This is a genomic window from Burkholderia sp. Bp9031, from assembly GCF_003857965.1.
In the GTDB taxonomy this organism is placed as follows: domain Bacteria; phylum Pseudomonadota; class Gammaproteobacteria; order Burkholderiales; family Burkholderiaceae; genus Burkholderia; species Burkholderia ambifaria_A.
On the sequence record NZ_QTPW01000003.1, the window covers coordinates 1 to 56,633 of the forward strand.

Consider the following 56,633-nt stretch of genomic DNA (forward strand, 5'->3'; position numbering starts at 1 on the left):
TGTTCCTGTCGGCGTTCCCGAGCGCCGCGCTCACGGGGCAGTCGTTCATCGTCAGCCACGGCTGGTTCATGCAGTAATGTCTTCTTCGCCTCCCTGACGGGAGGCGATTCCCGCACCACCGCCTTATTCTCACGACTCACGATGGCGTACCGTCGGTCGACGTCACGCCATCCGTCTCCGCCATCCACGGCGGGATTTCTCGGAGCAACTGATGAAACCGCACGCGCGTACAGAAAAGCAGGCCGTCGATGCGGCGGACCTGCATCACGAAGCCGGCGCGCCGGCCGCTGCGCGGTCACTGCCGTACGAAACGATCGCGCTCGTCCTGCAGGGCGGCGGCGCACTCGGCGCGTATCAGGCCGGCGTATTCGAAGGGCTGCACGAAGCGGGCGTTCCGCTCGACTGGATCGCAGGCATCTCGATCGGCGCGCTCAACACCGCGCTGATCGCCGGCAATGCGCCCGAACATCGCGTCGAGCGGCTGCGCGAATTCTGGGAAACGATCTGCCAGCCGGCGTTCTTTCCCTCGATGCCGGCCGCGTTCGAATTCGCGCTGTTCAACAGCATCGACCAGATCCGCACGTTCTTCACCGCATCGCAGGCCGCGAGCGCGATGATGCAGGGCCAACAGGGCTTCTTCGTGCCGCGCTTCCCGCCGCCGCTGCCGGGCGTGTCCGATCACCCGGAAAAGATCAGCTGGTACGACACGTCGGCGCTGCGCGCGACGCTGCTGAAGCTGTGCGATTTCGACCGGATCAACTCGGGCGAGACGCGCGTGTCGGTCGGCGCGGTCAACGTCGGCACCGGCAACTTCGTGTACTTCGACAACTCGCGCATCCGCCTCGCGCCCGAGCACTTCATGGCGTCCGGCGCGCTGCCGCCCGCGTTCCCGCCCGTCGAGATCGACGGCGAGTACTACTGGGACGGCGGCGTCGTGTCGAACACGCCACTGATGGAAGTGCTGCGCGCGCGTCCGCGCCGCGACACGCTCGCGTTCCAGGTCGATCTGTGGAGCGCACGTGGGCCGCTGCCGCGCACGATGGCCGACGTCGCGGAACGCACGAAGGACGTGCAGTACTCGAGCCGCACGCGTTTCGTCACCGACACGCTGCAGCGCGAACAGCGCTACCGCAACGTGCTGCGCCACGTGCTCGAGCAGGTGCCGGAAGAGCAGCGCAAGAACGACCCGTGGTGCGTCGAGGCTGAGTCGATGTCGAGCGGGAAGAAGTACAACATCCAGCACCTGATCTATCAGCAGAAGGCGTACGAGCACCACTACAAGGACTATCAGTTCGGTCTGTCGACGATGCGCGATCACTGGTCCGCGGGTCTCGACGACATCCGCAAGACGCTCGCAGTCAAGGACGGCCTCGCGCTGCCCGTCAACGACGCGGGCTTCGTCACGCACGACATTCACCGCCGCCGGTAATGCCGTATGCGATGGGCCGGCGCGCTGCCTGCGCCGGCCCGTCCTCTTTTCCGATTCCACATGCCGATTTTCATTGCGCTGTTCGCGCTCATCGCCATTGGATGGGGCGCGGTTCACCTGTTTCACGTCATCGCCGCGCAGTTCGGCCAGCCGGTCGCGATCGCGGCCGCCGCACTCGCCGGCGCGGTCCTGATCACGCTGATCGCGTGGTGGATCAAACGCCGCCGCGACATCGCGCCGAACACGAAGGAGCAAGGCTGGACCCACATCGCCCATCGCGCATGGGGCGAGGTGCGCGTGTCCGCGACGCAGGGGCTGCTGTGGCTGTCGCATGACGGCGCGGACGGCCGCTATACGCTGTCGCAGCTCGACGGCTGCGAGGCCGCGCCGATCGACGGCCGCTGGCATCTGGTCGTGCGCGTGCGCGACGCCGTGCGCGGCGAATGGAAACTGCCGATGATGGACAAGCGCGATGCACAGCGCTGGGCCCGCGTGCTGATGCTCGCGAAGGACAACCGGCTGTAACGGGCTTCGGCCGCGCGCCGGCATGAGCCATGCCCTACGTGGCCGCACCGGTCGCCATGCCGAAGCGTTCGGTATGGCGCCTGCGCCGCGTCCCGTCGATTCGGCGCCGCGGCGTGCGTTCTGAACGGCGGTACGGTTCCCTATCGCGCGCCGAGCGCCCATAACGCGTCGAGCACGTGCTGTGTCGAGCGCTCGACCGGGCCTGCCCGATGGGCAATACCCAACTCGCGCCACAACGCCGGACGCAGCGGCCGCATCACGATGCGTGCGTCGGGCAGCGAGGCGCCCGCCTCGTGCGGCAGTAGCGTCGCACCGTAACCCGCGGCGACCAGACTCTTGATCGCATCGTTGTAGTTGAGTTCGATACGCGGCTCGGGCCGATGGCCGCCGCGCGCAAACCATTCCGTCGTGAGCCGCGACAGGCGGGTGGTCGAATCGTTGAGAATCAGCGGCCGTGCGGCCAGATAGCCCGGCGTTACACGCGCCGGAAGCTGCCAGTCCGCAGGCAGGAAGGCCAGCACCGGATCGCGCCGCCACGCGCGGATCGACAGCCCCGCGACCGCCGGCTGCGGTAACGCAACCAGCCCGACGTCGAGCGTGCCCTGTGCAATGCGCGCCAGTGTGTCGTGCGACGTGAGCACGGCGATCTGGACATCGATGTCCGGATGCCGCTCGCGCAACCGGGCCACCGCCTGCGGCAACAGATGGGCGATCGCCCCGGTCGACGCGCCGAGGCGCACCCGCCCGGTCAGCCCCTGCACTTGCCGCTCCACGTCGTCGAGTGTCGACTCGACTTCGGCCAGCAGACGGCGCGCCCGCTCCACCAGCACGGCCCCGATGGCCGACGGCTGCACGTTGCCGCGCGTGCGCGACAGCAACGGCGCGCCGATGCGGCTTTCGAGTTCGGCGACATGAAGACTGACGGTCGGCGGCGCCAGATGAAGCAGTTGCGCGGCGGCCACGAAGGATCCCTGGTCGGCGATCGCGACCAGCGTACGCAGTCGGTCCAGGCTGATCTCGCGCATTCCCACCTCTCGTTCAGGAAAACTGAATCAGGCAATCAGGAAATTCAACTTTTCCTATTCTAGGCGTTTGGTGGACGATACCGCTTTCCCCAGTCCGAAACGAGGAACGCGACCATCATGAGCCTCCCCATTGTCTACATCGACGGCGACCAAGGTACGACCGGACTGCAGATCCACGAGCGCCTGCGGGATCGCACCGACCTGCGGCTCGTCACGCTCCCGGATACCGAACGCAAGGATCCCGCGCGACGCGCCGAAGCGATCAACGCATCCGATATCGCGATTCTGTGCCTGCCGGATGCCGCCGCGCGCGAAGCGGTCGGCTTCATCCGGAATCCGGCGGTACGCGTGATCGACGCGAGTTCGGCCCATCGCACCGAACCGGGCTGGGTCTATGGTTTTCCCGAGATGGTCGACGGACATGCGCAGAAAATCGCACGCGCGCCGCGCGTCACCAATCCGGGCTGCTATCCGACGGGCGCGATCGGCCTGCTTCGGCCGCTGCTACAGGCGGGCCTGCTGCCCCGCGATTACCCGGTGAGCATCCATGCGGTGTCCGGTTACTCGGGCGGCGGGCGCACGGCCGTCGACGCCTTCGAATCGAACGGCGCCGCACGCGCGAAACCGCTGCAGGTCTACGGCCTCGCGCTCGCGCACAAGCATGTGCCCGAGATCCAGCTCCATGCCGGACTTGCGCATCGCCCGCTGTTCGTACCGGCTTACGGCGCGTATCGGCAGGGCATCGTGCTGACCGTGCCGATCGAGCTGCGCCTTCTCCCGGCCGGCGTGACCGGTGAGTCGCTGCATGCTTGTCTCGCGCACCACTACGCCGGCGCGCGCCATGTCGAGGTCACGCCGCTCGCGGACGCGCGCGCGATCACCCATCTCGATCCACAGGCGCTGAACGGGTCGAACGACCTGCGGCTCAGCGTGTTCTTCAATGCCGATCACGGTCAGGTGCTGCTGTCCGCCGTGTTCGACAATCTTGGCAAAGGGGCATCCGGCGCGGCCGTGCAGAATCTCGACCTGATGCTCGATGCGGTGAGCGTGGAGAAGGCGACGTAAGCGGCATAAGCGACGAGGGGGCACCGCCGGCGGCCGGCCCGGCGTATCGCGCCCGCCGATGCGTCGGTGCCTGCTGGACGGTGCCCGCTCGCGATGCGGTTGCGCGCCGTCAACGGGGTGCCTGCCGATGCTCCGCACATGTCCCCGTAAAAGCTCACCTTTGGCCGATTTCAGCCCGCATCGTCGCTTGCCGCGGCATTCAACCCGGCGAGCGCGTCCGCCAGAAAATCGACGCACACGCGCACCTTCGCCGAAGCCGCGACGCGTTCCGGATACACGGCCCAGATATTCGCTGGCTGAATCACGTCCGGCAGCACGCGGCAGAGCTCGCCGCGCTCGATCAGCGGCCCCGCTTCCCAGATCGAACGCAGCACGATCCCGCGTCCGGCCAGCGCCCATTGCACGGCCACCTCGCCGTGGTTCGTCGACAGCGCGCCGCCGACTTTCACCGTTACCGTTTCGCCGCGCAGGTTCAATCGCCACACACCGAACGGATGATCGCGCTCCTTGATCGCGAGACAGTCGTGCGACGCGAGATCCGCCAGCGTGCGCGGCGTGCCGCGCCGTGCGAGATAGTCCGGCGACGCGCACAGCACGCGATGGTTCGTGGCCAGGCGGCGCGCGATCAGGTGATCGGCGATCTCGTCGCCGATGCGCACGTCGAGGTCGTAGCCTTCGCCGGCAACGTCGACGAGCCGGTCGAACAGGTCGAGCCGCACGTTGAGCTGCGGATAGCGCGCGGAGAAGTCGAGCAGCGCCGGCGCAACGACATGGCGGCCGAAGCCGAAGCTGCTCGAGATGCGCAGCGTGCCGCGCGGCACCGTGCGCGTGGTCGACACGTCCTCGACGAGATGATCGACGTCGTCGAGAATCTTCTCCGCACGCGCGAACACGCGTTCTCCGGCTTCCGTGACCGTCACGCGGCGCGTCGAGCGATGCAGCAGGCGCGTGCCGAGCTGCGCCTCGAGCAGGGCGATGCGCTTGCTCACATACGCGGGCGAGACCGCGAGCTGCTCGGCGGCCGCGCTGAAGCTCGTCAGGCGGACGACCAGGCTGAATACGCGCAGGTCGTCGAGATTCGGCGATTTGTTCACGATTCGTGGAAAGTCGATTAACCTTTCGCACGATTTTAATCTGAATGGAAATAAATAAAATGGCGTCGTGTTCCGCTGCGCACGCTGCCGGCGGCTCGACCAGCCAAGGAGGCTTGCATGAGCGACAAGACGTACAAGATTGCCGTCATCCCCGGTGACGGCATCGGCCGTGAAGTGATGCCCGAGGGCCTGCGCGCGCTCGACGCCGTGACGGCGCGCTTCGGCATCCGTTTCCAGTTCGAGCAGGTCGACTGGGCGAGCTGCGACTACTACGCGCAGCACGGCAAGATGATGCCGGACGACTGGAAGGCGCAGTTGTCGGGCATGGACGCGATCCTGTTCGGCGCGGTCGGCTGGCCGGCGACGGTGCCCGATCACATTTCGCTGTGGGGTTCGCTGCTGAAGTTCCGCCGCGAGTTCGACCAGTACATCAACCTGCGGCCCGCGCGCCTGTTCGACGGCGTGCCGTCGCCGCTCGCCGGCCGCAAGGCGGGCGACATCGACTTCCTGATCGTGCGCGAGAACACCGAGGGCGAATATTCGTCGGTCGGCGGCACGATGTTCGAAGGCACCGAGCGCGAAGTGGTCATGCAGCAGTCGATCTTCACGCGTCACGGCACCGAGCGCGTGCTGAAGTTCGCGTTCGAGCTCGCCCAGCGCCGCGCGAAGCGGCTGACCGTCGCGACGAAGAGCAACGGCATCGCGATCAGCATGCCGTGGTGGGACGCGCGCGCGGCCGAAATGGGTGAACGCTATCCCGAAATCGCCATGGACAAGCAGCACATCGACATCCTGTGCGCGCGCTTCGTGCTGCAGCCCGACCGCTTCGACGTCGTCGTCGCGTCGAACCTGTTCGGCGACATCCTTTCCGACCTCGGTCCGGCCTGCACGGGCACGATCGGCATCGCGCCGTCGGCAAACCTCAACCCGGATCGCACGTTTCCGTCGCTGTTCGAACCGGTGCACGGCTCCGCGCCGGACATCACGGGCCAGTACATCGCGAACCCGATTGCGATGATCTGGTCGGCGGCGATGATGCTCGACTTCCTCGGTAACGGCGCAGGCCGCGAACGCGAAGCGCACGACGCGATCGTCGCGGCGATCGAGGACGTGCTGCGCACCGGGCCGCGCACGCGCGATCTCGGTGGCCAAGCGGGGACGCAGGAAGTGGGCGAGGCAATCGCCGCGCGGATCGCCGGCTGACAGAACGATGTGATGGGTGCGTGCTGTCAGGGGGTCGATGGATGTCGTGTTCGAGGGTGAGCAACACGGCCGACTGCCACGCACCTTTGCTGATGCCGATGCGCACGCTTGCATGCGTGCGTGCATGCATGCGTGCGTGTCGGTGTCGAGTTCGATGTCAATGTCGATTCCGAACGGTGAGCAATGCGGTTCGGCGGCACGCACGGTTACGTGTCGATCCATTGCTGTGATCGGCATCGTGTTGAAGTCGAACGGTGAGTTGCATCCCGCATCGATGCACACCGCTTGAACCTCACCACTCCAGTACAGGCACGCAAGGCCGTGCAAATGCGCCGCCGAAGTTGTGTTCGATTCACGTTCGCTTCGCACGCGAGCGACGAGAGACCTGCGCATGCCAATGCATGCGGCATTTCCGTCAGCGCATTCGCGCCGTTTCCTGCGAAGATTGATCGGTGAGATACAGGGCGTGAAGAAGCACACCGTCCCGCACAGAATGTCCCTCTCCCGAAAACACTCACCTCAGCACGCAACTCCCGTATTTCCTCACCGTTGAGCACAGGCGACGCGCGCGATGCACGATCGAGCGCGTCCACGTGTCGTCATTGTGCTGCGTCACAGCCCGAGATCGGACAAGCCGGGATGATCGTCCGGACGACGGCCGAGCGGCCAGTGGTACAGGCGATCCGCTTCGCGAATCGGCAGATCGTTGATGCTCGCGTGGCGGTGCGCCATCAATCCGTTTTCGTCGAACTCCCAGTTTTCGTTTCCGTATGAGCGGAACCAGTTGCCGGCGTCGTCATGCCATTCGTAGGCGAATCGCACCGCGATGCGATTGCCGCCGAACGCCCACAGCTCCTTGATCAGCCGGTAGTCGAGCTCGCGCGTCCATTTCCGCTGCAACAGGCCGACAATCTCGTCACGGCCCGTCACGAACTCCGCGCGATTGCGCCACCGGCTCTGCGGCGTATAAGCGAGCGAGACGCGCCGCGGGTCGCGCGTGTTCCACGCATCCTCCGCGGCGCGCACTTTCTGGCGCGCCGTGTCGAGCGTGAAGGGCGGAACGGGCGGACGAACTTCCGGGGAAGCGGACATGGGATGCTCCTGTTCAAGGTTCTGGCTGCGCACGAACGCAACCGGTGGGAACGTACTACTTCGACGCTCGGGGCATCGTATCGAGCAAGAGTTCTGCCGTTGCGCGCGCATCGCGCGCGGCGATCGTATCGCCACTGACGAGCGCCACGCCGATCGCGCCGTCGATCAGCACCAGCCATTGACGCGCGAGGCGGGCCAGCCCGCGGCGCTCGATCCCGGCGTCATCGGCATACGCGTCGAACCGCTCGCGCACGAACGCCAGCAAGCGTGCTTTGTGCATACGCGCGACGACGCGCACCGGATCGTCGACGTCGGCAATCTCGCCGGATGCGTTCAGGAACGCGCAGCCGTGAAAATCGGGTTGCGCAAACCAGTCGCGCAGCACATCGAACATGCCGAGCAGGTGCGCACGCGGCGACTTGCCGCACGCGAGCGTTGCATCGACGAACCAGCGCATCCAGCGTTCGTCACGGCGCTCGAGCGCGGCGACGACCAGCGCCTCCTTCGATTCGAAATGCGAATAAAAGCTCTTTCGCGCGGCACCGGAGCGCTTCACGATCGCATCGACACCCGTGGCATGGATGCCGCCCGAGTAGATCAGCGCTTCGGCCGCGTCGAGCAACCGGTCGCGAACGGCCGGTTCGCCGGAGAGGTCATCATGTGTGTTCATGGGTTTACGGTAGAACGATCGTTCTCCGTCGTCAACACCCATGCGAAATGGCCTTGTCGACGGGAGGGCCGAACAGCGCCCGGCTCAGATAGCGGGCGGCGCATTCCAGGTGGCGTTGACGACATTTTTTTAGAAGCGAACGCAGGGCACTCACTACACTTCGCTCACCCTGTCTGGCCGAAAGGACATCATCCAGCTATCGGAATCCCCACGCTCCACGCGTACCCATGCGGCTTATGCCTGACGGCTCGATGGCCGTTTCGTCGTACGGCATTTCGATCCGCGCAGCGATTCGTATGAATCGCTGACCGCGTTGCTGCATCGCGCGTACGCACATCTCGGCGCCGCGGTCTGTCCGTGGGGCGACCAGCCGGCGTCGGCGACGCGCGAATGCGTGTTCGCCAGCGAGTGTTGCGTCGTGCTCGGCAACGCGCACCTGGTCGCGACGATCACGATGCGGGCTCACGATCCCGATTTGCGCGGCGTGCCGGAGCGGCGTCATGAAACGACGCACATGGCTTGCCCTGCGGCATGCATGCACGCGGGCGGAACTGCGCATGCTCGGTTGAACGGTGAGCGGATCAAATAGCAGGCAGCGCACCTATCGACGTCGACCGGTAGACCGATGGGTGAGTTCGCACGCCATTGATCACTTCACGCATCGAAGATACGTTGAAATCGCGCTGCGTGGCGGTGTGCTGCCGCAGAAGCAGAGCAAAGCCGGGCGGATGATGCGGCAAGGGCTTGCTATTCAAACGCGACAAGCGAAAACGGAAGAGCAGGAAGAAAGACACACGCCGGGCAACGCGACAGAAGGGGTGGGAGCGCCCTGACAGGTGAGGTGCATGCGCGATTGCATGTCACCGATGCGTTCCGGGAAATCGAAACTCGATCGCCCTTGTTTCGCAAGCGAGAGGTGCGTGTAACCCGTTGCATTCGCCGCTCAAGCGCGCCACGAAAGCGCGATCGGGCCGCCATTCGGCACGCATGCACAGCTCCCGAATATCCTCACCTTACGCGTGTGTCGAAGCCGATCGGCCCCGACACACGCACCGGCCGATATGAGCGAAGCAGTCGGCAAACGCGCCGAGCCGCCCCGCCGGCACTCAGACCGTCCAGTCGAGAATCACCTTGCCGCTTTCACCGGACAACATTGCGGCGAAGCCTTTCTCGTAATCGTCGGCCGCAAAGCGATGCGTGATGATCGGCGATAGATCCAGGCCGCTTTGCAGCATCGCGACCATCTTGTACCAGGTCTCGAACATCTCGCGGCCGTAGATGCCCTTGATCTCGAGCCCCTTGAAGATCACCTGGTTCCAGTCGATCGCCGTCTGCGCGGGCGGAATGCCGAGCAGCGCGACCTTGCCGCCGTGATTCATCGCCTCGAGCAGGCTCGTGAACGCGCTCGGAACACCCGACATCTCGAGGCCGACGTCGAAGCCTTCCGTCATGCGCAGGTCGGCCATCACGTCGCGCAACGACTCGCGCGCGACGTTGACCGCACGCGTCGCCCCCATCTTGCGAGCGAGTTCGAGCCGGTAGTCGTTGATATCGGTGATCACGACGTTGCGCGCGCCGACATGCTTGGCGATCGCGACGGCCATGACGCCGATCGGGCCCGCGCCGGTGATCAGCACGTCCTCGCCGACGAGATTGAACGACAGCGCGGTATGCGTCGCGTTGCCGAACGGATCGAAGATCGACGCGAGATCGTCGGAAATCTCCGGCGGAATCTTGAACGCGTTGAACGCGGGAATCGCCAGATACTCGGCGAACGCACCCTCGCGGTTCACGCCGACGCCGACGGTGTTACGGCACAGATGCCGTCGCCCCGCGCGGCAGTTGCGACAGAAACCGCACGTGATGTGGCCTTCGCCAGACACGCGATCGCCGATCGCGAAACCGCGCACTTCCTGCCCCATCTCGACGATCTCGCCGACGTACTCGTGACCGACGTGCATCGGCACGGGAATCGTCTTCTGCGCCCAGTCGTCCCACTTCCAGATATGGATGTCGGTGCCGCAGATCGCCGTGCGGCGGATCTTGATCAGCACATCGTTGTGCCCGACTTCGGGACGCTTCACACGCGTGAGCGTGAGGCCTGGACCGCGTTCGAGCTTTGCCAGTGCTTTCATGGTTGCGCCTCCGTCAGACGATACCGAGCGACTTGCCGACGCGCACGAACGCGGCGACCGTCTGATCGATCTGTTCGGGGGTATGCGCGGCACTCATCTGCGTGCGGATGCGCGCGCGACCGCGCGGCACGACGGGGAACGAGAAGCCGATCACGTAGACGCCTTCGGCGAGCAACTTGTCGGCCATGTTCGTCGCGAGCTGCGCGTCGCCGAGCATCACCGGGATGATTGGATGCGCACCCGGCACGAGCGTAAAGCCCGCGGCGGTCATCTGCTCGCGGAACCGCACGCCGTTCTCGCGCACGCGTTCGCGCAGCTTCGCGCCTTCGTCGCTGCCGAGCAGCTCCAGCACCTTCAGCGATGCCGCGGCGATGCTGGGCGTCAGCGTGTTCGAAAACAGGTACGGGCGCGAACGCTGGCGCAGCAATTCGACGATCTCGCGCCGGGCTGCGACATAGCCGCCCGATGCACCGCCCAGTGCCTTGCCAAGCGTGCCGGTGATGATATCGACGCGACCATCGACGCCGCAATGCTCGGGCGTGCCGCGGCCATGCGCGCCGATGAAGCCGACCGCATGCGAGTCGTCGACCATCACGAGTGCGCCGTAACGATCGGCGAGGTCGCAGATGCCTTTCAGGTCGGCGATGATGCCATCCATCGAGAACACGCCGTCGGTCGCGATCAGCTTGTGGCGCGCGCCCGCTGCGTCGGCTTCCTTCAGCTTCGCCTCGAGATCGGACAGGTCGTTGTTCTTGTAGCGGAAACGCTTCGCCTTGCAGAGGCGGATGCCGTCGATGATGCTCGCGTGGTTCAGCTCGTCGCTGATCACCGCGTCGTTCTCGTCGAGCAGCGTCTCGAACAGGCCGCCGTTCGCATCGAAGCAGCTCGAATAGAGGATGCTGTCCTCGGTGCCGAGAAACGACGCCAGCGCGCTTTCGAGCTGCTTGTGCACGGTTTGCGTGCCGCAGATGAAGCGCACCGATGCCATGCCGAAGCCGTCCTGGTCCAGACCGGCCTTCGCCGCGGCGATCAGGCGCGGATCGTTCGCCAGACCCAGATAGTTGTTCGCGCAGAAATTCAGCACGCCGGCACCGCCGGCGAGCCGCACGGCCGCCGCCTGGGGACTCGCGATCTCGCGCTCGGTCTTGTAAAAACCGTCCGCGCGGATCTGGTCGAGCGTCCCGCGCACCTGGGCGAGAAAGGCATCACGCATCGCAAAGCTCCTGACAGGGATTCGCCATCCGCCGCGCGCCACTCGTGGCGACAGCGCAACGGCCTGCTACTGTTATAGTCGGTCGTTCGGTTGACCGCATTTATCCGATATTCCGAACTAGAATTCGAAATACCGAACAACTCTAAGCGAACGGAAACCAAATGGCAAGTTCCTCCGCGTCGCGGCGCACGCCAGCCGGCGCCGCACCGCAGCAGCCGGGCGTCACGCCGCCGCGGGTCGGCGAGCAGATCCAGCGCCTGCGCAACGAGCGCAAGCTGACGCTCGACGACCTGTCGCGCGCGGCCGGCGTATCGAAGTCGATGCTCTCCGAGATCGAGCGCGACAAGGCCAATCCGACGATCGCGGTCGCGTGGCGGCTCACGAATGCGCTCGGCATCACGCTCGACGAGCTGTTCTCGCAGCCGAAAGCGCCGGAGACGATCCGCGTGGACGGCCCGCACGACATTCCAACGCTCGCCGGCCACGACGGTCGCTATCAATTGCGCGTATGGGGCCCGATCGACCTGGCCGGCAAGTTCGAGTGGTACGAACTGACGCTGCCGGGCGGCGGCGCGCTCGTGTCGAACGCGCACGAACCCGGCACACGCGAGCACCTCACCGTGCTGCAAGGGGCAATGGAAATCGAAGCCGCGGCGGCGAGCCGGCGCCTGAAAGCCGGCGACACCGCACGCTATCCGGCCGACACGCCGCACGCGATCCGCAACCCCGGCAAGGCCGAGGCACGCGCACTACTGATCGTGATTCATCGCTGACGATGCAGATAGCTGGCCGAAAGGCCAGTTGCGGAAAATACTGTATGTTTGTACAGTATACGGACATTCCGCCATGCATGGCCGGGGCAGCGCACCGAGGCGCCCGCGCCGGTCGACAGGAGCCTGCGATGACAGAAGAACAAGATTTGGCCGCGCTTAGCTTCAAGGCTGCCGCGCACGACCTCGAGCTGATCGTTCGCCATATAGCCGGGCGCTACATCCGTCAGCGCGTTCCGCTGTCGTGGCGTCTGCTGCACGCCATCGAAGCCGAGGCGCTCGCCGATCTCGGCTTTGCCAGCCGGCACGATGCCGGCATGCGTCAACTGTTCGAACGGCCGTCGGACATGACCTTTCCCGAAACAGACGATCCGATCGACTTCGGCCGCTCCAACGCGCTGCCTGCCGTGTTCTCGTTCGCTGTCCTCGCGTATGAAGCCGCGGCCAGGTCGCAGGAAGCGGCGCCCCGCGAGCGCGTTCACCGTCCGTCCAAGGCGTGGGGCGACTGACGCCACGCCCGGGCCGTCCGACACGGCGGTCGGCTCCCGCATCCTGCTGCCCGCGACGTTGCGGAAAGGGCTACCATATACGCAACTAACGGAATAAATAACATGTCCCTTCCTACGCCCTCCGACACCCCGGCACGCCCGGAAGAAAAGGATCTGTTCGACCGCAGCGCATCCGACTGGATCCTCTCGCCCGAAACCGCATTCGACGCATGGCTTGCCATGCAGGACTACCGCCGTTCGTCAGCCGACGTCTATCGCGCGCAATGGGGTGCCTTTCTCGCGTGGCTGCGTACACACCAGAAAAACCTGGCCACGGTCGATACCGCAACGATCGCGAACTTCGTCGGTGAGCTTCCGATCAGGAAAACGCAGCGAATGCGCTATCTGCGACTAATCGAGCGCGTGCTCGACCACATCCGGCGCACCGAGTTCGCCTCCACCAACCCCGCCCGCTTCATTGCTCAGGATGGCGAAGCGAACTGGCGCCAGGCACGCGACAACGAGCCGACGGGTTTCCTGACGCCGGGCGAACGCGCGAAATTGCTGGCTTACCTGTTTTCGCCGATCGGCGTATCGGGCTCCGCCTACTGGAAAGAGCGACGCGACCGCGCGCTCGTCGCTGCGTTTCTCGGCGCCGGCGTGAAGACCGGCGAAGCACGCGCGCTTACTATTAGTTGCATCAACACAAGCGGAACGTCGCTGCAGATTCCGTCGACGCATCCCGATTTCGCGCGCGAAACCCATCTGGCATCGTTCGCGATCGCGTTGCTCGAAGCGTGGCTCGTGGAGCGCAAGCGACAGGAGATTCCCGGCGAGCTCGTGTTTCCGGCGTCGCACGCCGGACGGCCGATGCACAAGGCGACGATGCTGCGCGCGATCGATGCGATCGTCGAATCCGCCGGGCTCACGTCGTCACGCACCGCGCGCGCGAGTCCGCAAACGCTGCGCAACACCTATGCGGCCGAACTGTTCGAACACGACGTGCCGCCCGAGCGGGTCGGCAAGTGGCTCGGCTTCATGCGGCCGATCTCGTCGAACCGCCTGCACCGTGCGTGGAAAAACTGGCGCGATGATCTCGCGAATGGTGACGCGTCCGACCAGGACGAAACTCACTGATGCCGAGCCGGCTGCTCACGCGACAATGATCCGTGAGCAGCCTTGTACGGCGTAGCCTCACCATTTCACAGCTCCCGAAAAACCTCACCTCACGCCTCCCGGATCACCTCACCTGTGCGATCGCTGTGCCGGCAGACGCGTCAGTCGCGTGCAAAGCGCGCGACCGCTTCGAATCGGGAAGGCCAGGGTCCCGACGCATGTTCGCATTCGGGGCACGACACTTCGAACCCGTCGTCACCATGCGACAGCTCCGGTTCGCCGTCGCAATGCGGGCACTGGCTCGGCAGCGGAATTTCGCGGTCCAGCGACGTACCGATCGCGGCAAACGCGTCCGCATCCAGTTGACCCGCATCGGCGAGGCGCCGGATCAGCGCGGCAATCTCCGGATTCATCCCACGACTCGCGCGCAGCGTATTCACGTCGCGCGTCGCGCGTTCCAGTTCATCGCCCTGGCTGCGCAGCTGTTCCTCGAGCCGGTCCGCGCGGGCCTTGGCCGAACTCAGTTGCTGAAGGAAATCGAATTCCTTGCGCTGCACGTCGCGCAAACCGCTCTGATAGGTTGACGCCATGCTGCGCAGCGAGTCCAGTTCGACCAGCATCGGTTTGACCCGGCGCTCGGCTTCGGCCACCGCGTCCTTGATCTGCTGCGCGTAGTGTTCGGTGCGCTGCTGCAATTCGGCTTGCAGCGTATCGATGCGGTCGCGCAGCGCCGCGTTCTGCGTCTGTTCGGCGTCGACGCGGCTGACCATCGCGGCCAGTTCCTTCTCGAGTCGGGCGACAGTGGTGAGCAGCGTCGCTTCGTTTGCCGAACCGTGCGTCGATTGCGAGGCCAGTTGCACTTCAAGCTCGGTCACGCGCGCCTGCAGCTGGTCGTTGCGGGTTTCGCTACGCGTCAGCGCGCCTTCGAGTGTTTCCTGACGAACCGAGGCGTCGCGCAACCGCTGTTCCGCGTCGGTCACGCCGGCGCGAACTTGTTCGCGGTCGATGTCGAGGCTTTCCCTGGCCGCCTTCAATGCTTCTTCATAGAGCGCGCCGAGCAATGCACCGGCCTTTTCCTCGACCGCTTTCGGAATCGCCGCTCCGTCGAGCCGGACTTTCGACGCGGAACGGATCCGCTCCCAGAAATGGTCGATGTCCTTCGGAATGTCACTGGCACTGCCGGTCTGGGTCAGGTCGCGGACATTGGCAGCCGACGGCCGGATGCCGAGATCGAAGAACAGACGCTTGCAGGCATGTAGCGACAACTCCTGGCGACGTGCGCCGCTCGCGCGCAGCGTTTCCAGTTCTCCACGGATGACTTCACGCATTTCATCCAGCGTCATGGCACGGACTCACAGACATTGATATGTTGCGATCATAACGAAATACGTATTTTTTGATACTTGTTTTCGTCGAGCGTGGCGGATTTGCGTCGCTGTGCACAGAAATTGGATCTGTGGACCGATCCGGACGAAGCAGCATGCCAATCCCGTGAAACAAAGCGAAGAAAGTGAGCCAAGTCATTGTACTAAAAGCATTTTTGAGCAAGCCCCGAAAAAGTGCCTTTGTTTCACATGACGGACGTCATCGCAGCCTGTGGGGGTTCAGGGTTTGGGGTCTCTGTGGAAAACTCGACGACCGATGTCTTGAGAGTATTAGAAGTAAACACCCTTGAACCCTTAGTTAAAAACGTTAACGCCACGGCACAGCCTTATGTAGCAAGGCTTTCCGGCCGACAAGGTGAAGTTTTACGGGAACCAAGGTGATGTTCTGCGGGAGCTGAAGTGATGGGGTTCGGGGATCTGCGTGAGCCGATGCAGGAAAGGTCGTGAGCGGATTCGGGATCACAGTGAAACACGAGATTTCCCAAAGGTGAGGCTTTTCGGGGCTATACAGCCACAGAACCCGCGCGGTGCCTGAGCGCACAGTTTTCTGCCTGTGCAGACATAGGTGAGAATTTGCGGGACCTTCTTTGAGCCCTCATTCTGCCCATCTTTTGGGCAGTTTTCATGAAAGGTGAGGTTTCACGGGACTCCACAGCGATTTGCTGTGAGGATTTCCGGGAAACGACCGCCATTTTGCACGGCAAAAGCGTCCTGTGGACCCTGCGAAGCCCGAAAGGTGAGGCTTTTCGGGAGTGAAATCCGGGTTTTCCTGGCCGGATCACGTTGAGGTGAGCTTTTTCAGGGCATCAATCACAGTCCGCCGCGTGCCTCATAGGTGAGCCTTTGCGGGATCGCTATTTGCTCGGAAATTGGTCAAAGGTGAGCATTTTCGGGACCCGTCACAGCGCGAATTCGCTGAAAAGCCCACCGGGACTGGCGGAAATCTGATTTTTGCTGTGCCACTTTTTGGCACAGGTGAGACTTTTCAGGAGTCGACATACCACTGCCGCATACGCCCGGATGCCGGAAAGGTGAGGCTTTTCAGGGGATGATCGCTTGGCACAGCGGAACGCCGGCTGCACATAAGTATCGGATGCCATTGACATTTTTGATACCGAGGCGGTTACGGTGAGGTTTTTCGGGAGCGGTGTCCGCGGCCATTGGAGCGCCGCTTTTTTCTATAAGGTGAGGTTTTTCGGGAGGTCCTGCCGGTTGATCCCGCGTGTGTCGGGGATTCGTCGGTATCCGGGGTCACAGAAATCCGAGCCGGTCAGGTGAGAATATTCGGGACCAAACGGTTTCTGTGCGCTGTACAATGCGCGCCCGGCCTTGTGAAACGGCTTCGACCGACGTCACGGAGCGCCTTTTCGGCGCGGGTTTTCCGGATCCCGGACAGGGACGCGATCTTCCGGTCGACCGCGCCTGTACATGCATACAGGCCGGTGCGGGTCGATTCGCCCCGCGTCGCGACACCCGGTAGCGACCCCTGTGACGGAGCCCGGAAGTGCAGTCGTAAAATTACGACAAATCGAAAGGTGAGCCGATACGGGAGCAAATCCCGCACGTGTTGAGCACAGGCGAAAATCTGTGAATCCGCGTATCCCGCGACCCGTCTGGACGCGTCCGAAACGCTGTAAATCCGGACCGGTGAGCGTTTTCGGGAGTAGGTTGGGGTGAGCGCCGTTTTGTCCGCGCACTTCACCGGCTATGGTGAGCATGTCGTTCTGGACGCACATCACCACAGGCGCTATCCTTCCGTGAAACTTCTCCCTCCGACCCGACGCATGGCCACGAAGCGCGCCAAGAAAACCGATGTGGATGTGGTGAGTGCCAGCTCAGCCGAATTGCGCAAGGCCGTCGAGGCGATCGCAATTCAGCCGAAGAGCGGCAAGATCACGCTCCTTACCCGCAAGCTGTTCAACGTCCTGCTCGCCGTTGCGCAGCAGGCCGACGACTCGGGCGATACCTACCGCGCGCTGCTGTCGGATATCGTCGCCAACTCTGCCTTCGATTCGAACGACACCGCACTGGTGAAGGAACACCTGCGCCGCATGGTGTCGGTCCAGGTCGAATGGAGCACGGGAACGTCGAGCCAGAAGCCAGGCCGCAAGTGGGGGATCTCGACGCTGATCGCCGATGCCGAAATTCTCGAGGATCCGGCTACCCGCCGCGTGTGGGTCGAATTCTCGTTCGCACCGAAGATCAAGAAGAAGCTGCTCGACCCGGTCCAGTACGCGCGCCTCAGCCTGCAGTTTCAGAGCCAGCTGCGCAGCAGCGCCGGTCTCGCGCTCTACGAAATCTGCGTGCGCTACCTGACGAACCCGAGCCACCTGACGATGCGCGAGCCGTGGGAATGGTGGCGGCCGATCCTGTCGGGCACGCCCGATACGGAAGCCGGCGACGAGGCGAAGCGTGAGTACAAGTACTTCAAGCGCGATTATCTGCGTCCGGCGATCGCCGAGGTCAATGCGGTCACCAACATCTTCGTCGAGCTGATCGAGCATCGTGAAGGGCGACGGGTCGCGGAGATCCAGTTCCGCGTGACCGAGCGCAAGCAGCCGATGCTCGCGCTCGACGAGCATCCGAACGTGTTCGACAGTACGCTGGTCGACCGGATGGTGAAGCTCGGGATTCCGCTCAAGGAAGCGCAGACGCTTTACGCGGACAGCGAGGAAAACCGGATTCGCGCCGCGCTGCAGATGACCGAACAGCGGATGCGCAGCACGACGCTGCCGCCGGTGCGCAGCGCGCCCGCGTTGTTCAAGGATGCGCTGAAGAAGGGTTATGCGCCGCCGGTCGAGTCCGTCGACGCGTTGCCTTCCGGCACGCCTGCCGCGAAGGTCGTCGCGGCTCAGCCCGACGATCTGAAGGCACGCCTGTTGAGCGAATTCGCGGCGTTCCGCCGCAAGGAAGCGAAGGTGCTGTACGAGGAGCAGGGCGACGCGGAGCGCGAAGTGGCGCGCGAGTCGTTCGAGTCGGAAGTGTTGCCGACGATGGGCTCGCACCTGCGCGACGACTGGCGCAAGCGCGGTCTCGATTCGAAGCTGGCCGAGACGGCGTTTTTCGACTGGCTGGCCCAGAAGACCTGGGGCGAGCCGACCGACGGCGACCTGCTGTCGTTCACCCTGAATCAATCGCGGGCCGCCTGAGGCCCGTTCAGGCCCCTCTGACGGGCCGTCGCCGGCCGCCCGCCCAACCGGCGGGCCCGGTGCATCGCCAGGTCCTGCCGGCCGTCTCCATCACTCCGACAACAGCATCCGCTCGAGCTGCTCGAGGATCGCGTCGCGCTTGTCCTTCGGGAGGCCGCGCAGGCGCAGTTCGATGCGGTCTTCACCATACGACTTCAGGTCGCCGACCGACTTGCCGCCGAGCTTGATCTCGAGACGCTGCGCATAGCGTTGGCGGCCCGCCGGCTTCGGCGTCTCCTGCGCTGCGACGCGGCCTTTGACGATGTCCGAGACCTGACGCGTGCTGAGATCGTCGGACACGATCTTGTTGATCAGCCGCAGTGTCGCCTCGGTGCCGCGCGCATTGTGATAACGGCCGACCTGATACGCCATGTTCGAACCGAAGCGATCGGGGCGCGCAACCATTTCCTGCATCACGGTTTCCGGCAGTTTGCCGATCGACAGCGCAACCGCGACCGTCGACTCGTCAAGGCCGAGATGTTCGGACAGTTCCTTCTGACTCTGGAAGTGCTTGTCGTCGAGGAAGCGGCGCCACACGACGGCGTTGTCGAACACCGTCTGCGAATCGCGTTGCACGTTCAGGTCGTAGCCGAGCTTGTAGCTCTGGATCCCGATCGGCACGTCGATCACGATCGCCTTCACCGACTCCTTGTTCGCTTCCTTCAGCGCGCGCACGCGGCGCCCACCGTCGCTGACGAAGTACGTACCCGGATTGTCGTAGTCCGGAATCACGTGGATCGCCTGCTGCTGCCCCTGCTTCGCAAGGTTGACCGCGAGTTCGGCGATCGACGATTTCAGATAGAAGTGCCGCGGGTTGAACGGACTATGCTTGATCGCTTTCAGCGGCAGTTCGATCACCTGGCCGGGCGCATAGCGATTCTCGAGGCGCCACGCGCGATATTGCGGCGACTCGTCGGTCGACGGATCGAGCAGGACTTCCGGAGCTGACGGCGGCGTGATGTCCTTCTTGGCGGACTTCGTCGGGGCCGGCGTGGCCGTCTCGGACTTGACGATACCGTCGATGGCATTCAGCCGGTCAAGCGCCGTGCGCTTTTCGCTCGTCGTGATATCCGGGCGCGCTTGGAATCCTTTTGCAAATTGGGAGGGTTTCATGTGACTCCTTTATGCGCATAAAGTCAGGGCAGCATGGCGACGATTTCGTCGGCACATGCGCGGATTTCCGCGGCGGCCAGCTTGGCGCCACGGTCGTTCATCTGCAGCACGGTCTGACCGAGCGCCATCGCCTGCTTGTACGCTTCCCGGGTCGGGATTTGCGTCTTCAACAATGGGAAGCCGAGTTCCTCGAGCGCGCGCTTGAGTTCGCGGGTCAGCATGCGCTTCTCTTCGGTCTTGTTCAGCAGGAAGACGGCACGGAGGTCTTCGTTCATCACCTGCGCCTGCTGGATCAGTTTGACCAGCCCGACGCTCGACCAGTAGTCGGCCGGTGACGACGAAGTCGGGATCACGGCGATCGATGCGGCCAGCAGCACGACGCCGGAAACCTTCTCGGTGATCGACGGCGGACAATCGACGACGATGATGTCGTAGTCGTTGATGAACTTCTTGATCTCGCGATGGATTTGGCCGCCAGCTTCGGCGAGGTTGACGACAGGGAAAGGGATGCCGGCGTCGCTGTCACCGGATGCGCTCGACCAGTGAATCAGTGTGTTTTGACCGTCGGCATCGATGACGAGGACGCGCTTCCCTTTTTCATGGAACGCCGCGCCGAGGTGCATGGCAATCGTGCTTTTGCCGACGCCGCCTTTTTGTTGAGTGACTGCAATGATTTCCGCGGCCAATTTTCACTCCTGTTTTTGGTCGTTGGAATTCTACAGGACGATATTTATATTTCAATGAAATTGTCGTTCATCAACTACGCATTGGCCATTCAGGCTATGGGTTTATGCGCATAAACGGATTGGGGATGTCGGATCGGTGGAAAGGATGGAGGCGCAGGCATGGATGACGAGCGGAGGGGCTTCGCGCCGACAGCCGTTTGGGATCGTGTTCGAGATGCCGCTCGTTGCGATGTATCAGGACCTCCCCTATCGCTTGTTGAGCGAGGGCGCTGTCTCGGTGACGGTGGAGTTTGTGCGCATAAACTTCCGCCGCGCCGGCGAGCGTTTACGGTGCAGGGTCTTCGCTCGCGCCCGCGCCCGGATGACGCATTCTGCCCCGCTCGGGTCGACCTGATATCGTCGTGTGCTGCGACGAAGAGCGGGCCGTTCCACAAGTGTTTATGCGCATAAACCACCGAGAGAGAATCGGTGGCCAGCCATGAGCGGCCGTACATCGACCGACGTACAGTCGACCTTGCAGCGATGACCCGGGCGCCGTGGCGTATCGCCCCGCCGATATTCGAGGCCCCGTCGTGCACGGATCGACCGTGATATCAGTGGCCCTCCCGCTCGGGAAGCGACGGCTTTATGCGCATAAACCTAACGACGGATAAACAAGGCGGCCTGTTGATTTTCTGCAATCCGCCATAGAGGTGCGTCGTGATGCACCTGCGCTATTCCCAACCAAGACGGCCCCGGTAATCGCCCGCGCAATGCACTTTATGCGCATAAACGCAGCAGCACGCTGTGCACTTACCAGTACTACTGGTTCATCCCACGCGTCGTCCAAGTCTTCAACTTCCCCTTCGCACGCCCCCCATACCCCACCGAAACGCGCGCAACCAGACTGGCTACAATACGGGCCTCTCCCATCCTGGCCTGAATGATGATCACGATCTACCACAACCCCCGCTGCTCGAAGTCCCGTGAGACGCTCGCACTGGTCGAGACGCTGAACACCACCGGCACGCCGGTGAATGTCGTCGAGTATCTGAAGACGCCGCCGACGGTCGAGGAACTGGAAACGCTGCATCGTCAGCTTGGGCGACCCGTGCGCGACATGCTTCGCGATGGAGAGGAGCCGTACAAGGCGCTGGATCTTGCCCGCGTGAGTCTGACCGATGCGGAGGCCTACGAAGCGATTGCTGCCCATCCGATTCTGCTGCAGCGTCCGATCGTCGTGTATCGAGGCAAGGCAGCCATCGGTCGGCCGCCCGAATCGGTGCGCGCACTCTTTGAATAATTGATGTTCGGCGTATTTTTCTTATCGCATCGATCCGGCACAAGCGTGTCGGATCGACCGAATGAACCCGCGTACTGCAAATCGATCACGGTGACCGCGCTGCCGGCAGTCACGGAACAGGGTAGCCTCAACCGCTCGCCGCGGCGAGCAGGGCGTCGGATCGACGGGCCTTGTTCACGTGCTGCAACCGATCATCCTGGCCGTACTGGCAGCAGTCGCTGACCGTGATGACCCTCACCCGCCGCAGCGCCCAACCGTCGAGCGTGCCGAATCCACCCGCCGAATCCACCCGCCGAATCCACCCGCCGAATCCACCCGCCGAATCCATCCGCCGAATCCATCCGCCGCCGCCGATCGATCTTCGTCGCGACGCTGCCACCAGCACCGCATTCAATGACCGCGAGTCGCGAGTCACTTCCAGCGGCAACTCATCGACGTCGACAACGACCGCGCCCGCAGCCCTCGCCACACGCGACCTCGAACGACACCGCCAACTCAGCCCTGACCGTCTCCCGACGACGCATCCCGTTCGCTGTCCGCCCCATCCGCCGCACCCCGCCCCGCCGCCGCATGCGCAGCCGTCCGCAGCAGCGCAATCTGCCCGCGATACGCCCTGCACCCACTGCAAGCCGGCAGATGCACGCGCACCTGCATGCGTTCATACAGCGTCAAGGACCGGTCGAGCGCATCCGACAGCAGTCGCGTCACGTCCCTACATTTCCCCGGCAGCATCTTCGGTCGTCAGTCCTTTTTCGCTGAGGCAGGTGCGCAGGCGCGTGCGCGCCCGATACAGCAGCACGCTGCAATGGTTCATCGTCAACGTCAGTTCGCTGCAGATATCGGCGATCTCGACATCGAGGAATTCGCGCATCATGAACACGCGGCCGATGTGTTCCGGCAGATGATCAAGGCAGACCTGGAACAGGGACCAGAACTGCTGTTGCTGCAATAGCGTCTCGGGGCGCGGCCACGGCCGCGGCTTGGTATGCGCGTCCCAGTGCCCGTTTTCCTTGAACAGCTCGCGGTCGAGTGCGGATTCGCCATCGAGCTCCGCGTCGAGCGCGGACAGGCTCACGGTCCGCTGTCGCACGCGCAGGATGTCGATCAGCTTGTTGCGCAGGATCCCGAACACCCAGGTCTTGTGTGCGGACCGTCCCGCGAACTCGCCCGCATGCGACCACGCGGCGGTCAGCGCTTCCTGCACGGCATCCTCGGCTGCATCGGCATCGCGCAACTGGAGCCGCGCGAAGCGCAGCAGGTCGTGCCGCAGTTGTGCGAGATAGGCGGGGTCGTCGTACGCGGACGGCATGGCGGGTCAGGAGCCTTACGAAATGAAAGCGATCGCGTGTGTCACCGGGCGCGCGCGTCGCGGTGCGAGCAGCTTACTGGGCGCGACGCCGCGCTGCAACGCATGTTCCGTCACGAATTCATCAAGCCGGCCGGCGCGCTGCGCTATGCTTGCCGGAACCCTGTGTCGCGCGCCGCGAACTCGCGATGCGGGCGATCTGTAACATCAGACCTTAACGGTCAAGTTATCCACAATTTCTGTGGAAAACCTTGTGGAAAGTCGGCCGGTCGGCCCCGTGGGACGGTCCGCGGGCTGGCTTGCCTATAAACAGACCTTTATCGCCTTTCCCGAATCAATCGATCCGATTCTTCACTCACCGGAAGGAGAATGCCATGTCCTATCGTGTTGCAGTCGTCGTCGGCAGCCTGCGTCGCGGTTCCTGGAATCGCGCGCTCGCGCACGCCGTGATCTCGCTCGCCCCCGCCGATTTCTCGTTCGAATTCGTCGAGATCGGCGAACTGCCGCTTTACAGCCAGGACTACGACGCGGAATTTCCGGACGTCGCGAAGCGCTTCAAGCAGTCGATCGAAGCCGCCGACGCGCTGCTGTTCGTCACGCCCGAGTACAACCGCTCGATTCCGGGTGTGCTGAAGAACGCACTCGACTGGGGCTCGCGTCCGTGGGGGCACAACTCGTGGTCCGGCAAGCCGGGCGCGGTGCTCGGCACGTCGCCCGGCGCGGTCGGCACCGCGCTCGCGCAGCAGCACCTGCGCAACGTGCTCGCGTATCTCGACGTGAAGATGCTCGGACAGCCGGAGATGTTCATCAAGCATGACCCGGCGCGCATCGACGACCAGGGCCAGATCGTCAGCGAGGACACGCGCAAGTTCCTGCAGGGCTTCGTCGACCGCTACGTCGACTGGGTGCGCGAGCTGAAGTCGGCCTGATCGCCGCACTCTTCCCGCTGCCGGCACCGGCCCGCGTGCCGCGGATCAGGCGCCGGCATGCCGCGCATCGCGCGCTTCGCGGATGCCGAGCAGGATCTCGTCGAGCAGCGCGATGTCGAACGGCTTCGACAGCACGCGCACGTTGACGGTACGCGTGCGGTCGAGTTCCTCCGCGTAACCCGTGACCAGGATCACGGGCAGCTTTCCCGGCCGCTTGTCGATCGCTTCGGCGAGATCGATGCCGTTCAGGCGGCCCGGCATGTGGATATCCGAGATCACCAGGTCGAATGCGTCGTTCGCGGCCGCACCCTCGATCAGGCGCAGCGCGTCGTCGGCGGTGGGCGCATAGGTGACGCGGTGGCCGAGCAGCGTGATCAGCGCTTCGGTGCCGGCCGCAACTTCGCTGTTGTCTTCGACCAGCAGCACGTGCAGGCCCGCGAGCGCGCCCGTGTCGTGCGCGGCGGCCTGCGGCCGCGCGACGATGTCCTCGACGCGGGCGCGCGGCAGGTAGAGGCGCACCGACGTGCCGGCGCCGACCGCGCTGTCGATCGTCGCAAGGCCGCCCGAGCGCTCGCAGAACGCGAACACCTGCGGCAGCCCGAGCCCCGTTCCCATCCCCTGCGCCTTCGTCGTGAACAGCGGCTCGAACGCGCGCGCGAGCACGTCGGGCGCCATGCCCGAGCCCGTATCGTCGAGCGAGATCTGCACGAAGTCGCCGGCGAGCGGAAAGCCGTCCTCGCCGCGCAGCGTGACGTTGCGCGCGCCGACCGTGAAGCGGCCGCCGATCGTCATCGCGTCGCGCGCGTTGACGGCGAGGTTGATCACCGCGAGTTCGAGCTCCGCGACATCGACCCGGATCGGCCATACACCGGGTTCGATCGCGACGACCAGCAACGACTTCGAACCGAGCGACGTCTTCAGCAGTTCGCGGCACGTGCCGAGCCACTGGCCGATGTCGATCGTCTCGTTGTGCAGCGGCTGCTTGCGCGCGACGCCGAGCAACTGGCGCGTGAGCGACTGGCCGTTCTTCAGCGCGCGTTCGATTGCGCCGAGTTCCTTGTCGAGATGCTGGACGCCGCGTCGCCGCGCGATCTGCACGTTGCTCGAGATGATCATCAGCAGGTTGTTGAAGTCGTGCGCGACGCTGCCGACCAGGTTGCCGAGCGCCTGCATCTTGCGCGACTGCCGGTACGCCGATTCGATCGAGCGCCGCATCGACGCTTCCGCCTGCCAGCGATCCCACGCCTCCTCTTCCGCCTTCAGCCGCTTCAGCGACAGCCAGATCACCGACCACAGCGCGACCGACGGCGCGAACATCGAGATGAACAGCACGCTCAGGTGTTCGTACCACTCACGCCAGATCGCCGACGTGCGGTACGCACAGATCACGTATACGGGATAGCTGCCGACCTGGCGGTACGCGACGATCTCGCTGGCGCCGTCGTGGCGCACGCGCACGACGCCGGCGCGCGGATCGTTGCGCGTGTTGCCGAACGTGGCCGTGCGATCGGTGTGCGCGAGCGACGGCGGCGGCGGATACGACGCGATCACCGCGCCGTCGGAGCGCGCGAGCGCCATCGTCATCGGCGTGGCCGCGCCGCCGAGAAGGTCGCGGTAGAACGCATTGAAGTACGACGATTTCAGCGCGATCGACACCATCCCGGCGAACGACCCGTCGCTGTGGCGTCGCGCGACGCCCGTGTTGAACACGGGGATGTTCTCGAGCTTGAGCGGCCCCATCATCAGCCGCGAGACATGTTCGATGACCTTGCCGTCGCGAATGCCGGTGAAGTCGTCGCGGTTCGCGATCGACGCATAGGGCGCCGGATAGTAGAGGCTGTTCGCGAGCAGCATTCCGCTCGCGCCGAAGATCGACACCGCGGCCACCTGCGGATAGCCGCCGCCGATCGTGTTCAGCGCCTCGTGGATGTCGGATTCGTGGCGGCGCACGGTGGCGTCGTCCATGTCCTGCACGAGGTCGACGATGCGCGCATCGAGCGTTTCGCTCAGGTCGAACACCTTGAGCGCATGTTCCTCGGCCACGCGCACGGTGCGCATCGTCACGTCGCTCGCCGCGGCTTCGCGTGCCTTCAGGTCGTTGTACGCCATGACCGACACGTAGATGCACGGCAGCACGATCGCCGCGACCAGCAGCACGATCAGCGTCACGCGCCGAACCGCGAAATCGTGCTCGGGCGCGCCGGACGCATAGTTGCCGTCGTCCTGCCAGTCGTCGGCGGGCGTGGAGGCAGGTGGGCGGGAGTCGGCGGGACGTTCGGACGTCATTGAAGAAAGCGGGTCAAGCTGAGGTGTTCAATCATAAACGAGTTGCGTGCGCCCGCCGCACCCCGGCACGGACGGTCAACCTGATGATTCCGACAGGGGCAACCTGAAAGATTGAAAACGCTATGAATCCGGCAGCGCAAACGTACACAAAGAAAAATTTTGCGTGCATATCTCTAAAATGGTTGCAACTGTTTTCGGAATGCCGTGCGATTGGATCGATTCTGTTCGAAATTGTGAAAATGGCGAGTTGCACCGCCTTCGGTTTACTCAGAGAATCGCGCCTTGCTTTCCCTATGACTGATATATGCGCCCGCCGGCGTTTGCGGCGCGGTGTGTCGCGTGCCACGTGCCGCGGTGCCCGCGCGCGGCCGCACGGTGGCTGCCCGCGCTTGATTGCATGGCGCCTCAAGAAGCGCGCCGCGCGGTCGTTAACGCGAGAGAGACCATTCCGTATACCGCTTCGCCGCCATGCCTTTGCCGATCGTGATCGCCGACGATTCCTTGCTCGCTCGCAAACTTCTGACAAAGGCACTGCCGGGGGACTGGGATGTCGACGTCGCGTACGCGGCGAATGGTCGCGAGGCCCTGGCGCTCTATCGTGACGGCAAAGCTTCCGTGATGTTTCTGGACCTGACGATGCCCGACATGAGCGGCTATCAGGTGCTGGAGACACTGCGCCACGAAGATCTGAACACGTTCGTGATCGTGGTATCCGCCGATATCCAGCCGCAGGCGCAAGCACGCGTGCGCGAGCTGGGCGCGATCGCATTCGTTGCCAAGCCCGTGACGTCGGAGGCGTTGCTGCCCATTCTCAAGGAGTATGGGTGGTATGCCTGAATCGGTGTTCACGGCGGAGCAGCGCGACGCGTTGCAGGAGATCGCCAACCTCGCGATGGGCCGCGCCGCCGCACGGCTCGCGCTGCTGCTCGGACATTTCATCGAGCTGTCGGTACCGCGCGTGCGCGTCGTGAAGGCCGCCGATGCGGGCGACGCGTTGCGCGAGATGACGGGCATCCACGAGAACGTGACGGCCGTGCGCCAGGGTTTTCGTTCCGACATCAAGGGCGAGGCGATCGTGCTGTGCCGCAGCGCGGGTGTCGCGCGGCTCATGTCGCTGATGGACCGCACGTTCGGCGACGGCGCGTATGCCGGCATGGCGACGCAGGACGAACTCGTGTTCGATGTCGCGAACGTGCTGATGAGCGCGTGCGTCGCGTCGATCCTCGACGAACTCGGCCGCAAGCCCGTGTTCTTCCCGCCGGGGCTGCTCGGCGCGAACGTGTCGTTCGACGACGTGTTCCAGGCGAACGCGCTCGCATGGAGCGTCGCGCTGCTGCTCGAAGTGAATTTCGGACTCGAGGATCACGCGTTTCGCGCACATTTCGTGATGCTGATGGCCGAGGATTCGATCCGGCTGATGGGCGACGCGCTCGACGCGTTGCTGTCCGCGCTATGAACGCTATCCGCACGACCACTGCCGCCGCCGCGTCGCTGAGCGACCTCGTGATCGAACGGGTGGGCTTCGGCCTGTTCGTGCTCGACCGCGCGATGACCGTGCTGATGTGGAACCGCTTCATGCAGGACCACAGTGGCATCCCGGCTGCCGACGTGATCGGCCGCAACCTGTTTGACTGCTTTCCGACGCTGCCGCGCGCATGGCTCGAACGCAAGCTCGAGAGCGTGTTCCAGCTCGGCAGCTTCGCGTTCAGCTCGTGGGAGCAGCGGCCCTACCTGTTTCGCTTCGAGCACGATCGGCCGATTACCGGCGGCGTCGACTACATGCAGCAGGACTGCACGTTCATGCCGCTCACGCGCGGCCGCGAAGTCGAGGCCGTGTGCGTGACGATCTCGGACGTCACGCACGTGAGCGTGATGCAGCGCGAGCGCGAGGAGGCGGTCGCGAAGTTGCGCGAGCATGCGAATCGCGACGGCCTCACCGGCATCGCGAACCGGCGCTTCTTCGAAGCGCGGCTCGGTGACGAGTTCGCGCGCTGGCAGCGCTACGGCGGCGACCTGTCGGTGCTGCTGTTCGATCTCGACCACTTCAAGACGATCAACGACCGGTTCGGGCATGCGGCCGGCGATGCGGTATTGCGCGAGACGGCGCGTCGCGTCGCATCGATCGTGCGCGCACAGGATACGTTCGGCCGCTTCGGTGGCGAGGAATTCGCGCTGCTGCTGCCGTGCACGAATCTCGACGAGGCGATGAAGGTGGCCGACAAGGTGCGCGTCGCGATCGGCAGCAAGCCGGTCGATGCGGAAGGCGTCAGCGTGCCGGTGACGGCGAGCGTCGGCGGCGCATGCGCGACCGCCGGCGCGCCGGCGTGCGACGTGCTCGTCAACGAGGCCGACACCGCGCTCTATCGCGCGAAGCGGCTCGGGCGCGACCGGTCGATCGCGTACGCGTGACCGTTGCGGCGCCGCGCCGCCGCTCCCCACGCGCGATACGCGTCGTTCAGCTTTTCGCGATGTCGGCCAGCACGCCGGCCAGCACGGCCGGCTGCGACACGAACGGCGAATGGCTGCTGTCGAGCTGATGCACGTGCGTCGGGTTGCCGGGCACGAACGCGTCGGCTTCGTCGATGAAGCGCTGCTGCAGCGCGGGCAGGATCACCCGATCCGCGAGGCACTTGATGTAGTGACGGTCGATCGCGCCCCAGCGCGCGGGCGTCGTCGGGATCGCGGTCGCGAACGGCGCGGCCGGCACGTCGCAGGTCATCAGGTTCGCCACCGCCTCGAAGTCGGCCTGCGGCACGTCGTCGTACAGCGCGCGCTTTGCCAGCTCGCGATAGGCGGGTTCGCCGCTGCGCGGATCGATCCGCAGCGCGCCCGCGACGCGCGGGCTCGCCAGCATCAGCGGCCCCAGCATTTCCCCCTTGTTCTCGGGCGCGCGTACGTAGTCGAGGCCCGGCACGCCCGACGCGGGCATGAACGCCGCGAGATAGACGATCTTCGCGATCTTCTCCGGCGCGCGTTCCGCCGCGGCCGTGATCGCGAGGCCGCCCATGCTGTGCCCGACGAGCACGACCTTGCCGCGGCCGAGCGCGTACGCGTCGTCGACGGCCTGCATCACCTGCGTCGCGTAATCGTCGAGCGTGGTATTTGCGACCGGCGACGGTTCGGCGCCGAATGCGTCCTTGTCGAGCGGCCGTTCGAGATAGGACGCAGGAAAGCGGGCGTTGATGCCGTGCGCGGGCAGGTCGCGCGCGATCGACAGGTAGCCGCGCGCGGCCAGCGCGGCCGCCACGTGCGCGTAGCACCACGCACCGTGCCACGCGCCGTGCACCAGCACGAAAACCGGATGGTCGGATTGCGGGGGGGCGGTTACGTTCGTCTCCATGGTGTCCGTCTTTTTCGAGATCTAGGAAGGTGTTCATCTTAGACGAAGCCGCGCGCGTCCAAGCAGGAACGCGCGGCCCGGTCGTGCGTGGGTTCGCACAGGTCGCCGCGATGCGGCCCTTTTGTCTCGTACAGGCCACATTTCGTCCTGATCTGATTTGAATTTGCGCCGAAGCGCGCTAATTTGACGCTTTGCTCCCGATTGCGTCCCATGAACGTCGACTACCTCTTCTACCGGCGGCCGGATAAGCCTGGCCCCTATTCCCTCGACGACCTGGGCGACATCGCGCCGCCGATCGGCCCGAGCGACGTGGTGCGCGCGGGAATCGCGCGCGTGTTCGAGCAGATCGACTGGCAGGAGTCGCCAGACGTGCCGGGCGCATGGTTCGGCACGGGCGGCCCGTCGTTCCAGTTCACGGCGGAACCCGACGGGCGCGTGACGAGCTTCATGGGCTCGCGGCTCGAGCGCCGTTCGATGCTGCAGCTGACTCGCGAAATGGGGCTCATCGCGCTCGATCTGCAGCGCGACATCGTCTACGGCTGACGGGCGGCGCGACGCCGTCCTCATCGGGGCCGGCCGCGCCGGCCCGCCAGCCTGCAGGCGGCCCGCCGCGCGCGGCGCGTGTCCGCCATCGAACTTCAAAGATTGCTATACTTTCGCCCAATTCCGGCTTCCGGCCGGTAATTTGTGCCTGTCTGCGTCGATCGTTCGCATATCTCGCACGCATTTGACGCCCTGACCAACCCAGCCGGGCATGGCTTCTTCAATCGCCCCGCGTGGGTGCCTCCGTGGAGCTCGTCTTGGCCGTTTCCAATCTCGTCGTGGACGAACAAGAAACCGACGCCGCTGCCGTCACATCGGGCAGTTCTTTCTATTTGGCGATGCGCATCCTGCCGGCGGTGCAGCGCGACGCGATGTTCCAGGTCTACGCGTTCTGCCGCGCGGTCGACGACATCGCCGACAGCGACCTGCCACGCGCCGAGCGCAACGCGGGCCTCGATCGCTGGCGCGCGGACATCGACGCGTGCTTCGCCGGCCAGCCGCCGCGCCATCTGGTCGCGCTCGAGCGCGAGATCCGCGCGTTCGACCTGAAGCGCGAGGACTTCCACGCGATGATCGACGGGATGGCGATGGACGCCGCCGAAGACATTTGCGCGCCGGACGAACCGACACTCGACCTGTTTTGCGATCGCGTGGCGAGCGCGGCCGGCCGTCTGTCGGTGAGGATTTTCGGGATCCCGGAAGCGGAAGGCATCGAGTTGTCGCACCACCTCGGCCGCGCACTGCAGCTGACCAACATCCTGCGCGACATCGACGACGACGCGGCGATCAACCGCTGCTACCTGCCGCGCGAGCTGCTTGCGCGCGAAGGCATCGCGATCACCGATCCGGCGACGATCGTGCGCGACCCGGCGCTGCCGCGTGTCTGCGCGACGCTCGTCGAGCGCGCGCTTGAGCATTTCCGCGCGGCGGACGCCGTGATGGACACCTGCACGCGTGCGCAGGTCAAGGCGCCGCGCATCATGTCGGGCGCGTACCGCTGCATTCTCGAGGCCGCGATCGCGCGCGGCTTCGCCGCCCCGCGCGCGCCGCTGCGCAAGCCGAAGGCGCGCATGCTGATGATCGCCGCGCGCTACGCGCTGTTCTGAGCCGATGCCCAGAACCGTCCACGTGATCGGTGCAGGACTCGCGGGCCTGTCGGCGGCGGTCGAGCTGCAACGTCGCGGGCGGCGCATCGTGCTGCACGACGCGCATGCGCACGCGGGCGGCCGCTGCCGCTCGTGGTTCGACGGAACGCTGAACACGACGCTCGACAGCGGGCTGCATCAGGTTTTCGCGGGACAGGCCGCGACGCAGCGCTATCTGCGCGCGATCGGTGCGGCCGATCAGCTCACGGGGCCCGCGCTGCCTGAATGTCCGGTGGTCGACGTTGCTGCGCAGCAGCGCTGGACGTTGCGCTTTGGCAACGGGCGCTGGCCGTCGTGGCTGTTCGACGCCGCGTCGCGCGCGCCGGGCACCACGCCGCTCGACTATCTCGCGCTGGCCCCGCTCGCGGTCGCGCGCACCGGCCGCTCGCTTGCACAGACGATGCGATGCGACGGCGTGCTGTGGGATCGTTGGCTGCGGCCGTTTTTCCTCGGGGTGCTGAACGTCGAGCCGCGCCACGCGAGTGCGGAACTCGCGCGCGCGGCGCTGTGCGGCACGTTTGCCGCGGGCGGCCCCGGTTGCCGTCCGCTCGTCGCGCGCCACGGGCTCGGCAGTGCCTTCGTCGAACCGGCACTGCGGATGCTGCAGCACGGCGGCGCGCAGATCCGGCTGAACTCGCGGCTCGATGTGTTCGAATTCGGCGCGCACGGCAATGCGGTCGACGCGGTCACGATCGGCGGCGAGCGCGTCGATCTCGCGCCGGGCGACGCGATCGTGCTGGCCGTGCCGCCCGAGGTCGCGCAGCCGCTCGTCCCGGATCTTGCCGCGCCCGACACGTTCAGTGCAGTCGTGACCGCGTATTTCGCGGTCGACACACCGGCCGGCAGCCCGCTGCAGACGACCGTTGTCAACGGCGTCGTCGACGCGGTGCGCACCGGCGGCGGCCCGCTCGCGGCGACGATCCGTGACGCGGGGCGCTGGCTCGACATGCCGCGCGACGCGCTCGCGCGGCGCATCTGGGAAGACGTCGCGCGCGTGAGCGGCGCGAACCCGGAAACCATCCCCGCGTGGCAGCTCGTCGTCGAGCCGCGCGCGAGTTTTGCGGCGGTGCCGCCGCAGGAAATGAAACGTCCGGCCGCGCGTACGCGCTGGACCAATCTCGTGCTGGCAGGCGACTGGATTGCCACCGGCTTGCCCGCCACGATCGAGGGCGCGATCCGTTCCGGCCAGCTGGCCGCGGACGTGCTCCAGACACAGTAAGTAACAGAGGGACCGATGAACGATCTCACCGAAATGGCTACCCTGTCCGCCGCCACCGCGCCGGCCGGGCTCGACGCGGCCGTTGCCGGCGCAACCGATGCGCTGCTGGCCGCGCAGAACGCGGACGGACACTGGGTCTACGAACTTGAGGCCGATTCGACGATTCCCGCCGAATACGTTCTGCTCGTCCACTATCTCGGCGAGACGCCGAACCTCGAGCTCGAACAGAAGATCGGCCGCTATCTGCGCCGCATCCAGCAGGCCGACGGCGGCTGGCCGCTGTTCACCGACGGCGCGCCGAACATCAGCGCGAGCGTGAAGGCGTATTTCGCGCTGAAGGTGATCGGCGACGACGAGAACGCCGAGCACATGCAGCGTGCGCGCCGTGCGATCCACGCGATGGGCGGCGCCGAGATGTCGAACGTGTTCACGCGGATCCAGCTCGCGCTGTACGGTGCGATTCCGTGGCGCGCGGTGCCGATGATGCCGGTCGAGATCATGCTGCTGCCGCAGTGGTTCCCGTTCCATCTGTCGAAGGTGTCGTACTGGGCGCGTACCGTGATCGTGCCGCTGCTGGTGCTGAACGCGAAGCGGCCGCTCGCGAAGAACCCGCGCGGCGTGCGCATCGACGAGCTGTTCATCGATCCGCCCGTCAACGCCGGCCTGCTGCCGCGCCAGGGCCACCAGAGCCCCGGCTGGTTCGCGTTCTTCCGCGTGGTCGACCATGCGTTGCGCGCGGTCGACGGCCTGTTTCCGAGCTACACGCGCGAACGCGCGATCCGCCAGGCCGTGTCGTTCGTCGACGAGCGCCTGAACGGCGAGGACGGCCTCGGCGCGATCTATCCGGCGATGGCCAACTCGGTGATGATGTACGACGTGCTCGGCTATGCGGAAGATCATCCGAACCGCGCGATCGCGCGCAAGTCGGTCGAGAAGCTGCTCGTCGTGCAGGAGGACGAAGCGTATTGCCAGCCGTGCCTGTCGCCGGTATGGGACACGTCGCTCGCCGCGCATGCGCTGCTCGAGACCGGCGATGCGCGTGCCGAGGAAGCCGTGCTGCGCGGCCTCGAATGGCTGCGCCCGCTGCAGATCCTCGACGTGCGCGGCGACTGGATCTCGCGCCGCCCGAACGTGCGGCCGGGCGGCTGGGCATTCCAGTACGCGAACGCGCACTATCCGGACGTCGACGATACGGCGGTGGTCGTGGCGGCGATGGATCGCGTCCAGAAACTCAGGCAGAACGATGCGTATCGCGATTCGATCGCGCGTGCGCGCGAGTGGGTCGTCGGGATGCAGAGCAGCGACGGCGGCTGGGGCGCGTTCGAACCGGAAAACACGCAGTACTACCTGAACAACATCCCGTTCTCGGATCACGGCGCACTGCTCGATCCGCCGACGGCCGACGTGTCGGGCCGCTGCCTGTCGATGCTGTCGCAGCTCGGCGAGACGCCGCTGAACAGCGAGCCGGCGCGCCGCGCGCTCGACTACATGCTGAAGGAGCAGGAGCCGGACGGCAGCTGGTACGGCCGCTGGGGGATGAACTACGTGTACGGCACGTGGACGGCCCTGTGCTCGCTGAACGCGGCCGGCCTGACGCCGGACGATCCGCGCATGAAGCGCGGCGCGCAGTGGCTGCTCTCGATCCAGAACAAGGACGGCGGCTGGGGCGAGGACGGCGACAGCTACAAGCTCAACTACCGAGGCTTCGAGCAGGCGCCGAGCACGGCGTCGCAGACGGCCTGGGCGCTGCTCGGCCTGATGGCGGCCGGCGAGGTGAACAACCCGGCCGTCGCGCGCGGCATCGAGTACCTGATCGCGAACCAGAACGAAGAGGGCCTGTGGGACGAGACGCGCTTCACGGCGACGGGCTTCCCGCGCGTGTTCTACCTGCGCTACCACGGCTATCGCAAGTTCTTCCCGCTGTGGGCGCTCGCGCGCTATCGCAACCTGAAGCGCGACAACGCCACGCGCGTGACGGTCGGGCTGTAACGCGTGGCGCCGACGCAGCACAACGGCACGTTGCCCGTCATCGCCGTCACGGGGATGGCGTTCGAGGCACGCATCGCGCGCGGTCGCGGTGTCGAGGCCGTGTTCGCCGCGCGGGCCGACCGGCTCGAGCGTGCGTTGGCCGAGGCGACCGCGCGCGGTTGCGCGGGCATCGTGAGCTTTGGCACGGCGGGCGGCCTTGCGCCCGACCTCGCGCCCGGCGCACTCGTGATCGCGGATGCGATCGACGGGCCGTTCGGCCGCGTGCAGACCGATCCGGGCTGGAGCGCGCGGCTCGTCGCGGCGCTGCACGACACGCCGGTGTGGGCGCGCATCACGCGCGGCACGATGGCGGCGGTCGGCGCGCCGGTGGTCAGCGAGCAGGAGAAGGCGTCGCTGCACCGCGCGAAGGGTGCGCTCGCCGTCGACATGGAATCGCATATCGCCGCGGCCTTCGCGGCGTCGCGCGGCGTGCCGTTCGCGGTGTGCCGCGCGATCGTCGACCCGGCGTGGCGCACACTGCCGCGCGCGGCGACGGCCGGCCTGCGTGACGACGGCAGCACCGCGATCCTGCCGATCCTGCGCGAACTGCTGAAGCAGCCGTCGCAGCTCGGCCCGCTGCTGCAGGTCGCGGGCGACGCGCGCGCGGCGCGCACGACGCTGATCCAGGCGCGGCACGCATTCGAGCGTGCGGGCGCGATGCGGATTGCCTGAGCGGCGTTCGCTGCGTTCTCCTTTCCCCCTTCCTTTTTCCGTTCGCGTACGCGCAAAAAAAGAGCGCCGCATGATGCAGCGCTCTTCGGCTTTCCGGTGGATTCCGCGCCGCGTTACTGCGCGGCCGGACTGCTCGCAGGCACGGTCGGCATCGCTGGCGCGATCGGCGCGCCGTTGGCGGCGGGCGCGGTCGTTGCCCCGGCCGATACCGCCTCAGGGGCCGCGGCAGGCGCACTCGCGGGCATCGCATTGTCCGCGCCCGGATCGTCATACTGCGGCAACCCCGGTGCAGCCGGCGCGTTGTTCGGCGCGGCGCCGCCCGCCCCGCCCGACTCGCCCGGATCCTCGTAGTTCGGCAAGCCCGGCACGGCCGGCGTGGCCGCCGGCACCGCGCCCGATTCACCCGGCTCGGCGTAGTTCGGCGGCGCGGCCGATGCCGACTGGCCGTGATACGTCAGCGACTTGCGCTGCTGCAGGTACGCGTCGCGGACGAACGAATACGGATCGAGCGCCGCCTGCTTCAGCAGATCGGTTGCGCCGAGCAGGTCCGAACGCGCGCTGATGAACTGCGCGATGTACATCGGATTGCGCACGGCCGGCTCGATGTAGTTCAGCAGGTTGAAGCGGACGTCCACCGCGCGGCCGACACCGTCGCGAATCGTGCTCGGGCCGAACACCGGCAGCACGAGGTACGGGCCGGACGGCATGCCCCAGCGCGCCATCGTCAGCCCGAAATCCTGGTGATGTTTCGGCAGGCCGGCCGGCGTCGCGATGTCGATCAGGCCGCCGACGCCGAACACCGAGTTCATCGCCACGCGCATCAGATCCTGCGTCGCATCCGTGATGCGCAGCTGCAACAGGTTGTTCGCCATGTTGCCGAGATCGCCGAGGTTCGAGAAGAAGTTGCTGATCGCGGTGCGCATCGGCGTCGGCGTGATCTTCTGGTACCCCTTCGCGATCGGCACGGCGATGTTCGTGTCGACCGTGTCGTTGAACTTGTACATCGCACGGTTCATCGGCTCGAGCGGGTCGTTGGGGTTGCGGTTCGGGCCCGTCGCGCAGCCGCTCAACACTGCGCTGGCAGCGACGGTCGCCGCAATGATTCGCACCTTATTCATTGTTTCCTTGCGATTGGTTCTTGGCGCGTTTGACGCGCGGTTTGCCCATCAGGACGGGCTGAAATACCACGGCGCCGATCAGCGTGCAGGTCAACGCCAGCGCGAGCAGCTTGCCCATGCTCGACGTGCCCGGATGATGCGACAGCCACAGGCTGCCAAAGGCGGTTGCCGTCGTTGCGGCGCTGAACAGCACCGCGTGCGTGAGGCTCGAATGCAGCAGGCCCGTCTGGCCCGCGCGCCACGCCATCACGAAGTACACCTTGAACGCGACGCCGACGCCGAGCATCAGCGGCAGCGCGATGATGTTCGCGAAGTTCAGCGACATGCCGAGCACGACGCACATCTCGAGCGTGACGAGACCCGACACGAGCAGCGGCACCAGCGTGCGCAGCACGTCGCCGAAGCGGCGCAGCGTGATCCACAGCAGGATCGTGATCGAGATGATCGACCACAGCGCCGCGTGCAGGAACGCGTTGATGATCGTGTCGGCCGAATGCAGGATCGAGATCGGGCCGCCGATCGCGCCAGGTTCCGCGGCCTTCACTGCTTTCGCGAAGTGGCGCAGCATCGTGTCGTCGTTCGGGTCGACGCCCTTCGGCACCTTCGGCGAAATCTGCACGAGCGCGTGGCCGTCGGGTGCGATCCAGTCGCGCACGAGCTGCGGCGGCAGCGATTCGCGCGTGACGTCCTGCGGCTGCAGCAGCGTCGCGAGCTGGTTGAGCGCGATGCGCAGCGTGTCGGAGAACGCGCGCTCGGCGCGGTCGCGCGTCGCGCTGTCGGCGGCGGCGAGCTTCGCGAGCGATGCCGACAGATGCTGTGCGGCGGCCGCGCCCGGCCCCGGGTGGTCTTCCGCCGCGTAGCTCAGCAGGTCGGACGCGCGCTTGAGCGCGGCGACCCGCTGCGCGTCGGGCACGCTCGGCGCGGCCGGCTGCGTCAGCGCGGGCAGCAGGTCGCTCGCGGCCGCGGCGATCGCCGCGCGCTTGGCCGGCTGGTCGGCCGGGACGAAGGTCGTGAGCGTCGTCGTGCGGCCGACTTCCGGCAGCGCGTCGAGGCGTTTCGCGGCCGCGTCGGCATCGGCGAGCGACGGCGCGAGCAGCGTGACGTCGTTGACGGCTGCTTCGGGCGAATCCTTCAGCGCGAGCAACGTCGCCATCGATTCGCTGTGCGGATCCTTCAGGTGCAGCGGGTTGAAGTCGAAGTGCAGGAACGCGAGCAGCGGCAGCGCGCCGATCACGACGGCGAGCGTGCCGATCAGGATCGGCTTGCGATGGCGATCGAGGAAGTCGTCGACCGGCGCGAGCCACGGGAAGCCCGGCGTCTTCGATTCGCCGGGCGGCGCGAACAGGCGCAGCAGCGCGGGCAGCAGCGTGAGCGTGGTCAGCAGCGCGACGAACATCCCGACGCCCGCGATCAGGCCGAGCTCGGACACGCCGCGATAGGCGGTGGGGATGAACGAGAAGAAGCTCGCCGCGACCGCCGCGGTGGCGAGTGCGAGCGGCATGCCCATCGAGTGCGCGGCGCCGATCAGCGCGTGATCGATGCGCGGATCGCGGAAGCGTTCCTCGCGGTACTTCACGCCGTACTGGATCGAGAAGTCGACGCCGAGGCCGACGAACAGCACCATGAACGCGACCGAGATCATGTTCAGCGAACCGACCATCGCGAGGCCGAGCGCGGCAGTCACGACGAGGCCGACGAACAGCGTGACGAGCACGGAGCCGATCATCCGCTTCGAGCGCAGCGCGAGCCACAGGATGACGAGCACGGCGAGCAGCGTGAGCGCGCCGTTGAGCGCGGCGCCGTCTTCCACCGACGCGAATTCGTCGTCTGCGAGCGGCTGTTCGCCGGTCAGGCGCACGACCGCGCCGTAGCGCTGCTCGAGGCCGAGCGCTTTCGCGGTATCGCGGATCACCTGGGTCGTTTCGGCGCCGGCCTTCAGCGCACCGTAGTTGACGACCGGCTGCACGGTGACGAACGCGCGTGCGGGCTGGCGCGCGGCGTCGCTGTCGACCAGCCCGCGCCACGAGAACGCGGCCGGCTTGCCGGCCAGCACGTCGTCGACCGTCGCGGCGCTGCGTGCGAGCAGTTTCGCCATCGAGGGCAGCTTCACCTGGCCCGTCAGGAGCGGCTGGCCGAGCGTGGTGGACAGCGTGGTCGCGAGCCCCGTCAGGCTCGGGTTCTTCGCGAGTTCGTTGACGAGCGGGCGCGCGCTCGCGAGCTGCGACGTCGTATCCGACACTTCCTGCGGCGACAGGAACAGCAGCCCGTTGTGCTCGAAGAACGGGCCGCCGCCGGGTTCGGCGACCTGGCCGATGCGGCCGGCGTCGGCCTGCTTCTGCAGTGCTTCGGTGAGCGCATGCGCGGCGGCGGTCGCGAATTCGGGCGCGGGCGCCTCGACTACCGTGAGGATCGTGCCGTTGCGTTGCGGGAACGCGTTGTCGACGGCCTGGCCGAGCACGGCCCATTGCGGTTCCGCGTCGACGAGCTTGCTGATGTCCGTGTTGATCTTGAAGTGCTGCGCGACATAGACGCCGCTGAAGAGGGCGATGACGAGCGACAGCACGACGACCCAGACGGGGCGGCGTACCGACAATGCGACGAGTCGGACGATGAGAGATGTCACCATGTGGCGGTGGGAAGGGGCTGGCAAGGGCAAAGGAACGAGTATACCGGCGCAACGTGGCGTCAGTCGCGACGTTGGCGCGTAAAGGGGCGGGAAGGATATTTGCTCCGCAGCACACGAATCGGCGCAGGTGGCCCGGCAATTTGTATGGGGATATTTACATAATCGGCCGGAATCGCGCGGCGGCGGGCCCGGTGACAAAAGGGGTTCAAAGGTAACAGTCGGTCACCGCGCGGCAGGCGGGCGCCCGGGCCGCTATACTTCGACCCACCGGCCGATGCAATCGATGCAATCCGCCGGCCGTTTTTTTCTAATCGAGTGCGATTATCCGTATGAAACGTCATCTGTTTGCTTTCGTCGCGGCGGCTGCCGTGTCGGTTTCCGCTTTCGCGCAGAGCGCGCCGGTCGACGTCGTCCGCACTGCGGTCGAGGGCACGGTCAACGCGATGAAGGCCGATCCGGGCGCGCGCGGTGGCGACATGGCGAAAGTCACGCACGTCGTCGAGCAGCGCTTCCTGCCCGCGACGAACTTCGAGCGCACGACCCGCATCGCGGTCGGCGATGCCTGGAAGCAGGCGACGCCGCAACAGCAGCAGGAGCTGTACAAGCAGTTCAAGCTGCTGATGACGCGCACCTATGCCGCATCGCTCGCGCAGCTCGGCAGCCAGGACGCGAAGTTCTCGTTCAAGGCGAGCGGCGCGTCGGGTGCCGATGCGCTGGTGCAGTCGACGGTCACGACGCCGGGCGACAGCCAGTCGGTCGGCTACCGGCTCGGCAAGGTCGGCAGCGACTGGAAGATCTACGACATCGACATGTCGGGCGCGTGGCTGATCCAGGTCTACCAGGGCCAGTTCAAGAGCCAGCTCGCGTCGGGCGGTATCGACGGGCTGATCGCGTATCTGCAGAAGCACAATTCGCGGACGAATTGACGGTCGCGGCGCGAGCCGCGACTGAAATGCGACGCTGAAATCATCGCGCCCCGGTCGCGAATGCGGCCGGGGCGTTGCACATTGAACAAATGCACCGTCAGTGTTTCACCTGGCGCCGAACTACCCGGTTAACGCCCCAAACAGCCAAGCCGGCCACGACGAGACAGACGGCCAGTACGAGCAAGAGCCCGATCCCCTCGACGTCGTCGGCATGCGCAATGGTGTCAACCCCGAAAAATGCCATCGCCGATTCGATTGTCGCGGGAATGTGCGTCTCGATCGGGAGACGGACGAACCAGCGTGTGAGCAGCGTGCCGAGAATGAGGGTCGCCAGGATGTTGAGGGCATAGCGCGTGACCTTCATTACCGCACCTCGACGATTCCATATGCCTTGACGTTGCTCCCCGGGGGCGGCAACGTTGCGCCCCGTGCCCGAAGGTGCGCCGATAACCGTTCGAAGTCTTGCGCATCCTTCACGGTGATGCAGCCTTCGCTGCGTCCGAGCGGGCCGTTCGGATGCAGGCGGAATGCGCCGCGGCGCACGCCGTTCACGGTTGTCCAATCGTCGATTGTCCCGTCGGCACGGTACAGCGCAAACCATCTATCCCGGTTGGTTCCATACAGGTTCGCATGCACGAAGTCATAGAGCCATCCCAGGCGGCCTCCCGACTGTCGATCGACGACGTAATACAAGCCCTGCGGCAAAGGACCTGACTTCGGCTTCGCGATCGCTTCCGGTTGGTTGCGATCGTTTGGCATGCCGCTGAACGCCGATACGGGACCGGCGCCACCGCATGAAAGGGGGGAAATCGGCCGCCCGTTCAGGACGAAGGTGCATGACGCTGACATGGGTGATCCCGCAGTTGATTTGGACGGACCGTATCAGATGAACCTGGGACACTCAACTCGGTAGTCCTGCCGGGGACCACGATCGGGTTGCCCTCCTCTGTGAAATCGTCTTGAACCACGACGTCTACGGACGCACGCGCGCGACTGCGCGCGGCAGCCGAAAAATGTTACGGACTGTCCGCGAAATCACTGTCGCTGTAAGTTGAGTCAAGGCAAGTCAAGCCGTGCTTCTCGACTGCATCGCGTAAGACGCGACGGCCTGACACCGGATGTGGTTCGTCACGTCGAACATTCATGTCAAAGGACCTGAATGTAAAAAATCGGCCGGCAATCCGCTCACCGCCGCCGATGCTCGACCGCAAACTTGATCAGCTCCGCTTGCCCTTCGATCTCGAGCTTTCGCTTCAGGTTGAGCCGATGGGTTTCCACCGTGCGCACCGACAGCCCCGTCTGCTGCGCGATCTGCTTGCTCGACAGCCCCTCGGCCAGCGCATCGAGGATGTCGCGTTCGCGCGGGGTCAAGCGGTCGAGCGGCGACGCGGCCGCGCTCGCCTGGATCATCCGCGCGGCGAGCCCCTCGCTGAAGAACGTCTGCCCGGCCAGCACCGCGCCGATCGCGCGCACGATCTCGCTCGCCGGCGAATCCTTCAGCAGATAGCCGTGCGCGCCGGCGCGCACGGCCTGCGTCACGTATTCGATGTTGTCGTGCATCGACAGCATCAGCACACGGATCCCCGGAAAGCGCTCGTGGAACACGCCGGCGAGCGTGATGCCGTTCATCCCGTTCATGCCGACGTCCATCAGCGCGAGATCGGGTTCGAGCGATGCAGCGAGCGCGAGCGCCTCGTCCGCGTTGCCGGCTTCGCCGACCACGGACAGGTCGGCCGCCTCGAGCCGCATCCGCAGGCCGTCGCGCACCAGCGGGTGGTCGTCGACGAGCAGCAGTCGGGCGGCGGGCCGGGCGGTGTCGGGGGCGCTCATGGGCAAAGGTCTCCGGTTATGGTGGCGCGTTATCAGGCGACGGCGCGCAGCGGCACGCGCGCGGCCACGACGGTGTGGCCGACCTGCGACGTGATCGTCAGCGCGCCGCCGAGCGCGTCGAGGCGCTCGCGCATGTTGCGCAGCCCGATGCCGCGGCGCGCATCGGTCTGCGAACGCTCGGCGTCGAAGCCGCAGCCGTTGTCGGCGATGGTCAGCGTGACGGAATGCGCGCCGACGTCGAGCGTGACGGCCGCGCGCGACGCCTGCGCATGATGCACGATGTTGCTGAGCGCTTCCTGCGCGATCCGGAACAGCGCCGTATTGACCGGCGCGGGCAACGGCCGCGCGCCGCTGTGCGCGACCTGCGTATAGCCGATGTCGATGCCGCTTTCCGCGCCGAACTCGCGCACGAGCTGCTCGAGCGCGGCCGCGAGGCCGAGATCGTCGAGCATCGCCGGGCGCAGCGCATGCGAGATGCGCCGCACCTCGCGCAGCGTGTCGCCGAGCCGCCCGACACCCGACGCGAGTGCCTGCTCGGCTTCAGGCATGCGCGTCGCGCCACGCTCGAAACGCGCGAGCGCGGATTCGAGCATCAGCTTCGCGGACACCATCATCTGGCTGATCCCGTCATGCAGCTCGCGCGACAGCCGCTCGCGCTCCTGCTCCTGCGATTCGACGACGCGCTGCGCAAGCTGCTTGAGCTTCGCGTCGGCGCTGCGCGACTCGCTGACGTTCAGCACCAGCGCGCAGACGGCGATCACCGCCGCGCCGGTCAACGCGATCGCGGTGAGCCAGGTCATCGTGCGCTCGATGTTCGCGGACGCGCGCGCGTCGATGCGCTGCAGCGCGGTGTCGACGTCGTCGAGATAGATGCCGGTGCCGACCATCCAGCCCCAGCGTTCGAGCGCGACGACGTAGCCGAGCTTCGGCGCGGCCTTGCCCGTCGACGGCCGCTGCCACGTGTAGCGCACGTAACCGCCGCCGTGCGACGCGGCGCCGATCAGTTGCTGGATCGTCAGCGCACCCTGCGGGTCGCGCATCGACCAGTAGTTGTGGCCGACGCGCTCGGGCTCGCGCGGATGCATCAGCGCATTGCCGTGCAGGTCGTATACGAAGAAATAGCCGTCGGGGCCGAAATCCATCTTCTGCAGCATCGCGAGCGCTTGCGTGCGCAGCAACCCCTCGTCGCGCGCATTGCGGCCGCTCGCGTCGTACAGCGGCATGATCGCGCTCGTCGCGAGCTCGACGTAGTGCTTCAGCTCGACTTCCTTGCTCGACAGGTAGGCAGCCTGGATCGTCGCATGCTGCGTGCGCGCGAGCGACGTCGCCTGCTGGCGCACGCCGAAGCCGATGCCGGCGATCGCGAGCAGGAACGGCACGATGGCCAGAAGGAAAATCTTTGCCTTGAGTCTCATGGTGGTGCGAAGCGGGCGCGGGCCGGCGGGCGCGTGTGCCGCGCGGCGGCGCGGCGAGCCGACATTGTCGGCGATTTTGCCCGTGGGCGGCGGTGCGGCGGCCGGACGGCCAGCCGGCGCGCAGGTCGGCTCAGACGCGGCGCGGCGTGCGGTCGACGGACGGGGCCGTCTGCACGACAACCTGGTTGCGCCCGCGTTCCTTCGCGCGGTACAGCGCGTCGTCGGCGAGCTTCAGCGCGGCCTGGATGCTGTCGTCGCGTTCCGGATAGCAGGTCGTCACGCCAATGCTCGCGGTCAGGCGGCCGGACGTGCTCGTGTCGTGCCGGATCCCCAGATCGAGGATGCTGGTGCGGATCGCTTCGGCGATCGTCACGGCGCCGTTCGTGTCGACGTCGGGCAGCACGACGACGAACTCCTCGCCGCCGTAGCGGGCCGCATAGTCGGCCGGGCGCCGCAGGCAGCCGGCGATGCAGCGGCCGACGGCGGCGAGCGCATCGTCGCCGGCCTGGTGGCCTTGCGTGTCGTTGTAGCGCTTGAAGTGATCGACGTCGACGAACAGCAGCGACAGCGCGTGCTGCGAGCGCGCCGCGCGGCGCCATTCGCGCGCGAGCGTGACGTCGAGCATCCGGCGGTTGTCGAGGCCGGTGAGGCCGTCGGTGCGCGCGAGGGCCTGCAGTTCGGTTTCCGCGCGGTGACGCTTGCGCAATTGCACGTCGAGCAGCAGCGACAGGCCGACGAAGCCGAGCGCGAGCACGGCCATGGCCGTGCCGATCGGGATCGCGCGGTCGTACCACGCGGCGTAGGTGTCGGCTTCCGAGCGCGCGACCATGATGATCAGCGGCAGGTTATCGAGGTGCCGGAACACGTACAGGCGCCGCACGCCGTCGATCGACGCGGTATCGGCGAAGCTGCCCTCGCTGGCGGTCATGAACTGCCGGAACGTGCTTGCCTTGCTGATGTCGCGGCCGACGATCGCCGGGTCGTACGGCTGGCGCGCGAGCATCAGGCCGTCGGTATTGATCAGCGCCATCGACCCGCGATCGCCGAGCGCGAGGCGCGAGAACAGGTTCTGGAAATATTCGAGCCGGATCGACATCACGGCAACGCCGCCGAACGACCCGTCGGGCCGCGTGATTCGCCGGCTGAGCGCGACGCTCGGCGAGCCGTCGCGCAGCCGTGAATGGTATGGGTCGCTGACGTACAAGCCGACGTCCGGGTGGTCGCGCTGCACGGTGAAGTACCGTTCGTGGGCGAAATTGGCCTTGCGCGGCACGTCGCTCTTGCCGTCGACCGCAATGTCGCCGTTCGCGTCGAGCACGTAGATGCCGCCGAGGTACTTGGCCGTCGTCGCACGATCGAACAGCACCTGGCGGCGCAGCGGCATCGGCAGCGCGACGATCGTCGGATCGTTCTCGCCTTCGACGACCGCCTGCAGCGACAGTGAGTAGAACTCGATATTGCGTTCGATGTCCCACGACGCCATCAGCGCGATGTTCTGCTGCGTGATGCGCGCACGGTCGCGCGCGTCGATGCGGGCTTCGTACAGCACGATGCCGCAGAGCAGCATCAGGAGCAGGCCGATCAGCAAGCCCGAATAGAAGATCAGGTGCGGCAGGAGGAGCCTGCGCAATTGCGCCGCGACACGGCCCGTCAGGCCGGATTCGCTGGGCATTGCGTAGTCGGTTTCTGCCATGGTCCGTGGATCGATGGGCATCGCCGCCGGGCGGTGGGCCGATGCTATTGTTCGTATGATTGGACGGGGGCGATCGGGTATGCGGCCCCCGGCACGCATTTGTCCGACTGACCGAGAAAACGGGGGACGATTATCGGTATTTGCGGTTGGATAAACCGCCAGGTCCCCTGTTTACCGGCAAGATTTGCCGCGATTCGACGATCCGACGAATCGGGCGGCGCGGATTGGTCCGAGTATAACGCGCACATTGGCGTGCGCGGAAAATGTTGTGAATCGTTGATCCGGATCAAATTAGCGCGGCCTCCGAAACTTGCCAATTGCGCGCAGAGCGTTGCAGCGCAAGGCTCCGTGCCCGCGCGGGAGCGGCGTGCATTCCGCGGTCGCCGATTTTCGCGGTGAGCGGCCGGCGAACGCGAAACCCGAAGTCGTGCGATACGGACCGGTTATCCGTTTCAGCATCCGCATAAATTCATAGATGAAAACGGGCGGCCGGTGATGGCCGCCCGTTTCGGGAAACCGCATGCGGGAAAGCCCGCATGCGAAGGTTCACGCGCCGCGCTGTTGCGCCTTGAACGCGAGCCGGAACCGATGCAGCAGCGGCTCGGTATAGCCGCTCGGCTGCGACGTGCCCTGCAGCGCCAGCGCGCACGCGGCCTTGAACGCGGTCGACTGGTCGTAGCCGGGCGCCATCGGGCGGTAGTTCGGGTCGCCCGCGTTCTGCTGGTCGACGATGCGCGCCATCCGCTTGAACACGTCGAGCACGAACGCCTCGGTGATCACGCCGTGGCGCAGCCAGTTCGCGATGTGCTGGCTCGAGATGCGCAGCGTTGCGCGGTCTTCCATCAGGCCGACGTCGTGGATGTCGGGCACCTTCGAGCAGCCGACGCCCTGTTCGACCCAGCGCACCACGTAGCCGAGGATGCCCTGCGCGTTGTTCTCGACCTCGCTCAGGATCTCGGCCTCGCTCCAGGCGGCGCGCTCGACGACCGGCACGGTCAGCAGCCCTTCGAGCAGTGCGTCGCGCTCGCTCGCGTACGGCGTCTTCTCGAGCTCCTGCTGGACGGCCTGCACGTCGACGAGGTGGTAGTGCAGCGCGTGCAGCGTCGCGGCGGTCGGCGACGGCACCCAGGCGGTGTTCGCGCCGGCGCGCGGATGCGCGATCTTCTGCTCGAGCATCGCGTGCATCAGGTCCGGCATCGCCCACATGCCCTTGCCGATCTGCGCGCGGCCGCGCAGGCCGGCCGACAGGCCCGCGAGCACGTTGTTGCGCTCGTACGACTGGATCCACGCCGACGACTTCATGTCGCCCTTGCGGATCATCGGGCCCGCTTCCATCGCGGTGTGCATCTCGTCGCCGGTGCGATCGAGGAAGCCGGTGTTGATGAACGCGACGCGCGCGGCGGCCGCGGCGATGCACGCGGCGAGGTTCACGCTGGTGCGGCGCTCCTCGTCCATGATGCCCATCTTCAGCGTGTTGCGCGGCAGGTTGTACAGATCCTCGATGCGCGCGAACAGCGTATCGGCGAACGCGACTTCGACCGGGCCGTGCATCTTCGGCTTCACGATGTAGATCGAGCCCGTGCGCGAGTTGCGCTTCGCCTTCAGGTCGTGCAGCGAGCACAGCACCGTGACGACGCCGTCGAGGATCCCTTCCGGAATCTCGTTGCCGTCGCGGTCGAGCACCGCGCCGTTGGTCATCAGGTGGCCGACGTTGCGCACGAACAGCAGCGAGCGGCCGTGCAGCGACAGCGTGCCGCCGGCCGGCGTCGTGTACTCGCGATCGGCGTTCAGGCGGCGCGTGAAGGCCTTGCCGCCCTTCGCGACTTCCTCGACCAGCGTGCCCTGCATCAGGCCGAGCCAGTTGCGGTAGAGCTGGACCTTGTCGTCGGCGTCGACCGCCGCGACCGAATCCTCGCAGTCGATGATCGTGCTGACCGCCGCTTCGAGCACGACGTCCTTCACGTTCGCGAGATCGGCGCGACCGATGGGGGTCGATGCGTCGATCTGGATCTCGAGGTGCAGGCCGTTGTGCTTGAGCAGGATCGCGGACGGCGCGCCCGCCGCGCCCTGGTAGCCGACGAATTGCGCCGGCTGTGCGAGGGGCACGACGCCCTTGCCGGTTTCGACGGCGAGCTGGCCGTCCTGCACGCGGTAGCGCAGCGCGTCGCGGTGCGAGCCGCTCGCGAGCGGCGCCGCGTTGTCGAGCACGTCGCGCGCGTAGTCGATCACGCGCTGGCCGCGCGTCGGGTTGTAGGCCGCGGTGCGTTCCGCGCCGCCGTCCTCGGGCAGCGCATCGGTGCCGTACAGCGCGTCGTACAGGCTGCCCCAGCGTGCGTTCGCGGCGTTCAGCGCATAGCGCGCGTTCGACAGCGGCACGACGAGCTGCGGGCCGGCTTGCGTCGCGATCTCGCTGTCGACGTTCGTGGTGGCTGCCGCGACGTTCGACGGGACCGGCACGAGGTAGCCGATCTGTTCGAGGAACGCGCGATACGCGGCATGGTCGCGCACCGGGCCGGGGTGCGCGCGATGCCACGAGTCGAGTTCCTGCTGGAGGCGGTCGCGTTCCGCGAGCAGTTCGCGGTTGCGCGGCGCGAGGTCGTGCACCAGGGCCGAGAAACCGCTCCAGAACGCGGCCTTGTCGATACCGGTGCCCGGCAGTGCTTCGTTTTCAATGAACTGGCTCAGCGCTGGCGCGACTTGCAGTCCTGCTTGGTCGATCATCGTGATTCCTCCCGGGGAAAAATGCGCGCGCGGCTTGGCTGGTTATGCCGCGACGCTTTGTGTGCCGGCGCGGGCAATCTGCGCGTCCTGTTCGGACTTTACGCCAGACACACCGATCGCGCCTGCAATGCGGCCGTCCACCGTGACCGGCACGCCGCCTTCGAGCAACCCCGTCAGCGGCACGCTCAGAAACGCCGTGCGGCCACCGTTGATCATATCCTCATACGCCTTCGTCTCGCGACGGCCGAGCGCCGCCGCGCGCGCCTTGTCCTGCGCGATGCAGGCGCTGGCCGCCGACGCGCCGTCGAGGCGTGCGAACGCCAGCAGGTGGCCGCCGTCGTCGACGATGGCAATCGACACCGCCCAGCCGTGACGCTCGGCTTCCGCGCGGGCGGCGGCAAGCATGCGTTCGACATCGGCGAGTTCGAGTTCGGGTTTCGTTTTCAAGGTGTTCCTCCGGAATCAGCGGTCAGTTGACGAGTCGGTTGTCGACGAGCTCGATCCAGTGGCGCACGGACGTACGGCCCGCGCCGTTCAGGTGAGTCTGGCAGCCGACGTTGGCCGTGACAATCAGGTCCGGCCGCGCGGCTTCGAGCGCGTCGAGCTTGTTGTCGCGCAGTCGGGTCGCGAGTTCGGGCTGCGTCAGCGAATAGGTGCCGGCCGAGCCGCAGCACAGGTGGCCGTCGGCGACATTCGTCAGATCGAAGCCGAGCCGCGTCAGGATGCTTTCCACCGCGCCGCCGAGCCGCTGCGCGTGCTGCAGCGTGCACGGGCAATGCACCGCGACGCGGCGCGGCGTCGCATCGGCCAGCGCGTCGAGCGGTTCGGCCGTGATCACTTCGGCGAGATCGCGCGCAAGCGCGCTGACGCGCCGCGCCTTGTCCGCATAGACGGGGTCGGAGCGCAGCAGGTCGCCGTATTCCTTCACGAACGCGCCGCAGCCGCTTGCCGTCAGCACGATCGCTTCCGCGCCGGCCTCGATCGCGGGCCACCACGCATCGATGTTGCGGCGCGCTCGCGCGAGCCCCGCCTCCTGTGCGTTCAGGTGATATTCGGTCGCGCCGCAGCAGCCGGCTTCGCGCGCGGGCGTCACGCTGATGCCGAGCCGGTCGAGCACGCGTGCCGCGGCCGCGTTGGTGTTCGGCGACAGCGATGGCTGCACGCAGCCTTCGAGCAGCAGCACGCGCCGCGCATGGCGTACCGGCGGGCGCGGGGTGTCTGCCGGCGCGGCGGCCGGGATCTTGTCCTGCAGTGTCGCGGGCAGCAGCGGGCGCAGCGCGCGGCCGGCCTTCAGCAGCGCGGCGAACGTCGCCGGCCGCGGCACGACGTGACGCAGGCCCGCACGCAGCAGGCGTTCGCGTGCCGGGCGGCGCGCGCGCTTTTCCGCTTCCGCGCGGCCGATGTCGAGCAGCGTGTGATAGCGCACGCCGGACGGACAGGTCGTCTCGCAGTTGCGGCAGGTCAGGCAGCGATCGAGATGCCGCTGCGTGCGCTCGCCGCACGGCTCGCCTTCGAGCATCTGCTTGATGAGGTAGATGCGCCCGCGCGGCCCGTCGAGCTCGTTGCCGAGCACCTGGTAGGTCGGGCAGGTCGCGTTGCAGAAGCCGCAGTGCACGCAGGCGCGCAGGATCGCTTCCGCTTCGTCGGCCCGGTCGAGGGCCTTGCTTGCTTCGCTGAGATTGGTTTGCATCGGCGGTTCGAAGTCGGGTTGGCGTCAGACGTCCGCGTACAGGCGGCCGGGATTGAAGATCGCATGCGGATCGAGTTGTGCCTTCAGCTGCCGGTGCACGCGCAGCAGCGCGGGCGGCAGCGGCTGGAACGGCTCGGGCGTCGTGCCGGGCGTGAAGCAGGTCGCGTGGCCGCCCCACTGCGCGGCGAACCGCTGCACGTCGGCCGGCGCGGCGTCGCTCTTCAGCCAGCGCTGCGCGCCGCCCCAGTCGACGAGTTGCACGCCCGGCAGCGCATCGAGCGGCGCGGCGGCCGGCACCGACACGCGCCACAGCGGGCGCGGATCGTCGAAGAACGGCAGCGACAGGTCGCGCAGCCGTGCCCAGAAGCCGTCGACGCGATCGTCCATGCGCTCGCCGCCGATCGTGTCGCGCGCGGCCTTCACCGAGCCCTCGCCGCCTTCGAGCCGCACGCGCAGCACGCCGTCCGCGTGGCAGGCGCCCGCGAGCGGCAGCCCGGCGCGACGCCATCCGGCGACGCGCTGCACCGCTTCGCCTGCCGTGAGCGGCAGCGCGAGATCGCCGGTCGCGCGCGGCTTCGGCAGCACCTTCAGCGATACCTCCGTCACGACGCCGAGGCAGCCGAAGCTGCCCGCGAGCAGCCGCGACACGTCATAACCCGCGACGTTCTTCATCACTTCGCCGCCGAAGCGCAGGTGTTTCGCGTGGCCGGTGATTACCCGGCAGCCGAGCACGAAATCGCGCACCGCGCCGGCCCACGGGCGGCGCGGCCCCGACAGCGCGGCCGCGAACATCCCGCCGACGGTTGCCGCGCCGCCGAACGTCGGCGGCTCGCACGGCAGCATCTGGCCGGCCGCGTCGAGCATCGCCTCGAGTTCGGCGAGCGGCGTGCCCGCGCGTGCGGTGATGACGAGTTCGGTCGGGTCGTACGCGACGATGCCGCGGTGCGTGCGCACGTCGAGCGTGCGGCCCTCGACGGCACGGCCGACAAACGCCTTCGTGCCCGCGCCGCGGATGTGCAGCGGCTGGCGATCGTGGATCGCGGCGTCGATCTGCGCGACGAGCGCCGCGCTGTCGTCGATCGATTCGGGTTCGCGTTCGCGTCGCATCAGAAGCGCTCCAGTTCGGGAAACGGCAGCTTGCCGTGATGGACGTGCATCGCGCCGAATTCGGCGCAGCGGTGCAGCGTCGGGATGTTCTTGCCGGGATTGAGCAGGCGCTGCGGATCGAACGCCGCCTTCACCGCATGGAAGAACGTGATTTCGTCGGCGTTGAACTGCACGCACATCTGGTTGATCTTCTCGCGCCCGACGCCGTGTTCGCCCGTGATGCTGCCGCCCACCGCGACGCACAGCTCGAGGATTTTGCCGCCGAGCGCTTCCGCGCGGTCGAGCTCGCCGGGGCGGTTCGCGTCGAACAGGATCAGCGGATGCATGTTGCCGTCGCCTGCGTGGAACACGTTCGCGACCGGCAGCGCGTATTCGGCGGACAGCGCGGCGATGCCTTCGAGCACGCGCGGCAGCTCGCGGCGCGGGATCGTGCCGTCCATGCAGTAGTAGTCGGGCGACATGCGGCCGACCGCCGGAAACGCGTTCTTGCGGCCGGCCCAGAAGCGCTGGCGCTCGGCTTCGTCGCGCGCGACGCGGATCTCCGACGCGCCGGCGTCGCGCAGCAGCGCGGCGACGCGTGCGGCGTCTTCTTCGACATCGGTCGCCGCGCCGTCGAGTTCGCACAGCAGGATCGCCTGCGCGTCGACCGGATAGCCGGCGTGGATGAAGTCCTCGGCCGCGCGGATCGCGAGGTTGTCCATCATCTCGAGCCCGCCCGGGATCACGCCCGCGCCGATGATCCGCGCGACCGCCGCGCCGGCTTCGGCGACGTCGTCGAAGCTCGCCATCAGCACCTTCACGCTTGGCGGCTTTGGCAGCAGCTTCACCGTCACTTCGGTGACGATGCCGAGCATTCCCTCGGAGCCGGTGAACAGCGCGAGCAGGTCGAAGCCGGGCGCATCGAGCGCGTCGGCGCCGAGCGTCAGCGTGTCGCCGTCGATCGTCAGGATCTCGACCTTCAGGATGTTGTGCACCGTCAGCCCGTATTTCAGGCAGTGCACGCCGCCTGCGTTTTCGGCGACGTTGCCGCCGATCGAGCATGCGATCTGCGACGACGGATCGGGCGCGTAATAGAGGCCGTACGGTGCGGCGGCCTGCGAGATCGCGAGGTTGCGCACGCCGGGCTGCACGCGCGCGATGCCGGCATCGGCGTCGATTTCGAGAATCCGGTTGAACTTCGACATCGCGAGCAGGAGGCCTTTTTCGAGCGGCATCGCGCCGCCCGACAGCCCGGTGCCCGCGCCGCGCGCGACGACCGGCACGCCGTGCGCGGCCGCGACGCGCAGCACCGCGCGCACCTGCTCGACCGTGTCGGGCAGCACGACCGCGAGCGGCACCGTGCGGTATGCGGCGAGGCCGTCGCATTCGAACGGCTTCAGCGCCTCGCGCTCGTGCAGCACGTCGAGGCCGGGCGCCGCCGCGTTGAGCGCGGCGACGAGCGTGTCGCGGTCGACGGTCGCCAGCGCGCCGTCGATCCGTTCGTCGTAGGTGAAACTCATCGTCTGTCTCCGTCTCCACCATGCAGGCGGCCGCGGGATGCGCAGCGCGCCGGATGGACGGCATTCTTGGCGGGTGGCCGACGCGTGTCCAGACGTCTCTGGCATGGTCATACCAGTTTTTCGAGGCGTGCCTGGCGGGTAGTGGTGGTTGTGACGGAAAACCCAATTGCTACAAGGGTTTGTGAGAAAATCGGCGATATCGTTCCGAAGTGGTCATACCAGTATGGAAATGCAGGATAGACAGGCGCCGGCGCGCAACGTCGCCGATGTCGTCGCCGAGCGGATCGAGCAGCTGATCGTCGACGGCGTGCTGAAGGCCGGGCAGGCGCTGCCGTCCGAGCGGCGGCTCACGGAGAAGCTCGGCGTGTCGCGCACGGCCGTGCGCGAAGGGATGAAGCTGCTGCGCGCGCGCGGGATCATCGACACGACGCACGGCAAGGGTTCGTTCGTTGCGAGCCTGACCCCGCAGCGCGAAGTCTCGCCGATGATGCATCTGCTCGGCTCGCAGCCGCGCACGCTGTATGACCTGTTCGAGGTGCGCGGCATGCTCGAGACCGAAGCCGCGCGGCTCGCCGCGCTGCGCGGGACGCCCGCCGACTTCATCCTGATCCGGCGCCGCTACGAGGAAATGACGGCGGCCGATGCGCAGGATCTCGATCCGGCCGCACGCGCGAAGCTCGACCATGCGTTCCATCTCGCGATCTGCGAGGCGTCGCACAATCCGGTGCTCGTCAACACGCTGCAGTCGCTGACCGACCTGCTGCTCAGTTCCGTGTTCGCGTCGGTGAACAACCTCTATCATCGCGAGCCGCTGAAGAAGCAGATCGACCGTCAGCACGCGCGGCTCTACAACGCGGTGACCGGGCGGCTGCCCGACCAGGCGCGCAAGGCCGCGAGCGAGCATATCCGGCAGTGCGTCGAGTATCTGCGCGAGATCGAAGCGGAGGAGCAGCGGCTCGTGCGCTCGACGCTGCGCCTCGAAGGGTGGACCTGAACCGAACCGTATGACCGAATGGTCGGTGTCGCCATGACGTGTATCAAGCATGTTGCGCCGGGAGTGCGGCCTGGCGGCCGAATATGTCACAATGTGATCTATTCGATGCGTGGCCCGACACGAACCGTTTCGCCTTTGCGCGACGCGCGCTTTGGCCGTTGACCGTTGACCGTGACGCGCCGCCGATCTTGAAAGGAGGACGCTGCATGTCGATTCCGACGCGTGGCGACGGGCCCGAGGCCCGCGCCGTCCAGATCCTGCATCGCCCCGTTTGCGACCTGCTCGGCTGTGCATGGCCGATCGTGCTCGCGGGCATGGGCGGTGTCGCGCGGGCCGAACTCGCGAGCGCGGTGAGCGCGGCCGGCGGGTTCGGTTTTCTCGGGATGGTGCGCGAGCCGGTCGCGCTGATCCGGCGCGAGGTCGAGCAGGTGCGCGCGGCCACCGAGCGGCCGTTCGGCGTCAACCTGATTCCCGCGTCGACGCCGCCCGAGTTGCTCGATGCGCAGCTCGACGCGTGTATCGAATTGCGTGTGCCGGTGGTCGCACTGTTCTGGGACGTGACGCCGGGTGTCGTGCGGCGTCTGCGCGATGCGGGCGTGCGTGTGGTGCATCAGGTCGGCTCGCTCGACGATGCGCGCGCGGCCGAGGCGGCGGGCGCGCAGGCGCTGATCGTCCAGGGGTATGAGGCTGGCGGCCATGTGCGTGGCGATCGGCCGCTGGCCGAGTTGCTGCCTGAAGTGGTTCACGCGACGCGGTTGCCGGTGCTGGCAGCGGGCGGGATCGTCGACGGCGCGGACGTGGCCGCCGCGATGGCGCTCGGCGCGCAGGGCGCGGTCATGGGCACGGCGTTCATCGCAACGCACGAGTCGTTCGCGCATGCGTATCACCAGCAGCGGATCGTCGATGCGCGTGAAGGCGACACGCTGTTGACCGATATCTTCCACATCAATTGGCCGCGCGGCGCGCGGGTGCGTGTGCTGCCGTCGAGCGTCACGCGTGGCGAGCGTGGGGATCCTTTCGGTGATGAGCGCGTGGTGATCGGCGATGAGGAAGGGCGGCCGATCTACCTGTTCAGCACGGATTCGCCGCTGCGTACGATGACGGGCGATTTCGAAGCGATGGCGTTGTATGCGGGTACCGGCGCCGGGAAGATCCGGGCGATCGAATCGGCCGGCGACGTGCTGCGCCGGATCGTGCTCGATGCGGCGGCGATCGTCGAGAAGGGCGTCGTGGCTTCACCGGCAGGCGAGGCGGATGAAAATCGTGCGGCGTTGCTCACGGCGCTCGATGAGTTGCTGGAGGCGGAGCGCGCGGGTGCACGTGTGGCGTCGGAAACGGCGGCCGAGGTCGGCGACGATCAGGAACTCCATCGGCTGATCGCGCATATTCGGCAGGATGAGGCCCACTGGTGCAGCGTGCTGGTCGATGCGATTCGCACGCTCGGTGCGACGCCGACGCGTGCGACCGGTTCGTTCTATGAAAAGGCGATGGCGATCGACGATCTGGCCGAACGGATGGCGTTTTTGAACCGAGGTCAGAGGTGGGTCGTGCGCAAACTGCAGACGCTGCTGCCGACGCTCGCCGATCCGGATATTCATCACGCGCTGTCGCTGATGCTGGTCGCGCATGAGAAGAATATCGGGGCGGTGGATGTGCGGTTGAGGGAGCAGGGGGCGGGGAGCGTTTAGGCGGATGGGCGTTGAGGATGGGCGTTGATTCGCCCGCGCTGTTCTGACGCGTGCGTGTACCGGTAATCGATGGTGGCGTAAATGACGTTCTTCCCTCGTTTTAGGCCGAATGACGCTATTCGAGGGTTATCGGTAAAATACGCCTCTCGGGTATTTCAGTCATTGTTTCGTCATGCATCGAATCGGATTCTTCGTTTGCCGTGGCTACGATGCGCTTGATCTTGGCGGGCCACTGTCGGCCTTCAATCAGGTGGCCACGGCAGCCGGGCATACGCCATACGATCTTCAAGTAATTTCGCAATCCGGCGGCCCGGTTCCTGGCAATACGGGCCTGTCGATCGAGACAAAGCCGATCGGGAGGCGCTCGTTTGATACCGTCGTTTTCGTGGGGGGAGATATCGATCCGATGCAGACATCGGAGAATATCGCCGCTGCGAAAAAATTGACCGCCAGGGCATCGCGGGTGGCAAGCGTGTGCACGGGCGCGTTTCTGCTTGCGGAAACCGGCTCGCTGGATGGCTTGAGAGCAGCGACCCACTGGCGATACGCTGCGCTGTTGCAGTCGCAATTCCCTCGCACCAGGGTCGACGGCGATAGCATCTATATCGTGGATGGCCGCGTCTGGACGTCGGCGGGCATCGCCTCCGGAATAGACCTGGCGCTCGGCATGATTGAAAGAGATATGGGCGCGGAGGTTGCGCGCGCTGTCTCCAGGCTTCTGGTTGTTCCGTATCGTCGACCGGGCGGGCAGTCCCAATTCTCCGCCATGTCGCAGATGGAGCCGGAATCGGATCGTATCCGCATCGCGCTGAATTTCGCCAGGGAGCATCTGGCTGAAGCATTACCTGTCGAACGACTCGCGGATGCCGCGAGATTGAGTTTGCGACAGTTCGGACGAGCCTTTCGGCGCGAAACCGGAGAAACGCCTGCCAAGGCAGTCGAGCGCTTGCGCGTCGAAGCGGCGAGGTTGCGTCTGCAGGGTGGCAGCGAACCGATCGAACAGATTGCCCTGGCTGTCGGGTTCACCGATCCGGAACGGATGCGGCGGGCCTTCATCAAACTGCATGGGCACCCGCCGCAGGCGATTCGACGCGAGAGCAGATCGAATGCAGCGCGCTGATCGACCGCCGGCCGGTCAGCGCGCTGCGTGGTCAACGTTTCTCCAGCGGGCTATGTCGCCGGACACTCAATGGTCATCGGTTTTGACGGGACCGTAACCATTCCACATGTCGCGATGCAGTTTCCACACGCCCGCCTGCTTCACAAAGACGAGAATCTGCTTGGCGCGGATCTTGAGTTTTCCATCGTGATCGCGGACTTCCGCATCCGAGACCTCCGTCACGATCCGATCATTACCGTAGAACTCGTCATGGCTGAACGATACGGTGCCGGGTTTTGATCCTGCATACCCCTTGGTGAAGTACTCGACGATCGCGCGGTTCCCCGTGACTTTGTCGCCTCCGGGCGGCAAGAGTGTGCCGTCGTCGGTATAGAGGCGCCCTATCGCTTCATAGTCTCCGCGCGCAAAAGCATCTGCCCATCGCGCGTTTTCGGCTCTGATGGCCGCTTCGGGCGGACGTTGCGAATCGCCAGCAGTGGCCGGCGCCGTGAATGCGAAAAAGGAGACGCAGGCTGCAAGGGCAGCAGTACAAAAGCGGATCTGTTGCATCGAGTGATTTCCGAACGGGCTTGAATGGATAGGGCGTCGCCAAACAGACGGGTGGAGCAGACAATGCCGGCTGCGGCCTTCATCGAGGCCGGCGGCCATGCACACATTGCCGGCAAGCGTTTCAGCGAACGCCGGGGATGCGTGCGAGCCCCCTGGATGCGCCGGGCAGTTTCTTGTCGACCATCGCGATGACTTCCGGCCGTGCGTCCCTGGGATGCCCGGAGTGGAACGGCGGAGCGGGGTCATATTCGATCACGAGCTGCGTGAATTCGGCGGCCTGTTGACCGCGCAGTTTCGCTGCCACGCGAAGTGCGAAGTCGATGCCCGCCGTCACGCCGCCGCCGCTCATGAACCGTCCGTTGTCGTCTTCCACGAAGCGATCGGGAACGGGAATGGCGCCGTATTCGGCCAGCTTGTTGACGAAGGCCCAATGGCAGGCGCTTCGCTTGCCATTGAGAACGCCCGTTGCGGCGAGCACGAGTGATCCGTTGCAAACCGACGTAACGTGCGTGGCGCTTTCTGCCAGACGCCGGATCTGCGCCTGATACGCCGGCCGCATCGGCGCCGTCAAATCGGACCCGCCGGGGACGAGGATCACGTCGGTCTTCTCGATATCGGCCAGTCGTTCAGTCTTGCCATACACGACGCCAAATTCGAGGATCACGTCGCCCCCATTGAGGCTCGCGTAGCGAACGTTCGTATTGGGTAGC

General features: G+C 66.1%; 51 protein-coding genes (1 of these 51 running past the window's edge). 23 read left to right on the top strand and 28 right to left on the bottom strand.

The genetic code is table 11. The annotated features are described in order from the left end of the window. Positions 1-211 precede the first annotated feature (211 nt). Both DIE15_RS05060 and DIE15_RS05065 read left to right on the top strand, forming a co-directional pair. Complete coding sequence (locus DIE15_RS05060; protein WP_175827387.1) at positions 212-1,429, top strand: patatin-like phospholipase family protein; 1,218 nt, start codon at positions 212-214, stop codon at positions 1,427-1,429. A gap of 60 nt (positions 1,430-1,489) precedes the next feature. Next, positions 1,490-1,954 (top strand): hypothetical protein, encoded by a 465-nt coding sequence (locus DIE15_RS05065; RefSeq protein WP_057925445.1) that lies wholly within the window; start codon positions 1,490-1,492, stop codon positions 1,952-1,954. 140 nt (positions 1,955-2,094) lie between these two features. Here the strand turns inward: DIE15_RS05065 and DIE15_RS05070 are convergent, their stop codons facing one another. Then, on the bottom strand, positions 2,095-2,979 hold the full coding sequence (locus tag DIE15_RS05070) for a LysR family transcriptional regulator (protein ID WP_124832558.1): 885 nt from the start codon (positions 2,977-2,979) through the stop codon (positions 2,095-2,097). A 117-nt stretch (positions 2,980-3,096) separates the two neighbouring features. Here DIE15_RS05070 and argC point away from each other — a divergent pair, with 117 nt between their 5' ends. Then, positions 3,097-4,044 (top strand): N-acetyl-gamma-glutamyl-phosphate reductase, encoded by a 948-nt coding sequence (argC, locus tag DIE15_RS05075; protein ID WP_124832559.1) that lies wholly within the window; start codon positions 3,097-3,099, stop codon positions 4,042-4,044. 170 nt (positions 4,045-4,214) lie between these two features. Here argC and DIE15_RS05080 read toward each other — a convergent pair whose 3' ends face one another. Continuing rightward, positions 4,215-5,138, bottom strand: a complete 924-nt coding sequence (locus tag DIE15_RS05080) for a LysR substrate-binding domain-containing protein (protein WP_124832560.1) — start codon at positions 5,136-5,138, stop codon at positions 4,215-4,217. 117 nt (positions 5,139-5,255) lie between these two features. Here DIE15_RS05080 and DIE15_RS05085 point away from each other — a divergent pair, with 117 nt between their 5' ends. After that, positions 5,256-6,341, top strand: coding sequence for a tartrate dehydrogenase (locus tag DIE15_RS05085; protein ID WP_124832561.1), 1,086 nt, complete (start codon positions 5,256-5,258; stop codon positions 6,339-6,341). Between the two features lie 612 nt (positions 6,342-6,953). On the opposite strand, the gene DIE15_RS05090 is transcribed toward DIE15_RS05085, so the two are convergent. Both DIE15_RS05090 and DIE15_RS05095 read right to left on the bottom strand, forming a co-directional pair. Beyond that, positions 6,954-7,433, bottom strand: coding sequence for a nuclear transport factor 2 family protein (locus tag DIE15_RS05090; RefSeq protein ID WP_124832562.1), 480 nt, complete (start codon positions 7,431-7,433; stop codon positions 6,954-6,956). A gap of 55 nt (positions 7,434-7,488) precedes the next feature. After that, complete coding sequence (locus DIE15_RS05095) at positions 7,489-8,103, bottom strand: TetR/AcrR family transcriptional regulator (RefSeq protein WP_057925450.1); 615 nt, start codon at positions 8,101-8,103, stop codon at positions 7,489-7,491. Positions 8,104-8,732: 629 nt separating this feature from the next. On the opposite strand from DIE15_RS05095, the gene DIE15_RS05105 reads away from it, so the two are divergent. Then, positions 8,733-8,936: a hypothetical protein gene (locus DIE15_RS05105; RefSeq protein ID WP_124832563.1), complete on the top strand. Its 204-nt coding sequence runs from the start codon at positions 8,733-8,735 to the stop codon at positions 8,934-8,936. Between the two features lie 273 nt (positions 8,937-9,209). On the opposite strand, the gene tdh is transcribed toward DIE15_RS05105, so the two are convergent. Beyond that, positions 9,210-10,238, bottom strand: coding sequence for an L-threonine 3-dehydrogenase (tdh, locus tag DIE15_RS05110; RefSeq protein WP_057925452.1), 1,029 nt, complete (start codon positions 10,236-10,238; stop codon positions 9,210-9,212). A gap of 13 nt (positions 10,239-10,251) precedes the next feature. Further along, positions 10,252-11,451, bottom strand: a complete 1,200-nt coding sequence (locus tag DIE15_RS05115) for a glycine C-acetyltransferase (protein WP_057925453.1) — start codon at positions 11,449-11,451, stop codon at positions 10,252-10,254. A 161-nt stretch (positions 11,452-11,612) separates the two neighbouring features. On the opposite strand from DIE15_RS05115, the gene DIE15_RS05120 reads away from it, so the two are divergent. The 3 genes from DIE15_RS05120 to DIE15_RS05130 all read left to right on the top strand — a co-directional run bounded on the left by DIE15_RS05120 (position 11,613) and on the right by DIE15_RS05130 (position 13,846). Next, a complete protein-coding gene (locus tag DIE15_RS05120) occupies positions 11,613-12,224 on the top strand; it encodes a helix-turn-helix domain-containing protein (protein ID WP_124832564.1) in 612 nt (203 codons plus the stop codon). A 128-nt stretch (positions 12,225-12,352) separates the two neighbouring features. Next, complete coding sequence (locus DIE15_RS05125; protein ID WP_057925455.1) at positions 12,353-12,730, top strand: DUF2471 family protein; 378 nt, start codon at positions 12,353-12,355, stop codon at positions 12,728-12,730. A 102-nt stretch (positions 12,731-12,832) separates the two neighbouring features. Next, the gene (locus DIE15_RS05130) at positions 12,833-13,846 is read left to right on the top strand and encodes a tyrosine-type recombinase/integrase (protein ID WP_057925456.1); all 1,014 of its coding nucleotides are present in this window, start codon (positions 12,833-12,835) and stop codon (positions 13,844-13,846) included. Between the two features lie 140 nt (positions 13,847-13,986). On the opposite strand, the gene DIE15_RS05135 is transcribed toward DIE15_RS05130, so the two are convergent. After that, the gene (locus DIE15_RS05135; protein ID WP_057925457.1) at positions 13,987-15,168 is read right to left on the bottom strand and encodes a DNA-binding protein; all 1,182 of its coding nucleotides are present in this window, start codon (positions 15,166-15,168) and stop codon (positions 13,987-13,989) included. 1,826 nt (positions 15,169-16,994) lie between these two features. Between DIE15_RS05135 and DIE15_RS05140 the strand changes: the two genes are divergently transcribed. Beyond that, positions 16,995-18,359 (top strand): replication initiation protein, encoded by a 1,365-nt coding sequence (locus tag DIE15_RS05140; protein ID WP_057925458.1) that lies wholly within the window; start codon positions 16,995-16,997, stop codon positions 18,357-18,359. 90 nt (positions 18,360-18,449) lie between these two features. On the opposite strand, the gene DIE15_RS05145 is transcribed toward DIE15_RS05140, so the two are convergent. After that, entirely contained in the window at positions 18,450-19,511 is a 1,062-nt protein-coding gene (locus DIE15_RS05145; protein ID WP_057925459.1) for a ParB/RepB/Spo0J family partition protein, read from the bottom strand. Between the two features lie 23 nt (positions 19,512-19,534). Then, a complete protein-coding gene (gene parA, locus DIE15_RS05150) occupies positions 19,535-20,197 on the bottom strand; it encodes a ParA family partition ATPase (protein WP_006751663.1) in 663 nt (220 codons plus the stop codon). Positions 20,198-21,122: 925 nt separating this feature from the next. Between parA and arsC the strand changes: the two genes are divergently transcribed. Next, positions 21,123-21,479 (top strand): arsenate reductase (glutaredoxin), encoded by a 357-nt coding sequence (arsC, locus tag DIE15_RS05155; protein ID WP_057925709.1) that lies wholly within the window; start codon positions 21,123-21,125, stop codon positions 21,477-21,479. A gap of 127 nt (positions 21,480-21,606) precedes the next feature. Here the strand turns inward: arsC and DIE15_RS05160 are convergent, their stop codons facing one another. Genes DIE15_RS05160 through DIE15_RS05170 form a run of 3 tightly spaced genes read right to left on the bottom strand, consistent with a single transcriptional unit; the run spans position 21,607 to position 22,788 of the window. Continuing rightward, positions 21,607-21,948 carry a hypothetical protein gene (locus tag DIE15_RS05160; RefSeq protein WP_124832565.1) on the bottom strand — a complete coding sequence of 114 codons (342 nt, stop codon included), beginning with the start codon at positions 21,946-21,948 and terminating at the stop codon, positions 21,607-21,609. A gap of 26 nt (positions 21,949-21,974) precedes the next feature. Then, entirely contained in the window at positions 21,975-22,211 is a 237-nt protein-coding gene (locus DIE15_RS05165; RefSeq protein WP_082664634.1) for a zf-HC2 domain-containing protein, read from the bottom strand. After that, complete coding sequence (locus tag DIE15_RS05170) at positions 22,192-22,788, bottom strand: RNA polymerase factor sigma-70 (protein ID WP_057925462.1); 597 nt, start codon at positions 22,786-22,788, stop codon at positions 22,192-22,194. Before DIE15_RS05170 ends, DIE15_RS05165 begins: the two co-directional genes overlap by 20 nt. Before the next feature lie 371 nt (positions 22,789-23,159). Here DIE15_RS05170 and DIE15_RS05175 point away from each other — a divergent pair, with 371 nt between their 5' ends. After that, a complete protein-coding gene (locus tag DIE15_RS05175; protein ID WP_057925463.1) occupies positions 23,160-23,714 on the top strand; it encodes an NADPH-dependent FMN reductase in 555 nt (184 codons plus the stop codon). Positions 23,715-23,759: 45 nt separating this feature from the next. On the opposite strand, the gene DIE15_RS05180 is transcribed toward DIE15_RS05175, so the two are convergent. Beyond that, on the bottom strand, positions 23,760-26,000 hold the full coding sequence (locus DIE15_RS05180; RefSeq protein ID WP_124832566.1) for a hybrid sensor histidine kinase/response regulator: 2,241 nt from the start codon (positions 25,998-26,000) through the stop codon (positions 23,760-23,762). 468 nt (positions 26,001-26,468) lie between these two features. Between DIE15_RS05180 and DIE15_RS05190 the strand changes: the two genes are divergently transcribed. From DIE15_RS05190 to DIE15_RS05200, 3 genes are read left to right on the top strand one after another with little or no spacing between them, the layout of a single operon-like run. Then, positions 26,469-26,837 carry a response regulator gene (locus tag DIE15_RS05190; protein WP_124832568.1) on the top strand — a complete coding sequence of 123 codons (369 nt, stop codon included), beginning with the start codon at positions 26,469-26,471 and terminating at the stop codon, positions 26,835-26,837. Then, the gene (locus DIE15_RS05195; RefSeq protein WP_057925465.1) at positions 26,830-27,456 is read left to right on the top strand and encodes a chemotaxis protein CheC; all 627 of its coding nucleotides are present in this window, start codon (positions 26,830-26,832) and stop codon (positions 27,454-27,456) included. The genes DIE15_RS05190 and DIE15_RS05195 overlap by 8 nt, the downstream gene beginning before the upstream one ends. Further along, a complete protein-coding gene (locus DIE15_RS05200) occupies positions 27,453-28,409 on the top strand; it encodes a GGDEF domain-containing protein (protein ID WP_057925466.1) in 957 nt (318 codons plus the stop codon). The genes DIE15_RS05195 and DIE15_RS05200 overlap by 4 nt, the downstream gene beginning before the upstream one ends. Before the next feature lie 46 nt (positions 28,410-28,455). On the opposite strand, the gene DIE15_RS05205 is transcribed toward DIE15_RS05200, so the two are convergent. Next, complete coding sequence (locus DIE15_RS05205; protein WP_124832569.1) at positions 28,456-29,340, bottom strand: alpha/beta fold hydrolase; 885 nt, start codon at positions 29,338-29,340, stop codon at positions 28,456-28,458. Between the two features lie 210 nt (positions 29,341-29,550). On the opposite strand from DIE15_RS05205, the gene DIE15_RS05210 reads away from it, so the two are divergent. From DIE15_RS05210 to DIE15_RS05230, 5 genes are all read left to right on the top strand, one after another. Then, positions 29,551-29,883, top strand: a complete 333-nt coding sequence (locus DIE15_RS05210) for a hypothetical protein (RefSeq protein WP_124832570.1) — start codon at positions 29,551-29,553, stop codon at positions 29,881-29,883. A 257-nt stretch (positions 29,884-30,140) separates the two neighbouring features. After that, a complete protein-coding gene (hpnD, locus tag DIE15_RS05215) occupies positions 30,141-30,989 on the top strand; it encodes a presqualene diphosphate synthase HpnD (protein WP_006757769.1) in 849 nt (282 codons plus the stop codon). Positions 30,990-30,993: 4 nt separating this feature from the next. Then, positions 30,994-32,247 (top strand): hydroxysqualene dehydroxylase HpnE, encoded by a 1,254-nt coding sequence (gene hpnE, locus DIE15_RS05220; RefSeq protein ID WP_057925469.1) that lies wholly within the window; start codon positions 30,994-30,996, stop codon positions 32,245-32,247. 15 nt (positions 32,248-32,262) lie between these two features. Continuing rightward, on the top strand, positions 32,263-34,236 hold the full coding sequence (gene shc, locus DIE15_RS05225) for a squalene--hopene cyclase (protein ID WP_057925470.1): 1,974 nt from the start codon (positions 32,263-32,265) through the stop codon (positions 34,234-34,236). A 3-nt stretch (positions 34,237-34,239) separates the two neighbouring features. Next, positions 34,240-34,947, top strand: a complete 708-nt coding sequence (locus tag DIE15_RS05230) for a phosphorylase (RefSeq protein WP_082664636.1) — start codon at positions 34,240-34,242, stop codon at positions 34,945-34,947. Positions 34,948-35,060: 113 nt separating this feature from the next. Here the strand turns inward: DIE15_RS05230 and DIE15_RS05235 are convergent, their stop codons facing one another. Further along, a complete protein-coding gene (locus DIE15_RS05235; protein WP_124832571.1) occupies positions 35,061-36,065 on the bottom strand; it encodes a VacJ family lipoprotein in 1,005 nt (334 codons plus the stop codon). Further along, positions 36,058-38,691: an MMPL family transporter gene (locus DIE15_RS05240; protein WP_057925472.1), complete on the bottom strand. Its 2,634-nt coding sequence runs from the start codon at positions 38,689-38,691 to the stop codon at positions 36,058-36,060. The genes DIE15_RS05235 and DIE15_RS05240 overlap by 8 nt, the downstream gene beginning before the upstream one ends. 329 nt (positions 38,692-39,020) lie before the next feature. Here DIE15_RS05240 and DIE15_RS05245 point away from each other — a divergent pair, with 329 nt between their 5' ends. Then, positions 39,021-39,617: a phospholipid-binding protein MlaC gene (locus DIE15_RS05245; RefSeq protein ID WP_124832572.1), complete on the top strand. Its 597-nt coding sequence runs from the start codon at positions 39,021-39,023 to the stop codon at positions 39,615-39,617. A gap of 97 nt (positions 39,618-39,714) precedes the next feature. Here the strand turns inward: DIE15_RS05245 and DIE15_RS05250 are convergent, their stop codons facing one another. The 10 genes from DIE15_RS05250 to glcD form a co-directional block, all read right to left on the bottom strand. Continuing rightward, positions 39,715-39,981 carry a hypothetical protein gene (locus DIE15_RS05250; protein ID WP_057925474.1) on the bottom strand — a complete coding sequence of 89 codons (267 nt, stop codon included), beginning with the start codon at positions 39,979-39,981 and terminating at the stop codon, positions 39,715-39,717. Further along, positions 39,981-40,466, bottom strand: a complete 486-nt coding sequence (locus tag DIE15_RS05255) for a DUF2778 domain-containing protein (RefSeq protein ID WP_124832573.1) — start codon at positions 40,464-40,466, stop codon at positions 39,981-39,983. The genes DIE15_RS05250 and DIE15_RS05255 overlap by 1 nt, the downstream gene beginning before the upstream one ends. 336 nt (positions 40,467-40,802) lie before the next feature. Beyond that, complete coding sequence (locus tag DIE15_RS05260; RefSeq protein ID WP_124832574.1) at positions 40,803-41,447, bottom strand: response regulator transcription factor; 645 nt, start codon at positions 41,445-41,447, stop codon at positions 40,803-40,805. Positions 41,448-41,479: 32 nt separating this feature from the next. Next, positions 41,480-42,862: a cache domain-containing protein gene (locus DIE15_RS05265; protein ID WP_057925477.1), complete on the bottom strand. Its 1,383-nt coding sequence runs from the start codon at positions 42,860-42,862 to the stop codon at positions 41,480-41,482. Positions 42,863-42,992: 130 nt separating this feature from the next. Further along, the gene (locus tag DIE15_RS05270; RefSeq protein ID WP_057925478.1) at positions 42,993-44,555 is read right to left on the bottom strand and encodes a sensor domain-containing diguanylate cyclase; all 1,563 of its coding nucleotides are present in this window, start codon (positions 44,553-44,555) and stop codon (positions 42,993-42,995) included. Positions 44,556-45,101: 546 nt separating this feature from the next. Then, the gene (locus DIE15_RS05275) at positions 45,102-47,276 is read right to left on the bottom strand and encodes a malate synthase G (protein ID WP_124832575.1); all 2,175 of its coding nucleotides are present in this window, start codon (positions 47,274-47,276) and stop codon (positions 45,102-45,104) included. A gap of 42 nt (positions 47,277-47,318) precedes the next feature. Continuing rightward, positions 47,319-47,723, bottom strand: a complete 405-nt coding sequence (locus DIE15_RS05280) for a heme-binding protein (protein ID WP_057925480.1) — start codon at positions 47,721-47,723, stop codon at positions 47,319-47,321. A gap of 22 nt (positions 47,724-47,745) precedes the next feature. Continuing rightward, positions 47,746-48,966, bottom strand: coding sequence for a glycolate oxidase subunit GlcF (glcF, locus tag DIE15_RS05285; RefSeq protein WP_124832576.1), 1,221 nt, complete (start codon positions 48,964-48,966; stop codon positions 47,746-47,748). 24 nt (positions 48,967-48,990) lie between these two features. Next, positions 48,991-50,073 (bottom strand): glycolate oxidase subunit GlcE, encoded by a 1,083-nt coding sequence (gene glcE, locus DIE15_RS05290; protein WP_124832577.1) that lies wholly within the window; start codon positions 50,071-50,073, stop codon positions 48,991-48,993. Next, positions 50,073-51,572: a glycolate oxidase subunit GlcD gene (gene glcD, locus DIE15_RS05295; protein WP_057925483.1), complete on the bottom strand. Its 1,500-nt coding sequence runs from the start codon at positions 51,570-51,572 to the stop codon at positions 50,073-50,075. The genes glcE and glcD overlap by 1 nt, the downstream gene beginning before the upstream one ends. 223 nt (positions 51,573-51,795) lie before the next feature. On the opposite strand from glcD, the gene glcC reads away from it, so the two are divergent. The 3 genes from glcC to DIE15_RS05310 all read left to right on the top strand — a co-directional run bounded on the left by glcC (position 51,796) and on the right by DIE15_RS05310 (position 55,374). Continuing rightward, a complete protein-coding gene (glcC, locus tag DIE15_RS05300) occupies positions 51,796-52,566 on the top strand; it encodes a transcriptional regulator GlcC (protein ID WP_057925484.1) in 771 nt (256 codons plus the stop codon). Between the two features lie 206 nt (positions 52,567-52,772). Next, positions 52,773-54,254, top strand: a complete 1,482-nt coding sequence (locus tag DIE15_RS05305; RefSeq protein ID WP_124832578.1) for a nitronate monooxygenase — start codon at positions 52,773-52,775, stop codon at positions 54,252-54,254. A 172-nt stretch (positions 54,255-54,426) separates the two neighbouring features. Next, on the top strand, positions 54,427-55,374 hold the full coding sequence (locus DIE15_RS05310) for a GlxA family transcriptional regulator (RefSeq protein WP_057925486.1): 948 nt from the start codon (positions 54,427-54,429) through the stop codon (positions 55,372-55,374). A 66-nt stretch (positions 55,375-55,440) separates the two neighbouring features. Here DIE15_RS05310 and DIE15_RS05315 read toward each other — a convergent pair whose 3' ends face one another. Together DIE15_RS05315 and DIE15_RS05320 are read right to left on the bottom strand one after the other, a co-directional pair. Further along, entirely contained in the window at positions 55,441-55,923 is a 483-nt protein-coding gene (locus DIE15_RS05315) for an SgcJ/EcaC family oxidoreductase (RefSeq protein WP_057925487.1), read from the bottom strand. A gap of 121 nt (positions 55,924-56,044) precedes the next feature. Further along, positions 56,045-56,633, bottom strand: the 3' portion of a protein-coding gene (locus DIE15_RS05320) for a DJ-1/PfpI family protein (RefSeq protein WP_124832579.1). The gene runs 266 nt beyond the window's last position; only the last 589 of its 855 coding nucleotides appear in the window; its start codon lies beyond the right edge, outside the window — the gene reads right to left on this strand; it ends in the stop codon at positions 56,045-56,047.

Excerpts from the sequence above, each read along its gene's own strand:
- DIE15_RS05060 (WP_175827387.1), top strand. The coding sequence starts at position 212 with ATGAAACCGCACGCGCGTACAGAAAAGCAGGCCGTCGATGCGGCGGAC.
- DIE15_RS05065 (WP_057925445.1), top strand. The coding sequence starts at position 1,490 with ATGCCGATTTTCATTGCGCTGTTCGCGCTCATCGCCATTGGATGGGGC.
- DIE15_RS05070 (WP_124832558.1), bottom strand. The coding sequence starts at position 2,979 with ATGCGCGAGATCAGCCTGGACCGACTGCGTACGCTGGTCGCGATCGCC.
- argC (WP_124832559.1), top strand. The coding sequence starts at position 3,097 with ATGAGCCTCCCCATTGTCTACATCGACGGCGACCAAGGTACGACCGGA.
- DIE15_RS05085 (WP_124832561.1), top strand. The coding sequence starts at position 5,256 with ATGAGCGACAAGACGTACAAGATTGCCGTCATCCCCGGTGACGGCATC.
- DIE15_RS05090 (WP_124832562.1), bottom strand. The coding sequence starts at position 7,433 with ATGTCCGCTTCCCCGGAAGTTCGTCCGCCCGTTCCGCCCTTCACGCTC.
- DIE15_RS05095 (WP_057925450.1), bottom strand. The coding sequence starts at position 8,103 with ATGAACACACATGATGACCTCTCCGGCGAACCGGCCGTTCGCGACCGG.
- tdh (WP_057925452.1), bottom strand. The coding sequence starts at position 10,238 with ATGAAAGCACTGGCAAAGCTCGAACGCGGTCCAGGCCTCACGCTCACG.
- DIE15_RS05115 (WP_057925453.1), bottom strand. The coding sequence starts at position 11,451 with ATGCGTGATGCCTTTCTCGCCCAGGTGCGCGGGACGCTCGACCAGATC.
- DIE15_RS05120 (WP_124832564.1), top strand. The coding sequence starts at position 11,613 with ATGGCAAGTTCCTCCGCGTCGCGGCGCACGCCAGCCGGCGCCGCACCG.
- DIE15_RS05125 (WP_057925455.1), top strand. The coding sequence starts at position 12,353 with ATGACAGAAGAACAAGATTTGGCCGCGCTTAGCTTCAAGGCTGCCGCG.
- DIE15_RS05130 (WP_057925456.1), top strand. The coding sequence starts at position 12,833 with ATGTCCCTTCCTACGCCCTCCGACACCCCGGCACGCCCGGAAGAAAAG.
- DIE15_RS05135 (WP_057925457.1), bottom strand. The coding sequence starts at position 15,168 with ATGACGCTGGATGAAATGCGTGAAGTCATCCGTGGAGAACTGGAAACG.
- DIE15_RS05140 (WP_057925458.1), top strand. The coding sequence starts at position 16,995 with ATGGCCACGAAGCGCGCCAAGAAAACCGATGTGGATGTGGTGAGTGCC.
- DIE15_RS05145 (WP_057925459.1), bottom strand. The coding sequence starts at position 19,511 with ATGAAACCCTCCCAATTTGCAAAAGGATTCCAAGCGCGCCCGGATATC.
- arsC (WP_057925709.1), top strand. The coding sequence starts at position 21,123 with ATGATCACGATCTACCACAACCCCCGCTGCTCGAAGTCCCGTGAGACG.
- DIE15_RS05165 (WP_082664634.1), bottom strand. The coding sequence starts at position 22,211 with ATGCTGCCGGGGAAATGTAGGGACGTGACGCGACTGCTGTCGGATGCG.
- DIE15_RS05170 (WP_057925462.1), bottom strand. The coding sequence starts at position 22,788 with ATGCCGTCCGCGTACGACGACCCCGCCTATCTCGCACAACTGCGGCAC.
- DIE15_RS05175 (WP_057925463.1), top strand. The coding sequence starts at position 23,160 with ATGTCCTATCGTGTTGCAGTCGTCGTCGGCAGCCTGCGTCGCGGTTCC.
- DIE15_RS05180 (WP_124832566.1), bottom strand. The coding sequence starts at position 26,000 with ATGACGTCCGAACGTCCCGCCGACTCCCGCCCACCTGCCTCCACGCCC.
- DIE15_RS05190 (WP_124832568.1), top strand. The coding sequence starts at position 26,469 with ATGCCTTTGCCGATCGTGATCGCCGACGATTCCTTGCTCGCTCGCAAA.
- DIE15_RS05195 (WP_057925465.1), top strand. The coding sequence starts at position 26,830 with ATGCCTGAATCGGTGTTCACGGCGGAGCAGCGCGACGCGTTGCAGGAG.
- DIE15_RS05200 (WP_057925466.1), top strand. The coding sequence starts at position 27,453 with ATGAACGCTATCCGCACGACCACTGCCGCCGCCGCGTCGCTGAGCGAC.
- DIE15_RS05205 (WP_124832569.1), bottom strand. The coding sequence starts at position 29,340 with ATGGAGACGAACGTAACCGCCCCCCCGCAATCCGACCATCCGGTTTTC.
- DIE15_RS05210 (WP_124832570.1), top strand. The coding sequence starts at position 29,551 with ATGAACGTCGACTACCTCTTCTACCGGCGGCCGGATAAGCCTGGCCCC.
- hpnE (WP_057925469.1), top strand. The coding sequence starts at position 30,994 with ATGCCCAGAACCGTCCACGTGATCGGTGCAGGACTCGCGGGCCTGTCG.
- shc (WP_057925470.1), top strand. The coding sequence starts at position 32,263 with ATGAACGATCTCACCGAAATGGCTACCCTGTCCGCCGCCACCGCGCCG.
- DIE15_RS05235 (WP_124832571.1), bottom strand. The coding sequence starts at position 36,065 with ATGAATAAGGTGCGAATCATTGCGGCGACCGTCGCTGCCAGCGCAGTG.
- DIE15_RS05240 (WP_057925472.1), bottom strand. The coding sequence starts at position 38,691 with ATGGTGACATCTCTCATCGTCCGACTCGTCGCATTGTCGGTACGCCGC.
- DIE15_RS05245 (WP_124832572.1), top strand. The coding sequence starts at position 39,021 with ATGAAACGTCATCTGTTTGCTTTCGTCGCGGCGGCTGCCGTGTCGGTT.
- DIE15_RS05250 (WP_057925474.1), bottom strand. The coding sequence starts at position 39,981 with ATGAAGGTCACGCGCTATGCCCTCAACATCCTGGCGACCCTCATTCTC.
- DIE15_RS05255 (WP_124832573.1), bottom strand. The coding sequence starts at position 40,466 with ATGTCAGCGTCATGCACCTTCGTCCTGAACGGGCGGCCGATTTCCCCC.
- DIE15_RS05260 (WP_124832574.1), bottom strand. The coding sequence starts at position 41,447 with ATGAGCGCCCCCGACACCGCCCGGCCCGCCGCCCGACTGCTGCTCGTC.
- DIE15_RS05265 (WP_057925477.1), bottom strand. The coding sequence starts at position 42,862 with ATGAGACTCAAGGCAAAGATTTTCCTTCTGGCCATCGTGCCGTTCCTG.
- DIE15_RS05270 (WP_057925478.1), bottom strand. The coding sequence starts at position 44,555 with ATGGCAGAAACCGACTACGCAATGCCCAGCGAATCCGGCCTGACGGGC.
- DIE15_RS05275 (WP_124832575.1), bottom strand. The coding sequence starts at position 47,276 with ATGATCGACCAAGCAGGACTGCAAGTCGCGCCAGCGCTGAGCCAGTTC.
- glcF (WP_124832576.1), bottom strand. The coding sequence starts at position 48,966 with ATGCAAACCAATCTCAGCGAAGCAAGCAAGGCCCTCGACCGGGCCGAC.
- glcE (WP_124832577.1), bottom strand. The coding sequence starts at position 50,073 with ATGCGACGCGAACGCGAACCCGAATCGATCGACGACAGCGCGGCGCTC.
- glcD (WP_057925483.1), bottom strand. The coding sequence starts at position 51,572 with ATGAGTTTCACCTACGACGAACGGATCGACGGCGCGCTGGCGACCGTC.
- glcC (WP_057925484.1), top strand. The coding sequence starts at position 51,796 with ATGGAAATGCAGGATAGACAGGCGCCGGCGCGCAACGTCGCCGATGTC.
- DIE15_RS05305 (WP_124832578.1), top strand. The coding sequence starts at position 52,773 with ATGTCGATTCCGACGCGTGGCGACGGGCCCGAGGCCCGCGCCGTCCAG.
- DIE15_RS05310 (WP_057925486.1), top strand. The coding sequence starts at position 54,427 with ATGCATCGAATCGGATTCTTCGTTTGCCGTGGCTACGATGCGCTTGAT.
- DIE15_RS05315 (WP_057925487.1), bottom strand. The coding sequence starts at position 55,923 with ATGCAACAGATCCGCTTTTGTACTGCTGCCCTTGCAGCCTGCGTCTCC.